This window comes from Ectothiorhodospira lacustris (genome assembly GCF_022227785.1).
Taxonomy (GTDB): Bacteria; Pseudomonadota; Gammaproteobacteria; order Ectothiorhodospirales; family Ectothiorhodospiraceae; genus Ectothiorhodospira; species Ectothiorhodospira lacustris.
In genome coordinates this window covers 1-56977 of record NZ_JAJNQM010000008.1, presented here as the reverse complement: position 1 = coordinate 56977, position 56977 = coordinate 1, and the positions used below count along the sequence as shown (strand labels likewise).

Annotated in this window: 53 protein-coding genes and 1 pseudogene (1 of these 54 cut by a window edge); 27 read left to right on the top strand and 27 right to left on the bottom strand. The window is 63.5% G+C overall.

Features of this window, described 5'->3' with window-relative positions; all coding sequences use genetic code 11:
* A protein-coding gene (locus tag LQ952_RS03005; RefSeq protein ID WP_238621179.1) for an AEC family transporter crosses the window boundary here: on the top strand, positions 1 to 464 show its 3' portion. The gene continues 463 nt to the left of window position 1, outside the view; 464 of the gene's 927 nt are visible here — the last part of the coding sequence; its start codon lies off the left edge, out of view; it ends in the stop codon at positions 462 to 464.
* 51 nt (positions 465 to 515) lie between these two features.
* On the opposite strand, the gene LQ952_RS03000 is transcribed toward LQ952_RS03005, so the two are convergent.
* From LQ952_RS03000 to LQ952_RS02990, 3 genes are all read right to left on the bottom strand, one after another.
* Positions 516 to 2195 carry an NADPH-dependent assimilatory sulfite reductase hemoprotein subunit gene (locus LQ952_RS03000; RefSeq protein ID WP_238621178.1) on the bottom strand — a complete coding sequence of 560 codons (1680 nt, stop codon included), beginning with the start codon at positions 2193 to 2195 and terminating at the stop codon, positions 516 to 518.
* Positions 2196 to 2197: 2 nt separating this feature from the next.
* Positions 2198 to 3997: an assimilatory sulfite reductase (NADPH) flavoprotein subunit gene (locus tag LQ952_RS02995; protein ID WP_238621177.1), complete on the bottom strand. Its 1800-nt coding sequence runs from the start codon at positions 3995 to 3997 to the stop codon at positions 2198 to 2200.
* Between the two features lie 66 nt (positions 3998 to 4063).
* Positions 4064 to 5116 (bottom strand): chemotaxis protein CheB, encoded by a 1053-nt coding sequence (locus tag LQ952_RS02990; RefSeq protein ID WP_238621176.1) that lies wholly within the window; start codon positions 5114 to 5116, stop codon positions 4064 to 4066.
* A gap of 302 nt (positions 5117 to 5418) precedes the next feature.
* Between LQ952_RS02990 and LQ952_RS02985 the strand changes: the two genes are divergently transcribed.
* The 5 genes from LQ952_RS02985 (at position 5419) to LQ952_RS02965 (ending at position 11313) form a co-directional block, all read left to right on the top strand.
* The gene (locus LQ952_RS02985) at positions 5419 to 6549 is read left to right on the top strand and encodes a GGDEF domain-containing protein (protein WP_238621175.1); all 1131 of its coding nucleotides are present in this window, start codon (positions 5419 to 5421) and stop codon (positions 6547 to 6549) included.
* Between the two features lie 129 nt (positions 6550 to 6678).
* Positions 6679 to 7863, top strand: a complete 1185-nt coding sequence (locus tag LQ952_RS02980) for a thiolase family protein (protein WP_238621174.1) — start codon at positions 6679 to 6681, stop codon at positions 7861 to 7863.
* Positions 7864 to 8396: 533 nt separating this feature from the next.
* The gene (locus tag LQ952_RS02975) at positions 8397 to 9632 is read left to right on the top strand and encodes an NnrS family protein (protein ID WP_238621173.1); all 1236 of its coding nucleotides are present in this window, start codon (positions 8397 to 8399) and stop codon (positions 9630 to 9632) included.
* Between the two features lie 353 nt (positions 9633 to 9985).
* Positions 9986 to 10702: a guanitoxin biosynthesis heme-dependent pre-guanitoxin N-hydroxylase GntA gene (gene gntA, locus LQ952_RS02970; RefSeq protein WP_238621172.1), complete on the top strand. Its 717-nt coding sequence runs from the start codon at positions 9986 to 9988 to the stop codon at positions 10700 to 10702.
* Entirely contained in the window at positions 10699 to 11313 is a 615-nt protein-coding gene (locus tag LQ952_RS02965; protein WP_274521942.1) for an urea carboxylase-associated family protein, read from the top strand. Before gntA ends, LQ952_RS02965 begins: the two co-directional genes overlap by 4 nt.
* Positions 11314 to 11578: 265 nt before the next feature.
* On the opposite strand, the gene LQ952_RS02960 is transcribed toward LQ952_RS02965, so the two are convergent.
* Positions 11579 to 11962 carry a VOC family protein gene (locus LQ952_RS02960; RefSeq protein WP_238621170.1) on the bottom strand — a complete coding sequence of 128 codons (384 nt, stop codon included), beginning with the start codon at positions 11960 to 11962 and terminating at the stop codon, positions 11579 to 11581.
* Positions 11963 to 12030: 68 nt separating this feature from the next.
* On the opposite strand from LQ952_RS02960, the gene LQ952_RS02955 reads away from it, so the two are divergent.
* The gene (locus tag LQ952_RS02955) at positions 12031 to 12444 is read left to right on the top strand and encodes a YchJ family protein (RefSeq protein ID WP_238621169.1); all 414 of its coding nucleotides are present in this window, start codon (positions 12031 to 12033) and stop codon (positions 12442 to 12444) included.
* A 20-nt stretch (positions 12445 to 12464) separates the two neighbouring features.
* On the opposite strand, the gene LQ952_RS02950 is transcribed toward LQ952_RS02955, so the two are convergent.
* A complete protein-coding gene (locus LQ952_RS02950) occupies positions 12465 to 12629 on the bottom strand; it encodes a diguanylate cyclase domain-containing protein (RefSeq protein ID WP_238621168.1) in 165 nt (54 codons plus the stop codon).
* Between the two features lie 297 nt (positions 12630 to 12926).
* Between LQ952_RS02950 and LQ952_RS02945 the strand changes: the two genes are divergently transcribed.
* Positions 12927 to 14006 carry an NAD(P)-dependent alcohol dehydrogenase gene (locus LQ952_RS02945; RefSeq protein WP_238621167.1) on the top strand — a complete coding sequence of 360 codons (1080 nt, stop codon included), beginning with the start codon at positions 12927 to 12929 and terminating at the stop codon, positions 14004 to 14006.
* Between the two features lie 28 nt (positions 14007 to 14034).
* Here LQ952_RS02945 and LQ952_RS02940 read toward each other — a convergent pair whose 3' ends face one another.
* Positions 14035 to 14499: a YbjN domain-containing protein gene (locus LQ952_RS02940; RefSeq protein WP_238621166.1), complete on the bottom strand. Its 465-nt coding sequence runs from the start codon at positions 14497 to 14499 to the stop codon at positions 14035 to 14037.
* Between the two features lie 213 nt (positions 14500 to 14712).
* Here LQ952_RS02940 and LQ952_RS02935 point away from each other — a divergent pair, with 213 nt between their 5' ends.
* Positions 14713 to 16038 carry a serine hydrolase domain-containing protein gene (locus LQ952_RS02935; RefSeq protein WP_238621165.1) on the top strand — a complete coding sequence of 442 codons (1326 nt, stop codon included), beginning with the start codon at positions 14713 to 14715 and terminating at the stop codon, positions 16036 to 16038.
* On the opposite strand, the gene LQ952_RS02930 is transcribed toward LQ952_RS02935, so the two are convergent.
* Positions 16039 to 16929 carry a LysR family transcriptional regulator gene (locus tag LQ952_RS02930; RefSeq protein ID WP_238621164.1) on the bottom strand — a complete coding sequence of 297 codons (891 nt, stop codon included), beginning with the start codon at positions 16927 to 16929 and terminating at the stop codon, positions 16039 to 16041. It lies immediately after the preceding gene.
* Between the two features lie 119 nt (positions 16930 to 17048).
* Here LQ952_RS02930 and LQ952_RS02925 point away from each other — a divergent pair, with 119 nt between their 5' ends.
* The 3 genes from LQ952_RS02925 (at position 17049) to LQ952_RS02915 (ending at position 18789) form a co-directional block, all read left to right on the top strand.
* The gene (locus LQ952_RS02925) at positions 17049 to 17390 is read left to right on the top strand and encodes an SMR family transporter (protein ID WP_238621163.1); all 342 of its coding nucleotides are present in this window, start codon (positions 17049 to 17051) and stop codon (positions 17388 to 17390) included.
* Between the two features lie 49 nt (positions 17391 to 17439).
* Entirely contained in the window at positions 17440 to 17769 is a 330-nt protein-coding gene (locus LQ952_RS02920) for an SMR family transporter (protein WP_238621162.1), read from the top strand.
* Between the two features lie 78 nt (positions 17770 to 17847).
* Entirely contained in the window at positions 17848 to 18789 is a 942-nt protein-coding gene (locus LQ952_RS02915) for a sodium-dependent bicarbonate transport family permease (protein ID WP_238621161.1), read from the top strand.
* A 30-nt stretch (positions 18790 to 18819) separates the two neighbouring features.
* Here LQ952_RS02915 and LQ952_RS02910 read toward each other — a convergent pair whose 3' ends face one another.
* The 6 genes from LQ952_RS02910 to gorA all read right to left on the bottom strand — a co-directional run bounded on the left by LQ952_RS02910 (position 18820) and on the right by gorA (position 25555).
* Positions 18820 to 19296, bottom strand: coding sequence for an NfeD family protein (locus tag LQ952_RS02910; protein WP_238621160.1), 477 nt, complete (start codon positions 19294 to 19296; stop codon positions 18820 to 18822).
* A 9-nt stretch (positions 19297 to 19305) separates the two neighbouring features.
* A complete protein-coding gene (locus LQ952_RS02905; RefSeq protein WP_238621159.1) occupies positions 19306 to 20253 on the bottom strand; it encodes an SPFH domain-containing protein in 948 nt (315 codons plus the stop codon).
* 230 nt (positions 20254 to 20483) lie between these two features.
* The gene (locus LQ952_RS02900) at positions 20484 to 21593 is read right to left on the bottom strand and encodes a DUF2726 domain-containing protein (RefSeq protein ID WP_238621158.1); all 1110 of its coding nucleotides are present in this window, start codon (positions 21591 to 21593) and stop codon (positions 20484 to 20486) included.
* Between the two features lie 275 nt (positions 21594 to 21868).
* Positions 21869 to 22936, bottom strand: coding sequence for an alkene reductase (locus LQ952_RS02895; RefSeq protein WP_238621157.1), 1068 nt, complete (start codon positions 22934 to 22936; stop codon positions 21869 to 21871).
* A 99-nt stretch (positions 22937 to 23035) separates the two neighbouring features.
* Entirely contained in the window at positions 23036 to 24193 is a 1158-nt protein-coding gene (bioF, locus tag LQ952_RS02890; RefSeq protein WP_238621156.1) for an 8-amino-7-oxononanoate synthase, read from the bottom strand.
* A gap of 15 nt (positions 24194 to 24208) precedes the next feature.
* Entirely contained in the window at positions 24209 to 25555 is a 1347-nt protein-coding gene (gene gorA / locus LQ952_RS02885; protein WP_238621155.1) for a glutathione-disulfide reductase, read from the bottom strand.
* 68 nt (positions 25556 to 25623) lie between these two features.
* Between gorA and ubiA the strand changes: the two genes are divergently transcribed.
* Complete coding sequence (gene ubiA, locus LQ952_RS02880) at positions 25624 to 26532, top strand: 4-hydroxybenzoate octaprenyltransferase (RefSeq protein WP_238621154.1); 909 nt, start codon at positions 25624 to 25626, stop codon at positions 26530 to 26532.
* Here the strand turns inward: ubiA and LQ952_RS02875 are convergent, their stop codons facing one another.
* Positions 26533 to 27240: a ComF family protein gene (locus LQ952_RS02875; protein ID WP_238621185.1), complete on the bottom strand. Its 708-nt coding sequence runs from the start codon at positions 27238 to 27240 to the stop codon at positions 26533 to 26535. It lies immediately after the preceding gene.
* A 124-nt stretch (positions 27241 to 27364) separates the two neighbouring features.
* Here LQ952_RS02875 and LQ952_RS02870 point away from each other — a divergent pair, with 124 nt between their 5' ends.
* Genes LQ952_RS02870 through LQ952_RS02860 form a run of 3 tightly spaced genes read left to right on the top strand, consistent with a single transcriptional unit; the run spans position 27365 to position 29338 of the window.
* Positions 27365 to 27823 (top strand): hypothetical protein, encoded by a 459-nt coding sequence (locus LQ952_RS02870; protein WP_238621153.1) that lies wholly within the window; start codon positions 27365 to 27367, stop codon positions 27821 to 27823.
* Positions 27816 to 28802: a biotin synthase BioB gene (gene bioB, locus LQ952_RS02865; protein WP_238621152.1), complete on the top strand. Its 987-nt coding sequence runs from the start codon at positions 27816 to 27818 to the stop codon at positions 28800 to 28802. The genes LQ952_RS02870 and bioB overlap by 8 nt, the downstream gene beginning before the upstream one ends.
* 5 nt (positions 28803 to 28807) lie before the next feature.
* The gene (locus LQ952_RS02860) at positions 28808 to 29338 is read left to right on the top strand and encodes a gamma carbonic anhydrase family protein (RefSeq protein ID WP_238621184.1); all 531 of its coding nucleotides are present in this window, start codon (positions 28808 to 28810) and stop codon (positions 29336 to 29338) included.
* Positions 29339 to 29438: 100 nt separating this feature from the next.
* On the opposite strand, the gene LQ952_RS02855 is transcribed toward LQ952_RS02860, so the two are convergent.
* The 3 genes from LQ952_RS02855 to hemB all read right to left on the bottom strand — a co-directional run bounded on the left by LQ952_RS02855 (position 29439) and on the right by hemB (position 32021).
* A complete protein-coding gene (locus LQ952_RS02855; protein WP_238621151.1) occupies positions 29439 to 30098 on the bottom strand; it encodes a YiaD family glycine zipper/OmpA-like lipoprotein in 660 nt (219 codons plus the stop codon).
* A gap of 84 nt (positions 30099 to 30182) precedes the next feature.
* Complete coding sequence (aroE, locus tag LQ952_RS02850) at positions 30183 to 30998, bottom strand: shikimate dehydrogenase (protein ID WP_238621150.1); 816 nt, start codon at positions 30996 to 30998, stop codon at positions 30183 to 30185.
* Between the two features lie 21 nt (positions 30999 to 31019).
* On the bottom strand, positions 31020 to 32021 hold the full coding sequence (gene hemB, locus LQ952_RS02845) for a porphobilinogen synthase (RefSeq protein WP_238621149.1): 1002 nt from the start codon (positions 32019 to 32021) through the stop codon (positions 31020 to 31022).
* Positions 32022 to 32159: 138 nt separating this feature from the next.
* On the opposite strand from hemB, the gene LQ952_RS02840 reads away from it, so the two are divergent.
* Complete coding sequence (locus LQ952_RS02840; protein WP_238621148.1) at positions 32160 to 32822, top strand: alpha/beta hydrolase; 663 nt, start codon at positions 32160 to 32162, stop codon at positions 32820 to 32822.
* Positions 32823 to 32865: 43 nt separating this feature from the next.
* Here LQ952_RS02840 and LQ952_RS02835 read toward each other — a convergent pair whose 3' ends face one another.
* The 5 genes from LQ952_RS02835 to argH all read right to left on the bottom strand — a co-directional run bounded on the left by LQ952_RS02835 (position 32866) and on the right by argH (position 40026).
* A complete protein-coding gene (locus LQ952_RS02835) occupies positions 32866 to 35613 on the bottom strand; it encodes an ATP-binding protein (protein WP_238621183.1) in 2748 nt (915 codons plus the stop codon).
* A gap of 2 nt (positions 35614 to 35615) precedes the next feature.
* The gene (locus LQ952_RS02830; protein WP_238621147.1) at positions 35616 to 35912 is read right to left on the bottom strand and encodes a hypothetical protein; all 297 of its coding nucleotides are present in this window, start codon (positions 35910 to 35912) and stop codon (positions 35616 to 35618) included.
* Between the two features lie 4 nt (positions 35913 to 35916).
* Complete coding sequence (locus LQ952_RS02825; protein WP_238621146.1) at positions 35917 to 38058, bottom strand: 3'-5' exonuclease; 2142 nt, start codon at positions 38056 to 38058, stop codon at positions 35917 to 35919.
* Positions 38059 to 38070: 12 nt separating this feature from the next.
* Positions 38071 to 38451: a response regulator transcription factor gene (locus tag LQ952_RS02820; protein ID WP_238621145.1), complete on the bottom strand. Its 381-nt coding sequence runs from the start codon at positions 38449 to 38451 to the stop codon at positions 38071 to 38073.
* 177 nt (positions 38452 to 38628) lie between these two features.
* Positions 38629 to 40026 (bottom strand): argininosuccinate lyase, encoded by a 1398-nt coding sequence (argH, locus tag LQ952_RS02815; RefSeq protein ID WP_238621144.1) that lies wholly within the window; start codon positions 40024 to 40026, stop codon positions 38629 to 38631.
* A 228-nt stretch (positions 40027 to 40254) separates the two neighbouring features.
* Here argH and LQ952_RS02810 point away from each other — a divergent pair, with 228 nt between their 5' ends.
* The 9 genes from LQ952_RS02810 to LQ952_RS02770 all read left to right on the top strand — a co-directional run bounded on the left by LQ952_RS02810 (position 40255) and on the right by LQ952_RS02770 (position 49458).
* Complete coding sequence (locus tag LQ952_RS02810) at positions 40255 to 41244, top strand: sensor histidine kinase (RefSeq protein ID WP_238621143.1); 990 nt, start codon at positions 40255 to 40257, stop codon at positions 41242 to 41244.
* On the top strand, positions 41241 to 41978 hold the full coding sequence (locus LQ952_RS02805) for a LytR/AlgR family response regulator transcription factor (RefSeq protein ID WP_238621142.1): 738 nt from the start codon (positions 41241 to 41243) through the stop codon (positions 41976 to 41978). The genes LQ952_RS02810 and LQ952_RS02805 overlap by 4 nt, the downstream gene beginning before the upstream one ends.
* Before the next feature lie 186 nt (positions 41979 to 42164).
* Positions 42165 to 43133 carry a hydroxymethylbilane synthase gene (gene hemC, locus LQ952_RS02800; protein WP_238621141.1) on the top strand — a complete coding sequence of 323 codons (969 nt, stop codon included), beginning with the start codon at positions 42165 to 42167 and terminating at the stop codon, positions 43131 to 43133.
* 5 nt (positions 43134 to 43138) lie between these two features.
* Complete coding sequence (locus tag LQ952_RS02795) at positions 43139 to 43960, top strand: uroporphyrinogen-III synthase (RefSeq protein ID WP_238621182.1); 822 nt, start codon at positions 43139 to 43141, stop codon at positions 43958 to 43960.
* Between the two features lie 379 nt (positions 43961 to 44339).
* Positions 44340 to 45581 (top strand): uroporphyrinogen-III C-methyltransferase, encoded by a 1242-nt coding sequence (locus tag LQ952_RS02790; RefSeq protein ID WP_238621140.1) that lies wholly within the window; start codon positions 44340 to 44342, stop codon positions 45579 to 45581.
* 3 nt (positions 45582 to 45584) lie between these two features.
* Positions 45585 to 46877 (top strand): heme biosynthesis HemY N-terminal domain-containing protein, encoded by a 1293-nt coding sequence (locus tag LQ952_RS02785; protein WP_238621139.1) that lies wholly within the window; start codon positions 45585 to 45587, stop codon positions 46875 to 46877.
* A 198-nt stretch (positions 46878 to 47075) separates the two neighbouring features.
* Positions 47076 to 48014, top strand: coding sequence for an SDR family oxidoreductase (locus LQ952_RS02780; RefSeq protein ID WP_238621138.1), 939 nt, complete (start codon positions 47076 to 47078; stop codon positions 48012 to 48014).
* Positions 48015 to 48100: 86 nt separating this feature from the next.
* Positions 48101 to 48661 carry a gamma carbonic anhydrase family protein gene (locus LQ952_RS02775; RefSeq protein WP_238621137.1) on the top strand — a complete coding sequence of 187 codons (561 nt, stop codon included), beginning with the start codon at positions 48101 to 48103 and terminating at the stop codon, positions 48659 to 48661.
* Between the two features lie 14 nt (positions 48662 to 48675).
* The gene (locus LQ952_RS02770) at positions 48676 to 49458 is read left to right on the top strand and encodes a sirohydrochlorin cobaltochelatase (protein WP_238621136.1); all 783 of its coding nucleotides are present in this window, start codon (positions 48676 to 48678) and stop codon (positions 49456 to 49458) included.
* On the opposite strand, the gene LQ952_RS02765 is transcribed toward LQ952_RS02770, so the two are convergent.
* Positions 49447 to 50580: a cobalamin B12-binding domain-containing protein gene (locus LQ952_RS02765; RefSeq protein WP_238621135.1), complete on the bottom strand. Its 1134-nt coding sequence runs from the start codon at positions 50578 to 50580 to the stop codon at positions 49447 to 49449. The two genes, LQ952_RS02770 and LQ952_RS02765, sit on opposite strands and share 12 nt — an antisense overlap.
* Before the next feature lie 152 nt (positions 50581 to 50732).
* Between LQ952_RS02765 and LQ952_RS02760 the strand changes: the two genes are divergently transcribed.
* A complete protein-coding gene (locus LQ952_RS02760) occupies positions 50733 to 52877 on the top strand; it encodes a putative bifunctional diguanylate cyclase/phosphodiesterase (protein ID WP_238621134.1) in 2145 nt (714 codons plus the stop codon).
* A gap of 76 nt (positions 52878 to 52953) precedes the next feature.
* Here LQ952_RS02760 and LQ952_RS02755 read toward each other — a convergent pair whose 3' ends face one another.
* The 4 genes and pseudogenes from LQ952_RS02755 to LQ952_RS02740 form a co-directional block, all read right to left on the bottom strand.
* Positions 52954 to 53358, bottom strand: coding sequence for a DUF4168 domain-containing protein (locus LQ952_RS02755; RefSeq protein WP_238621133.1), 405 nt, complete (start codon positions 53356 to 53358; stop codon positions 52954 to 52956).
* Positions 53359 to 53598: 240 nt separating this feature from the next.
* Positions 53599 to 55029 carry a sigma-54-dependent transcriptional regulator gene (locus tag LQ952_RS02750; RefSeq protein ID WP_238621132.1) on the bottom strand — a complete coding sequence of 477 codons (1431 nt, stop codon included), beginning with the start codon at positions 55027 to 55029 and terminating at the stop codon, positions 53599 to 53601.
* Entirely contained in the window at positions 55019 to 56485 is a 1467-nt protein-coding gene (locus tag LQ952_RS02745) for a sensor histidine kinase (protein ID WP_238621131.1), read from the bottom strand. Before LQ952_RS02745 ends, LQ952_RS02750 begins: the two co-directional genes overlap by 11 nt.
* 70 nt (positions 56486 to 56555) lie before the next feature.
* Positions 56556 to 56977, bottom strand: a pseudogene (locus tag LQ952_RS02740) (methyl-accepting chemotaxis protein); the annotation flags it as partial.

The window sequence follows — 56977 nt, the reverse complement described above, 5'->3', positions numbered from 1 at the left end:
TCAAGGTCTCCCGCCTGCCCTCCCTTTACGCCTTCCTGCTGGGCGCGGCCCTGAACCTGAACGGCGTCGGCATCGCGGGCGTGCTGCAACCCCTGTTCGACAACCTCCGCGGAGCCTACAGCATCCTGGGCATGATGATCATCGGCATGAGCATCCTCAGCTTCCGGGGCCTGGCGGGCAACCCCCGCTTTACCCTCCTGGCCTTTGCCGGTAAATTCATCAGCTGGCCCCTGCTGGCCCTGGCCTTTGCCTGGGTGGACGCCCACTGGCTGGGCATCTATGACCTGGCCGTTCATCAAGCCATCTTCCTGCTCTCCATCACCCCCATCGCCGCCAACACCGTGGTCATCGCCACCCTCCTGGACATCCACCCCAGGCAGGCCGCCGGCACCACCCTGCTCAGCACGATCTTCGCGCTGGGATTCATCCCGGTGATGGTGACGTGGCTGATGCCGACGGGGTAGCCGGGGGGCGCTGTTTACTGAGGGAGAGTTTTCGGCAAGGGATCTCCTGAATCAGAGATTGACGTCGCGACCATGATGCGCCGGGGCGATGAATCCGGCACGAACCAGGAAATTGCCGAAGTGCTCGCCGGGCTCGCGCCCGGCGGCGAAATGGGCAAACGCCCCATCCAGGTATTCCAGGATGTCGGCCTCGTTGGCGTTATCCAGCGCCAGTCGGTTGAGCCGCGAGCCATCAAAGCCGGCGCCCAGGTACAGGTTGTAACGGCCGGGCGCCCGGCCCACCAGGCCGATCTCGGCCAGGTAGGGCCGGGAGCAGCCATTGGGGCAGCCGCTGATACGCACGGTGATGGGCTGCTCCTCCACGCCATGCCGGGCGGCCATCTCCTCGATGCGGCGGACCAGATCCGGCAGATAACGCTCGGCCTCGGCCATGGCCAGGCCGCAGGTGGGTAGCGCCACGCAGGCCATGGCGTTCAGGCGCACCGGCGAGGCCTGGCGATGCTCATCAAGCCCGTAGGCGGCGAGGGTCTCCTCGACCCGCGCCCGATTGGCCCCATCCACCCCGGCCAGCACCAGATTCTGATTGGGTGTCAGCCGCACATCGGCCACCACGCCCTCATCGATCAGCGCACGCAGGCCCTGGCGTTGCGGGGGAAACAGCCGGCCGGACAGGATGAAGAGGTTGAGCTGCCAGGAGCCGTCCACGGCCTCGGTCCAGCCATAGCGGTCGCCACTGTGGATGAATTCGAAGGCGCGCGCGGGCTCAAGGGTGGCCTGCAAGCGCCCCTGGAGTTCCTGGCGCAGCCAGTCCAGCCCTCTATCCTCGATGGTGTATTTGAAGCGCGCATGTTTGCGCTCCTTGCGATCGCCAAAATCACGCTGGATGGTCACCACCGTCTCGGCCAGCTCGAGCAACTGCCCCGGCGGGATGAAACCGATCACGTCACCCAGGCGCGGGAAGGTCTTGGGCTCGCCGTGGGTGCAGCCCAACCCGCCCCCCACGGTGACATTGAAGCCCACCAACCGCCCTTCCTCTTCGATGGCGATGAACCCCAGGTCCTGGGAGAAGATGTCCACATCGTTGATCGGTGGGATGGCGACCCCGATCTTGAACTTGCGCGGCAGATAGGTCTCACCGTAGAGGGGCTCGGCCTCCGGCTCGGTCTCGCTGTCGGCGACCTTCTTGCCGTCGATCCAGATCTCCCGCCAGGCGCCGGTCTTTGGGGTGAGGTGCGCGCTCAGGCGCTGCGCCCATTGCAGGGCCTGGGCGTGCACCTCACTGGCCTCGGGCTGGACGTGGCACATGACATTGCGGTTCACATCGCCGCACGCGGCCAGCGAGTCCATCAACACCGCGTCGATGCCGCGCATCAGGGTCCTGAGGTCTTCCTTGGCCACGCCATGGAACTGCACCGCCTGCCGGGTGGTGAGTCGGAGGGTGCCGTTGGCCACGCTACCGGCCAACTCGTCCAGGGCCTGCCACTGCTTCGGATTGATCACCCCGCCGGGCACCCGCACCCGGATCATGAACTGATACGCCGGCTCCAGCCGGGCCTCCCGGCGCTCGTTGCGCGTGTCACGATCATCCTGCTGATAGATGCCGTGGAACTTCGTGATCACGGTGTCCGCCTCCGCAAGGGCGCCGGTGACCGGATCCTCAAGTCCCTCAGCCACGGAGCCACGCAGGCGACGGCTGTCGCGCTTGATCTTTTCCACATCCAGGCCAGACATCTTCAGTACACCTCCTTTTTGTAGCGCCCGGCGGACTTCATCTCCGCAAGGCGCTCCTCGGCCACCTCGGCGCTCACCCCGGCGTGCTCGGCGATCACCCCGGCCAGCGCCCGATGGACGTCCTTGGCCATGCCCTGCCCGCTGCCGCAGATGTACACATGGGCACCCGATTCCAGCCAGTCGAAGACCTCCCGGCCCTGCTCGGCGAGCCGGTGCTGCACGTAGACCTTATCGGCCTGGTCCCGGGAGAAGGCCACCGAAAGCCGGGAGAGCGTGCCTTCGCGCAGGTGGCGCAGCCACTCCAGCTGGTAAAGAAAGTCCGTCTGGCGATGCTGCTCGCCAAAAAAGAGCCAGTTCTTCCCTCCGTGGCCCAGGGCGGCGCGATGTTCGACAAAGGCCCGGAAGGGTGCCACCCCGGTACCGGGGCCGATCATGATGACGGGCGTCTCGCCGCCCTCGGGCAGGCGAAAGTTCGGGTTGGCCTCCACGTACACCGGCAGGCCATCGCCCGGTCGCAGCGAGCGAGTCAGCTGCCAGCTGGCAGCGCCGGCGCGCAGTCGATTGTCGGTCTCGCCGCCTTCGAGCTTGACGGTCAGGTGCACCTCGTCTTCATCCACCAGCGGGCTGGAGGCAATGGAGTACAGACGGGGGGCGATGGCGCGCAGGCAGGAGACGAACGGGTCAGCATTGAGTTCGCAAGGGTATTCGTCAATCACGTCCGCCACCTGGCGCGTCTTGCACCAGGCGGCAAACGCGTTACGGTCCTCCAGCAGCTCAGCGAGCTGCGTGACCCCGCCCAGCTCGGCATAGCGCTCCACGAAGGGCCGCGCCACCTGGGTCAGCTCCAGTCGGTGAGTGAGCCATTCCACCAGCGGGCGGGTCTCGCCGCCACGCTCGACGGCCTCATCACCGTTAAGCCCGGTGCGCTCTAGGATCTCATCGACCAAGTGGGGGGCATGGCTTGGCCACACGCCCAAGGAATCCCCAGGCTGGTAGCTGAGCCCGCTGCCTTCAAGGGACAGAGCGAGATGATGGACGCTCTTGGCCGAGGGCGACACGGTCAGCGGCGAGACCTCCAGTAATTCAGCGGTAAACGGGTTGCGACGCCCATGCACCATGGCAGCGGAGGCCGGGATGGCGCTGTCACGGACCACCTGCAACCGCGGCTGTGTGGCCTTTGTCGGTTCCAGCAGCGGTGTGACCGCCTCCAGGATCCTGGGCTGCCAGACGTCCTCGGACGCATCGAGATCCACATCGCAGTCAACCCGATCGAGGATGCGGTGGGCCCCCGCCCTCTCCAGCGCGGTATCCAGATCGCGCCCCACCTGACAGAAATCCGGATACGAGGAATCCCCCAGGGCAAAGACGGCAAAGTTCAGGCCGTCGAGCTTCGGGGCCCGATCCGAGGTCATGAGCTTGTAAAAGGCCTCGGCCTCCTCGGGTGGATCGCCTTCCCCGTGGGTGCTGATCACCAGCACCAGGAGTTTCAGCTTGGTGATCCGCCGCGGCTGGATGTCGGCCAGGCTGGCAAGGTCCACCGCCCATCCCTGAGCACGCGCCTGGGCCGCCAATCGCTCGGCCACGCCGCGCCCGTTGCCGGTCTCTGTGCCATACCAGAGGGTCAGCGTCGCGGCTGCGTCGGCTTCATTGGCCGGTACGGATTGCGGCAGCGCCTGCCCGCCTGCCGAGGCGAGCCCGGCAAAGTATCCGGATGCCCACAACAGCTCCGGGGCGTCGAGACGAGCGACGAGGCGATCGAGTTCGGCTTGCAGCACCTGCTGCCGTTCCGGGGATAGTGCCATGGTGATTCATCACAAACTGGAATAAGTACAGTTCACGCTATCGAGCCAATGGTCGCATGGGAACGATTATTTGGTTCTAGAGTTATTCCCCCCTTTTTTGTCGGTGGCCTTCAACATGGCACGAATGCGTTCAATGTGGACTTGGGAATCGGCAGCCCGCTGGGAGATCGATGAGGGAGAGCTCTTGCCTTCACCTTCATTCTTGGCCATGGTCACGAGCAGATTCTGGCGCTCCTCGAACATTCTCAGTGCCACCCAGAGCGTTTCTTCAATCCTTTCTGTTTGTTGAGCCAGTAGGGACGAGGCGGTAAACGCATGACCCGTATGACAGCGGTACCTGAGGAGTTTTCCTTCCGCTATTTGCCATAACACCCCACCACAGTCCGGACAATTGTAGGGAACCTGATCACCGAGCGCCTCGACAGACGGTAAATCGCTTAACACCCGCTGTGCAATCTTTGCCTCGATCATGATGTCCTCGGGAACCTGCCTGCTCTCCGGTAGATCTCTCGTTAAGAGATCAGATAGCAGCACCCCCATCTCGACAACAGGCAAACAATAATCGACTCCAACATTCGCTATCACCGATCGCGGCATATCCGGATAAGATGCATCCTCCGGATCTTGTGCAATGCAGACTCCGCCGCATCTTTTGATCGCCATCGTACCGCTGGTACCATCATCCAGATATCCTGTAAGGATGATCCCTATGACTCGGTTCCCATAAGCCACTGCCGCAGAACGAAACAAGGGATCAATCGCAGGCCGTGAACGGTTTTCCCTGGCACCCTTGGTCACCAGGATCTTCCCCTCCACAATCAGCATATGTTGGTCTGATGGCGCCAGATAAATATGACCACTCTTGAATGCCTGTTCGTCGTGTGCATGCACACAGGTGAGACTGCCGCTCTCATTTAACGCCTTGACGAGCGCATCTCCGGTGGTGTCTGCGCCCATGTGCATGACGATGAAAATGGGCGCTGGAAAATCCTCTGGAAACTGCGCCACGAGTTTCCTTAAGGCTGACATGCCCCCAGCGGACACTCCAATCACGATAAGCCTTGAATTCCTGTCTTGAGTCATTCCACCACCGTCCGATTGATTGGATTCAAGCTTCATGCATGGATGCCATCAGGTATCCTGAGCGCCTGTGGGACGCTCAGCCATCTCTCACCCTGCCCCCATCGTGGCCCACCGAGCTTTCCAGACCCATATCCTGGCACTCAATGGGGACGAAAGGTAGCCGCATCACAGCGCGCCTGGAAGGAGATGACTCGATCACCACCGTGCCCCTTTCAGGAATCGCAAAACAGGATATACCTCACTCGGAGATGTATCATGGATGGGTCGTACCCGATCGACCTTCCTCCAGCGCGTGTCTTTCCGGCAGCGCTCCGGATCCTTCAGGGGAGCCCCTTCCCATGCGCGCATTCCAGTGGAACGCCAATTTCGTCACCGGCCTCTCGACGGTCGATGAGCAGCATCAACACCTGGTTGAACTGATCAACCGCCTGGGCACCCTGCTGGGGTCCAACAAGGTGCATCGGCAGGATCTGGAAACGCTGTATGGGCAGCTGGTGGATTACGCTGGCTACCATTTCAGGGAAGAGGAAGGGCTGATGGTGACCATGGGCCTGGATACCCGGCATGTGGATGCCCATGTCCAGATGCACCGGGATTTTCTTGAGGAAGTCACCCGGCTGCATGAATCCCTGATTCAAGACTCCCCGCAGGCGGGAAAATACCTGCTCGACTACCTGATCCACTGGTTGGCCTTTCACATCCTGGGGCAGGATCAGCACATGGCCCGGCAGATCGAGGCAATACGCAAGGGCGTCGCCCCCGAAGCCGCCTATGCCGACGTGGAAAAGGTCAGCCATGAATACATCGAGCCGCTGCTGACCGCCGTGAGTCACCTGTTTGCCCAGGTATCGGAACGCAACCGACAACTGGATCACCTCAATCAGTCCCTCGAGGCCCGGGTGGCCGCCCGCACCCTTGAACTCTCGGAGGCCAATCGCCAGCTGGAAGTGCTATCGCGCACGGATGTGCTCACCGGCCTGCCCAACCGGCGCCACGCCATGCAGCACCTGGAGGCCCTGTGGGAAGAGTCCGACCGATTGGGGAAACCCCTGGCCTGCATGATGATCGACGCGGATCACTTCAAGGAAGTGAACGATACCCACGGTCATGAGGCCGGTGATCGCGTACTGATCGAACTGGCCAGGACCTTGCGGCACGCGCTTCGCAACGATGACATCGTCTGCCGGCTGGGCGGCGATGAGTTTCTGGTCCTCTGCCCGGCCACCCCTTACCAGGGCGCCATGCACATCGCCGAGCAGATCAAGGATGCAGTGGCCGCCCTGAGGGTCCCCACGGGCCATGATGCCTGGCAGGGCAGCGCCAGCATTGGCGTCGCCGTGCGCAGCCCAGCCATGAAAGACCCGGATGACCTCATCAAACTGGCGGACGACAGCGTCTATCTGGCCAAACGCGCGGGCAAGAATTGCGTGCGTTCCGCCAACGACGTGCCCCCTGCCCCCGAGAAATAAAGGGGACAGCCCCCTTTTCCCTTCTTTTCCCTTTTCCCGAAGCCCCTGCAAACCCGCACCTCGGTGCTATTCTCAATCGTGGAACCATGGATCCCGAGTCTTTCATCCATCACGATAAAGGAGGCGATCATGGCCCATCGCCAGGTAGTGATCTGCGCCCCGACGCGTACCGCCATTGGGACCTTCAACGGCTCCCTGGCCAAGATTCCCGCCACCGATCTGGGTGCCACGGTTGTACGCGCAACCCTGGAGCGGTCCGGGCTGTCGCCAGAGGCCGTTGATACCGTCATCCTGGGCAATGTCATCCAGGCCGGATGCAAGATGAATCCTGCCCGCCAAGCCTCGATCCATGGCGGGATACCGGCCCAGACACCCGCGCTCACGGTCAACCGGGTCTGTGGCTCGGGTGTTCAGGCGATTGCCAGCGCCTTTCAGGAGATAGCACTCGGCCTCGTCGACACGGCCATTGCCGGCGGCATGGAGAACATGGATCGTGCCCCCTACCTGCTCATGCAGGGCCGTACCGGGTATCGCCTCGGCCATGGTCAGTTACTGGACGCGGTGCTCAGTGACGGTCTCAATGACGCCTTTTCGGGTGAGCATGCCGGCTGGCACACCGAGGATCTCGCCGAGCAATATGGCATCAGCCGAGAGGTGCAGGACGCGTGGGCGGTGCGCTCTCAGCAGCGTTTCAGCCAGGCCCAGGCAGCCGGTCATTTCGCCGCCGAGATCACGCCGATCGACCTCTCGGATAAAAAGACCACCCGGCAGTTTGATGCCGATGAGCACAACCGTGGTGATACCACGATGGAAGGCCTGCAGAAGCTGCGCCCTGCCTTCCGCAAGGATGGCACCATCACCGCCGGAAACGCCCCCGGCATCAATACCGGCGCTGCGGCCATGGTTATCGCTGGGGAAGACGCCGCTGCCAGGCACGGCCTGACCCCGGTGGCACGCATCGCCGCTTATGGTGTTGGCGGTGTGGAGCCCGGCATGTTCGGCATGGGGCCAGTGCCGGCGGTCAAGCAGTGCCTGCAGCGGGCGGGATGGTCGACGGATGAGGTGGAGCGCTGGGAGATCAATGAGGCGTTCGCCGCGATCGCCGTTGCCATCCTGCGTGATCTGGGACTCGACGAGGAGCGGGTCAATGTGGAGGGTGGAGCCATCGCCCATGGCCACCCGATCGGCGCTACGGGGGCAGTCCTCACCACCCGACTGCTCCATTCCATGCAGCGCGACGGCCTGACCCGTGGCGTGGTCACCATGTGCATTGGTGGTGGCCAGGGGGTGGCCCTGGCACTGGAGCGGAACTGAGCAGGACGTGGCTTGCGGCGATAGCGCTGACGAGTCGACCGCTTCTTCCCGGTGATCCCTGATGAGATTGACGTCGCGACCATGATGCGCCGGGGCCACAAACCCCGAGCGCACCAGGAAATTGCCGAAGTGCTCGCCGCGCTCACGTCCGGCGGCGAAATGGGCAAAGGCCCCATCCAGGTATTTCAGGATGTCGGCCTCGTTGGCGTTATCCAGCGCCAGTCGGTTGAGCCGCGAGCCGTCAAAGCCGGCGCCCAGGTACAGGTTGTAACGGCCGGGAGCAGCCGTTGGGGCAGCCGCTGATACGCACGGTGATCGTGGGCGCGACCCGCACATCGCCTACCCTGGCGGACATCTTATTCCCGTCGCGGCGCAACGAGTGACAAGACCCGCCCGGTTTATTGGCCCGAAGGAGAGCCCCGCCTTGCTACCCAGCAGGATTGACCAAGGTCAAGGGCTGCCGGGTCAGAGACTCGCGACAATCCTCCACGATATCTGACCCTCCCCTTTAACCCCCTGCCTACGGTGCCCGCATGCCCACCTTCATGAAACAGACCTGGCACCATTACAGCGCCGCCCCGCATCGGCTGATGTTCCTGCCCGGCATGATCCAGCTGGTACTGACCGTCATCTACTGGGGGATCGAGCTGGCCGGGCGATACACCACCTGGTGGTCGCCCCTCACCCTGAACGTGCCTGGCTTTGCCCTGCACCCCTTTCTCATGCTCTATGGGATCTTTCCGTTCTTCATGTTCGGATTTCTCATGACCACCTATCCGCGCTGGATGAACGGTAACGAAATCCCCCGGTCCCGCTACGTGCCGGCCTGGGCCGCACTCACCGGCGGCATGGCGCTCTTCTATCTGGGGCTGTTCACCCAGGGCGCGTGGGTCACAATAGGCATCGTGCTCTATCTGGCCGGATGGGCCTGGGCCATGGCGGCTCTATGGGCGGTGTATCTTCGCGCCCCGGCCACCGACCGCACCTACGAGACCTGGCTCAACGCGGCCCTGATGCTGGGGTGGCTGGGAGCCGCAAGCTGGCTGGTCTGGAGGCTCGAGGGTTCCCAATTCTGGTACGCCTTCTCCCTGCAGTCGGGATTCTGGCTGTTCCTGATCCCGGTGCTGGTGATCGTTGGCCATCGCATGATCCCGTTTTTCTCCAACTTCGTGCTCAAACCCTACACCATGGTGCAGCCCCGCTGGTCCCTGCCACTCATGGCCATCGCCGTGGTCGGTCATGTGATCCTGACCTTGACGGGACACTGGCAATGGCGGTTCATCCCCGACTTCGCCCTCGCCTTCCTGGCGCTGCATCACGCCTGGCACTGGGGTTTCCGCCGCGCCCTGGATCACCGCCTCCTGGCCGTGCTGCACATCGCCTGGGCCTGGTTGGCGGTGGGCATGCTGTTCTTTGGGGTGCAGAGCCTGATACTGATGTTGACCGGCCAATGGTGGTTTGGTCACTCCCCGCAGCACGCACTGGCCCTGGGCTTCATCACCTCCATGACCCTGGGCATGGCCACCCGGGTCACACTGGGGCACTCGGGGCGCGCCCTCCAGGTCAATGGCTTCACCTGGGCCTGCTTCCTGGCACTCTCCGGTGCCACCCTCACCCGCGTGACCGCCGACCTGCCCTGGCTGCCGTCGGGAGCCATCGGGCCCATGAATCTGGCCTCGGCCCTGATCTGGCTGGCCTTCATCACCCCGTGGGCGCTCTACTACGGCCCCATGCTCTGGCGCCCCCGGGTGGATGGCCGGCCGGGGTGAGTTGTGGAAGTACACCTGTACTACTGCATTTGGGCACCCATGGCGTCATGGGGGTGATCATTCAGGACGTACCTGCCCCCCGCAGAGCATGCACCCGGGCGTCGATGCTGAACCGTTGCCACAGCGACCCGCTGGAGTGCGTGGGACACCGCACAGACCTTGCTCGCACATAACGCTAGTCTTTCCTGGCAGGTAGGCTTTCGGGAAGTGACCCAAGGCTGAGCGCGGCGCCGGCTTGCCGACCAACCGGCATGGCGACCATCTCCCTTTCCCATAGGGGCTCGCCTGCACGCACTGACTGTCACAGCCACTGCGTATCGCTGTTCCCCCCTTTGCGAATGAAAGACAAGCTGATGAACCGTACTGAAGCCCTGAGCGCTAAGACATCCCCCCACATACCAATCCCCGATCTATGCGAAAGCTTTTTGGAGTTCATCGGTAGCGACACCTTCCCCTGCGTGGGCGCCAGGTTGGCCTTGGCCCAAGGCTCGATCGAAACCCATGAGTTCGGTGTATTGGGTGACCCCGACAATGACCGGGTGATACTCGATGGGATTGCCCAGTTTATTGACAAGATCGAAGCGAGTACTGACGACAAGAATATAGTGCATTCTTACGTCGTGATATTCCGCGGACCAATCGATATGAGTGAGCTAGGTTTTGAGTCCTTGATGTGGTCACAGTTATGGCGAATCCACAAGCTTGATGTCTTGGCGGGCCACCTTCCTGCCGAGGATGTCAGCAGTGATGCTGAAAGCCCGCTTTTCAGCATGAGCATTGCCGGGCATCCGTTCTTCCTGATTGGGCTCCACCCGCATGCCTCGCGACTCGCCAGGCGTTTCAGCCATCCGGTGCTGGTGTTCAATTCTCACCGCCAGTTCCAGAAGCTGAAAGAGGATGGACGCTATGAGAAGATGCAGGCGGCCACTCGGTCACGCGATATGGAGTTGCAAGGCTCTGTGAATCCCAATCTGGCGGCCTTCGGCGATGCGAGTGAGGCCCGGCAGTACAGTGGCCGTGAGGTGGAAGCCAGTTGGCGGTGCCCGTTTGATTTCAAGCCAAAACCATGAAATCGGGTGTGGCCACAGTGAGAATTCCGCCCTGCTCGGCGCAGACGGTCGAGCTGTCCATGGGTGATGAGTTGGTCATTATCGATCCCGAAGGCCAGCAGGTGAGCGACCTGGTCGCCTTTGGGCGCTCGGATCATGGGGAGTATCTGTCTTCCGGTCGATCTCTTGACTATGCCTCCCGCCTATGGCTCACCACGGGCGACGTCCTCTACTCCAACCGCAGCCGCCCCATGTTCACGATTCTGGAGGACACCTGCGGCCGACACGACTTCACTTTGACCCCCTGCTCGAAAGACACCTTCAGGATCATATATGGGGAGACCGAGGGACGTCCGGGCTGCGAGGGCAATCTGGCGGCGGCCTTGGCCCCCTACCACATCGGAGTGGATCGCATACCCATCGCATTCAACGTGTTCATGCATGTCGCGATAGACGCCACAACCGGAGCGTTTCGCGTACTCCCGCCACTTAGCAAGGCAGGGGACTTCATTCGCCTACAGGCCGAGATGCCCTTATTGGTGGCGATGACCGCATGTTCCGCCGGGCAGTCGAACAACTTCTGCTTCAAGCCGATCGATTTCAGGGTTGTGCGCTTTGACCTGAATCCGTGACGAATTCTCGCCAAATTTCATGATTAATCTTCAAAAACCGCCCGCAGAACCGGGACAGCCATCATTCCCTGCGGCCCTACTCCGTCCAGGCCGCACGGTTTCCCTGTATTCCATGTCGCCCCGCTGGGTGATTCTGGATTCGAGCCTAGCCGATTTTGTGACGCATGTCCTGTTTCAGGTCATGTCTGCCATCCGGGACGACCGGGCAACTGGGTTTGGCCATTGCCCTGCGGATCGACCATGCGAAAATGGAGACGGCTCCCCCTCATGTACTCACCGGCGTACAGATCTCCACCAGGAAACCTTCCGGATCACAGACATAGGCCACCGTTTGCCCCCAGGGCATCTCTTCCGGTGTCTGTCTGAGGGTGGCTCCGGCGGCGAGTGCCCTGTCCAGGGCGGCTTGTACGTCGTCGGTCACCACGGCGATCTCAAAGCAGGGCTGCTCCGGATCCGGGGCCTGTGGGGTCTTGCCCAGGGTCCGGATCAACTGGCGGGATGAAAAGGCCAAGGTGGTCGTGCCGGTGGCCAGCTCTGCAAAGTCTCCTGACTCGTGCACGAAGCGGGTGTCAAAGCCAAAGGCCTGGTTGTAGAAGGCGACCGCCCTGCGGACGTCCTCGACGTACAAAATGGTGTATCCCAGTTTCATGGTGATGCCCCCATCAACTCTGCGATGATCGAGCGTATCCCAACTTGGATAGTTTCAGGAACCACGGCATGGCAAAACGCAAGCACCCCCGCCGGGGTGGACCTACACACTGCCCCTGTGGCTCCGGCCTTAACCGCGAAGGCTGCTGCGGTCCCTTTCTGGACGGTGAATCCATCCCCCAAACCGCTGAAGCCCTGATGCGCTCGCGCTACACGGCCTTTGTGGAGCGGCATACGGACTATCTGCTGGACACCTGGCTGCCGGGGACCCGTCCTTCGGTGCTGGAACTGGAGGCAGGCCAGCAGTGGCTGGGTCTGAGCGTCCGCGCCACTTCAGGGGGCGGGCTGGAGGATGAGACCGGTCAGGTGGAATTCGTGGCCCGGTCCCGGATTGGCGGAAAGGGTGTCCGCCTGCACGAGCGCAGTCGCTTTGTGCGCATCGATGGGCGCTGGTATTACGCGGACGGTGATTTGCTGACCTGATCCAGCCCTTCCAGCGCCGGCTACCCCACCACCACCCGATCCTTCCCCCCGGACTTGGCCGCGTAAAGTGCCTCGCCTGCCCCCAGCAACAGGGCCACGAACGCTTCCCCGCCATAGCGGCACATGACATCCCCCCGGCGCACGGTGTCGGCCAGGGCCTGGCCCATGCGGATCAGGACCTTCACCCACAAGGTGGCCGCCAATCACTCGGCTAGCAGCACCTGCTGCCGCTCTGGGGATAGCGCCATTGGGACTCATCAAAAACAGGAACGCATACGATTCACGCTAGCGAGCCACTGCCACCATAGCAACGACTTTTTGGTCCTACCTTTATTGAGTTCCATGCAGTACCTCACATGACCATGGAGCGCCGGAAAAGCAGCAATACCTATCCATGGCCAGCATTCGTCGGCGGGCCGGCGCCCACCGGTACCCTCGTTTTCTGCTTAACTCGTAGTGAGCGCAAACGAGGAGGTGGAGCCATGGCCAACATGATGAAGGCCGCCGTGTTCGTGGAACCCGGCCGCATTGAAATCAAGGACAAACCGATCCCCGCCGTGGGACCCAATGACGCCTTGATACGCATCACCACAACCACCATTTGCGGCACCGATGTGCACATCCTCAAGGGTGAGTATCCGGTGGTCAAGGGCCTGACGATAGGTCACGAACCGGTGGGGATCATCGAGAAGCTGGGGGCGAATGTGCAAGGATACGCGGAGGGGCAGCGTGTCATTGCGGGGGCCATCTGCCCCAGTTTCACCTCCTACGCCTGCCAGGACCATTGCTGTGCCCAGGATGGTGGACACCATGCCCATGGCTACAAACCCATGGGTGGCTGGCGCTTCGGCAACACCATTGATGGCGCCCAGGCGGAGTACCTGCTGGTGCCCGATGCACAGGGCAACCTGACCCCGGTGCCGGATGGACTGACCGACGAGCAGGTACTCATGTGCCCGGACATCATGTCCACCGGCTTTGCCGGGGCCGAGTCGGCGGATATCCGCATCGGTGATATCGTCGCCGTCTTTGCCCAGGGTCCCATCGGCCTGTGTGCCACTGCCGGTGCCCGCCTGCGCGGTGCCGGCATGATCATTGCCGTGGATGGTGTTGATGAGCGCCTGCAGATGTCACGGCAGATGGGGGCCGACGTGACGCTGGATTTTCGCAAGGTGGATGTGGTGTCGGAAATTCTGAAACTGACCGGTGGTCGCGGCGTGGACGCCTCCATCGAGGCACTGGGCCTGCCGTCTACCTTTGAAGCGGCGCTGCGGGTACTCAAGCCGGGCGGCACCCTGTCCAGCCTGGGCGTCTACTCCAGCGACCTGACCATTCCCCTGGATGCCTTCTGTGCCGGCCTGGGTGACCACAAGATCGTGACCTCCCTCTGCCCGGGCGGCAAGGAACGCATGCGTCGACTGATGCAGATCATCGCCAACGGCCGCCTGGATCTGGGACCGATGGTCACCCATCGCTACCACCTGGATCAGATCGTGGACGCCTACGACCTGTTCTCCCATCAGCGCGACGGGGTGCTCAAGGTGGCCATCAGCACCCATTGACCCGCGGAAGGCTCGTGTCATGCAGCGGCTACTTCGTCAGCACCTCACTGCGGAACTTGAGCAGCGCCACGCGCCACCAGTCCAGGGTGTCGTCCAGGTTGCGCCCGGTCACGCCGAAATCCAGGTTCACGTTCATCTCCAGCACGGGATCACCCTCATTATCCAGATAGGCCTTGCCGAAACGGGCGATCCTGTTCCACTGGTTCATGTCTTCCAGCGTGTACTGGCCATTGGTCTGCCAAGCACTGGTGAACTGAATGTTCTTGCAATTGAGGTTTTGCGAGCACCCGTAGAACATGATGGTATAACCCGTACCGTCGATGCGCCCGCGGATCATGGGATCACCCGCGCTGTCGGTGGTCAGGGTCGCCGAACCGTACCCCTGGGCAAGCTGGCGGATCTTTTCCGGATCCTTCGCATCCACGATCTCGGACGCCGACAGGGTACCGATCGTGGCCAGCAAAATCGCACTCATCAACAATGGTTTCAGCATGGGCATTTCCTTCAAAGGGCCATCATGGACTTACCGGGAGCGGCATCCCACGGACAAGGCCGTTCAAATAAGATGATATACCGTCTCGCACCAAAACCACTCAACCATTCACCGACTGATCCGGCCCTGTCATCGCACGGCGTCTTTGGGTTTCAGAACCCGAACCAACCCGAACAATCACTCCGGTGATCAGTGCTGTACGGAGGACTCGTCATGTCAGGTCCAATTTGTAAAGCGCTTGTGGCATTCATCATCGTTCTGGCCTTTTCCGACGGCCTCAAACCCGCGGTGGCGCAATCCGACCCACCATTGAGCGCTGAACATTCGGACCCGGGAAGGCTGGGCTGGATGACCGGTTTTCCGCCGCCCCCCGAAAAGCTGATCACACACCCCGAGTCCGATTACTTCGGCTTTCCCAAGCTCCGCTGGACGGTGTGCCACATACGCGAGCTACTGCCGACCAAGCAAGTCAGCCGCGGCATCGGTGCGCCGGTACCACTGACGTACGCCCTTGACGATAGCATTGATGCCGTGCGTTTCACACCGCTTGATGGTGATGAGCCAATGACATGGAAGGCGTCGCTATCGGCCAATTACACCGACGGCATGCTCATCATCCATAAGGACCGGGTGGTTTACGAACGGTACTTCGGCTGTCTCGACGAAATGAGCCAGCACGCGGCGATGTCCATGACAAAGTCTCTGACGGGACTGCTGGCCGAGATTCTCGTGGCGGAGGGGGAGCTTGATGACACCGCCAAAGTGGCCGACCTTGTCCCGGAACTCTCCCGCAGTGCGTTTGGCGAGGCCACCGTGCGTCAGGTCATGGATATGACAACGGCTCTCGATTACAGCGAAGACTATGCCGACCCCGAGGCCGACATATGGGCCTATTCCGCCGCCGCGAGTCCGCTGCCGAAACCCGAGGGGTATGAAGGCCCCAACGGTTATTTCGAGTATCTTCAAACCGTGGGGCAGGACGGGGTTCATGGACAGACTTTCGGGTACCGGACCATCAACACGGATGCCCTCGGCTGGATCATCTCGCGACTGACGGGCAGGAATATCGCGGAACTGCTGTCAGAGCGCATCTGGAGCAGGATGGGCGCCGAGCAGGATGCCTACATGACCATTGACGGCAAGGGCACTCCCTTCGCGGGCGGGGGATTAAGCGCGGGCCTGCGTGACCTGGGGCGAATCGGCGTGCTGATGCTCAACGGCGGCGAGATCAACGGGCAACGGCTGTTTCCCAAAGAGGTTGTGGCGCGCATTCGCGCCGGTGGCGACAAGGAAGCCTTTGCAAAAGCGGGGTATGCCACCCTTGACGGCGGCAGCTACCGTAGCATGTGGTGGATTTTTCACAACCCGCATGGTGCCTTTGCGGCACGCGGCGTCCACGGGCAAACCATCTATGTGGATCCGACCGCCGAGATGGTGATCGTGCGTTTTTCGTCTTTCCCCACGGCAGGCAATGCCAAGATCGATCCGAACTCGCTGCCCGCCTATCAGGCCGTGGCCGAGCATCTGATGAGACATTGATCATCCGCCGGACTCGCTTCGGCGCAGATACTCCCGTACCTGCCCCAGCAGCCAGTCGGTAACCTGACCCTCCCGATAGTGTCGGGATTTGAGGGCCACGTATTCATCCATCCGTACGGCGGTGGCATGCTTCGGGATCACCAGTCGCCCCGTCTCCAGGTAGTCGGCGGCCAGGGGCTGGGGTAGCCAGGTCCAGCCGATGCCTTCCGCCGCCATGTCGCGCATCAGCTCAAAATGGCTCACACCGACCTGCCTGGCGGTCTGCCCGTCCGTCACCCGCAGCCCCTGGGCGGTGAAGTGCGCCTGCCCGATGAAGGGATAGTCCCTCAGATCCTGTTCCGAGACCTGCTGCAGCAGGGTCAGGGGATGGCCGGCGGCGGCCACCATCATCACCTGCACCGGACTCAGCACCACGGCCTCCGACGCTGATGGTCTGGAGGATACGCGCCGCAGGCCGATCCCCAGGTCCACTTCGCCGCTGGCGATCATGGCGTCCAGCTCTGCCATGGTGGACAACCCAAAGCACAAATCCAGATTCGGGAAGCGTCGCGACAGGCGGATGACGATCTCCCGCCAGAAGGCCTCGGGCAGAGCATCATCCCGGGCGATGCGCAGTATCCGCTCTTCCCCCTGGAAATGACGACGACAACGCTGCTCCAGGGACTGGGCCAGGGAGACGATGCGCTGACAGTCGTCCAGCAGGTCCGCGCCGATGGGAGTCGGCTTCACCTGATTGCCGCTGCGTTCGAACAGCGTCACCCCCAAATGGTCTTCCAGCGCAGCAATCCCCATGCTCACCGCACCCCGGCTTTTGCCCAGGGTGCGAGCCGCGGCGGCAATGGAGCCATGGCGGCAAACGAGCACGAATTCTTGGATCTGGGCCAGGGTCACGGGCGGTCCTCCAGCAGGGTTACGGGCGCTTATGAGTCAGTTTTTCCGACGCTCAGCGATTATGCCCGATCGCACCCGCCGGGTAGCATCCCCGGTCCCGCAACCTTTGGAGACGCGCCATGAGATTGGCATGGATGTTCCTAATGCTGGCCATCGTGACCGAGGTATCCGGTGTCAGCACCATGAACTTTCTGAGTGAGGGTGCCGGCATCACCGGTTATTTGATCATGTATGTATGCATCATTTTTTCCTATATTTTTCTAGGCTTTGCGGTGAAAAAGATCCCCGTGGGGGTGGCCTTCGCCATGTGGGAGGGGCTTGGCATCACCCTGATCACGGCCCTGTCCCTGCTGGTGTTCGGCAGTACCCTGTCTACCCAGGAGCTGATCGGCCTGGGTCTGGCCGTGGTGGGGATCATCATGATCAATGCCGGCGAAAAGCGTCCTGAAGCGTCAGCCTGATTGACCAAAAACCCGTCTGACCAAAACCAAGAAAGAGGCATCATCCCATATGTCAGCCACACATCTGCTGCCCTTCACCCTGGTGGCCCTCGCCGCGGCCCTGGATGTGGCGGCCAACCTGCTGCTGACCCTGTCCAACGGCTTTCGCAAAAAGCTCTGGGGGGTGCTGGCCATCCTGCTGGTACTGGGCGCGTTCACGCTCCTGGCCCAGGCGATCCGCTACATGGACCTGGCGATTGCCTATGCCACCTGGGGGGCCCTGGGCATCTTGGGCACCGCCCTGGGAGGACTCTGGTGCTTCGGCCAGCGGCTCAACACCATCGGCTGGGCAGGCATCCTGCTGGTGGTGACGGCCATCGTGGTCATCAAGACCGGCTGATGGCAGGCCCCCGGTACTGGCATCCGCCGGCCGTTGGCCTCAAAATCCGCACCAGCCCAAGCAACCGTTCCGACGCCCATGCCCGATATTGTGGTGATGTTCTTCCTGCTCGGCCTGGTGGCCGGCCTGGTGAAATCCGACCTGACCGTTCCCAAGGCCGCTTACGACACCCTCAGCCTGCTGCTGATGCTCACCATCGGCCTGAAGGGGGGCATGGCGCTGCATGGCAATGTCAGTCTATCGGTGATTCAGGATCTGCTGGCGGTGGCGGTGCTGGGGGCGCTGATTCCGCTGATACTCATGCCGCTGCTGATGCGGGTGATCCGGCTGTCGGTGGCCGACAGTGCCAGCATGGCCGCCCACTACGGCTCGGTGAGCGCGGGGACCTTTGCGGTGGCGTTGGCCTTTGCCGAAGGACTGCAGCTACCCATCAGCGCCGAAGTGACCCTGTATCTGGTGATGATGGAGTTGCCGGCCATCGTCGTGGCCATCATCCTTTACCGGCGCTACTGCGGCGCCCAGGCGGCCGCCAGCATGCGCGGGCTGTGGCATGAAACCCTGACCAATCGGGGGGTGATCCTGCTGGTGGGCGGGGTGATCATCGGGCTGCTCTACGGCCCCCAGGAAGGTGCAGCGGTGACGGATCTGCTCACCAACGCCTTCATGGTCGTGCTGGCCCTGTTCCTCTTGGAGATGGGCCTGACGGCCGCCGAGACCCTGCGCCCCATCCCCTGGCAGCACTGGCGCCTGCTCTGCTTTGCCGTGATCGCCCCGTTCCTGCTGGGCGCCATCGGCCTGGTCACGGGCCTGCTGCTGGGACTGCCCGCCGGCTCCGTGCTGATCCTCACCGCGCTGACCGCCAGCGCCTCTTATATCGCCGCGCCGGCGGCCATTCGTGCCGCCATTCCCGATGCCAACATCGGCCTGGCCATGCTCGCCGCGCTGGGGCTCACCTTCCCGGTGAACGTGATCGTGGGGATCCCCCTGTATTACCAGCTGTTGCAGTGGTTGGGGGTGTGATGGTGTCTGGCAAGGAATGCAGCGCGGCCGTCAGTCGGTTGCGACACCCTCCTCGGCGTGCAGTGGCCTGACCCGGAGCCGGATACCGTCGCGGGCAAAGGCCAGCACCCGGTCCCCCGCCTTTACATCATCAGGCCCTTGGGCGGCATAGGTGGTATCCCCCACCCTCACCCGGCCCCGGCCCGCCACGAAGTCCGTGGCGGCGATGTATTCCCGGTTGAGCAAGGCATCTATTTCCCGATTCATCACCGGGGCATCGCCCTGGGCCGCCCTGCCCCGTCGCTGCAGCCAGAAACCCAGGCCGCAGGAGCCGAGCATGGTCACGGAAAAACCCATGAGATGCCAGGCAAAGGGCAGATCCGGCAGCAGGGCCACGAAGAAGGCCGAGATCATGGCGCCCAGCCCGATCCAGAGCAGGAATACCCCGGGGATCAGGATCTCCAGCCCCATCAGGATCACGCCGGCAATCAGCCAGAACCAGGGATTGGTCAGTACGGTCTGCAGCATCCCCCTGCCCTATTTGCCCGATGAGCCGGAGGGCAGGGCCTTGTTGTCCGCCCCCATCTGCTGCACCAGTTCGGTGATACCTGCCACGGCCCCGGTGATACCGGAGGCCTCCAGGGGCATCAGGACCAACTTGGAGTTGTCGGCCTTGCCGATCTGCTGCAGGGCCTCCACATACTTGATGCCAAGGAAATACTGCACCGCCTGGATATTCCCGGCGGCGATGGCCTCGGACACCACGCGGGTTGCCTCGGCCTCGGCCTTGGCCTCGCGCTCGCGGGCCTCGGCTTCCAGGAAGGCCGCCTGCCGTTCCCCCTCGGCCCGCAGGATGGCGGCCTGCTTTTCTCCTTCCGCCTGCAGGATCTCCGCCTCCCGTCTGCCGGTGGCCTCCAGCACCTGGGCCCGGCGCTTGCGTTCGGCGGTCATCTGCATGTTCATCGCCTTCTGCAGTTCCGGCTCCATTTTCAGGTCACGGATCTCGATACGGACGATCTTCACGCCCCAGGGATTGGTGGCATCGTCGACGATGCCCATCAGGACATCGTTGATCTTGCTGCGGTTGGACAGGGTATCGTCCAGGTCCATGGAGCCGATGACCGAGCGCAGGTTGGTGGTGGTGAGATTGACGATGGCCTCTTCCAGGTTGCGCACCTGATAGGCGGCAGAGGCGGCATCATCGATGCGGAAAAAGACCACCCCATCGGCCACCACGGCCACGTTGTCCTTCGTGATCACCGTCTGTGCCGGCACATCCAGCACCTGCTCCATCACCGTCAACTTGCGGCCGATGCTGTCGATGAATGGCACGATGATGCTGAGACCCGACTCCAGGGTCCGGGTATAGCGGCCGAACCGCTCCACGGTCCATTTCTCTCCCTGTGGCACCGCCTTGACCGCCTTGGCAATGAAAATGATGGTAACCACCACAATGGTGGTGGCGAAGACTCCAAAGGCTTCCATGGTCATCCCCCAGGTTGTTATATGTGCCGGATACCGGCCAGTATCGCGGATCGACGTTCAAAAGACACCCATGCTCATGGGGAGGCCATCGGCTCGGCATGACCCTTCATCGCTCATTCCGGCCCGGAAAGGGTCAGTGAGAGACTCAAAACCCTGGACTCCCGCCTTCGCGGGAGTGACGACCGGGAGTCCAGGCGGGAGTGACTGCAAGATGCCGGCTCAGGGCTTGCCTAGTCCTTCTTCGTTGTAGGGCCTCGCCGGGCAGTGCTCCGGGCACGGGCCGCCGCCGACTGGGTAGCGGGGGTGCGCTTGGCCTTGGCGGCCGCGAGGCCGGTCTTGGCGCCGGGCGTACGGGGCTTGGCTGCAGCCGTTCCGGAGCGCCGGGCCGGTGCGGGCTGGCGGGGGGAGGCAACCTGTCCGGCGGGTGCACTGACCACGTCAGCCGTCGCATCGCTGGTCTTGCGCGAGGCCGAGGCGCTCGGCGGCGGCTCGTCCTTCTTGGCCGGGTCATCCTGGGCCGGTTTGGCGGGGACGGCGGCAACCGGAGCGGGGGCCTGGGCCTTGGGTGCGGACTTCACTTCAGGCATGGGCTGGGGCTTTGTGTCCGGCTCGGGGCTGGGGTCGGGCTTGGCAACAGCCGGGACGGGGTTGGTTGGGGCGGGCTCAGGGGCGGGCGGCCTGGGCTTCTGTGCCGCCGCCTTCTGCGCGGCCCTGGCCTCGGCTTCCGCCCTGGCTTTAGCTTCTGCCTTGGCTTTTGCCTCCACCTTGGCCTTGGCTTTGGCTTCCGCCTTGGCCTTGGCCTCCGCCTTGGCCTTGGCCTTGGCCTTGGCTTGAGCCTTGGCAGTGGCAATGGCCTCGTCGACCCGGGCCTTGACGCCGCCGGCCTGATACTCGGACTCACTGGGGATCACCGCATAGGGCAGTTCCAGGTGCCGGCAGACCGAACCCAGAAACACATTGGAGTCATGTAGTGCCGTCAACCCCCTGCCGGCGGCCTCCATGCGCAGGACGCAGGTGACGGCCTGATCGGACTTTCGGCAGAGAACGAAATCGAAGTACTCATGTGCGATGCGCTGGCGGGAGGCCTGCTTGAGGGGCTGGTCGGGATTGGGCTTCAGCTCCAAGACATTGGCGGCCATGACCTTGGGAAAGACGTAGTGATCGGCGCCCAGGCCCTCTTCCAGGGCCTTGAACAGGCCTTTTTCTTCGGTATTCAGTATGGATTCGGATTTGCCGTAGCAGTCCGGTCGGGGGGCGGGCAGGGAGACACGGGCGTTGTACTGCTGATAGAACAGCAGCGCGGCAATCAAAAACAGGACAATCAGGGAAAACTCCACCATCGCTGATACCCCTCCATCAGATTGGATGATCTGTTCCGGGATACGGACGGCAGGTTACTCAATGACGCAGTGATACCGCCTTCCCGGTACAACTGTTCGACTGCATGACAATGCCTGAGACTTCCGATTGTGGAGCGGTATGCCATCGTATTACAAGGGCATAAAAGGGGTTTTGGGTCATAAAAACCACAACCTTTGCCCTGAATCCTGAGCGGCGTGGCGCAACCCGACCTGAACAACGAGCCGGGCTGCGCCTGCACACGGACGCAAAAACCTTAGAGGGTGGGGTAGTCGATATAGCCTTCCGGGCCCGGGGTGTAGAAGGTATCCGGGTTCGCCTCCGCCAGGGGGGCGTTACGTCGGAAGCGCTCCACCAGATCCGGGTTGGCAATGAAGGGCGTGCCGTACACGGCGGCATCCGCCTTGCCCGACTTGACCAGGGCCTCGCCTGTTTCCCGGGTCAGACCGCCACCGGCCAGGTAGGCATCGCCCTTGAACCTGGGCCGCAGCAGGCCGTGATAGTCCACCTCGGTACCAAACAGGGCCACGTGCAGATAGGCCAGGCGGTAGTAGTCCAGCTGCTCCACCAGATAGCCGTAGGTCTCCTGGGGGTTGTCGTCGCGGATGTCATTGAAGCCCATCTCCGGGGCCAGCTTGATGCCGATGTAGTCGCCACTGCGCACGGAGGTCATGGCTTCCAGGATCTCCAGGATAAAACGGGCCCGGTTTTCCACGCTGCCGCCGTACTGGTCGGTGCGCCGATTGGTACCGGAGCACAGGAATTGCTCCGGCAGATAGCCGGAGGCGGCATGCAGCTCCACCCCGTCAAAGCCGGCCTCGAAGGCCAGAGAGGTGGCCACGCGGAAGTCCTCAATCACGTCCTGGATCTCGCTGACCTCCAGGGCACGAGGTGTGACATGGGGCTTCATACCGTCCTGGGTGAAGGACTGACCTTCCGGGCGCACGGCGGAGGCGGACACGGGGGTGGCGCCGGCGGGGAGGAAAGAGGGATCGGAGATGCGCCCCGCATGCATGACCTGCAGCACCATGCTGCCACCGGCGGCGTGAACCGCCTCCGTCACCCGGGCCCAGGCATCCACGTGCTCCTCGGTGAACATGCCGGGGGTACGCAGGTAGCCCTTGCCCATGGGGCAGGGGTAGGTACCCTCGCTGATGATCAGGCCGGCAGAGGCCCGCTGGGCGTAGTAGGTTGTCGCATGCTCGCCGGGCACGCCCTCATCGTCTGCCCGGGAGCGGGTCATGGGCGCCATGACGATGCGGTTCTTGAGGTCCAGGGCGCCGGCATAGAGGTTGGAAAACAGATCGATCTCTTTCTTGGGCATGGGACGTCTTCTCTCCTGGGTTCTGGATGCAATGACGGACTGTTTTGATGGGGTGGAGTGTAGCAAGGGCGGCAAAAGAGGGGCGTATGGAAAATTCCGCTACGCCGGCGGCTGAAGTCGCTTGAGCGTCTCCAGCAGAAGGTCCACATGGGCCGGGGTATGGGCTGCGCTCAGGGTCACCCGCAGACGGGACGTACCTGAAGGCACCGTGGGCGGGCGGATGGCCGGCACCAGCAAGCCCCGGGCCAGCAGGCCCTCGCTCAGGGCCACGGCGGTGGCCGCGTCGCCCACCAGGAGCGGCTGGATGGGGGTGTCGCTGTCCATGAGTGCCAGTCCCAGTTCCGCTGCCCCGGCCCGGAATCGCTGCACCAACCGGCGCAGATGCTCGCGCCGCTCCGGCTCCGCATGCACCAGGTGCAGGGCGGTCCGGGCCGCCTCGGCCACGGCGGGGGGCATGGCGGTGGTAAAGATGTAGGTGCGGGCCGCCTGGATGAGGGTCTCGATCAGATCTTCGCTACCGGCCACGAAGGCCCCAGCGGTGCCCAGCCCCTTGCCCAGGGTGCCCATGAGGATGGGGACCCGGGCCTGATCCAGGCCCTGGTGTTCCAGCGTGCCGGCCCCGGTGGCGCCCAGCACACCCAGGCCATGGGCATCATCCACCATGAACCAGGCCCCGGCCTGCGCACACAGATCGGCCAGGGCGGGCAGGGGGGCGATATCACCGTCCATGGAAAACACCCCGTCGGTGCTCACCAGGGTCTCCCGCTCAGGGTCATGGGCCAGCAGACGGGCCAGGTCGTGGGCATCAGCGTGTCGGTAGCGTTGCAGCCGGGCCTCGCTGATGCGGGCGGCGTCGATGAGGGAGGCGTGATTGAGGCGGTCCTGCAGCAGCCGGTCACCCCGGCAGAGCAGGGCCTGGGCCACGCCCAGGTTGGCCATGTAGCCGGTGGAGAAGAGCAGGGCGCGGTCACGGCCGGTGAAGGCGGCCAGCTCCTCTTCCAACTGATCATGGGCGCGGGTGTGGCCGTTGACCAAGTGGGCAGCCCCGGCCCCCACGCCATAGCGGTCGGCACCGGCCTTGAAGGCGGCGATCACCGCCGGGTGGTTGGCCAACCCCAGGTAGTCGTTGCTGCAGAAGGCCAGCACCGGTCGGCCGTCGATGAGCTGCTCCGGCTGCTGGGGGCCGTCCAGCCGCCGCCGCTGCCGGTAACGATGTTCCGCCCGGCGTTGCTGGAGCAGGGGAGTAAGGTCTTTCATCAAGAATGCTCCCGGTCACCGCAGGGTGACCAGCTCCTCCGCGCTGGTGGGGTGCAGGGCCACGGTGTCATCCAGATCCTGCTTGGTGGCGCCCATGCGCACCGCCACCGCAAATCCCTGCAGCATCTCATCCGCCCCCGGCCCGATGATATGCACGCCCACCACCTTCTCCTGCGCCCCCACCGTCACCAGCTTCATGGCCGTGGGGACCTTGTGGTCGGTCATGGCGTGGTACATGGAGGTGAAGCGGGTGGCATACACCTTCACCGCACTGCCGTGGGTGGCGCGGGCCTCGTCCTCCGTCAGGCCCACGGTGCCGATGGGAGGATGGCTGAACACCACCGAGGCGATGTTTTCATAGGACAGATGGCGATCCGGCCGGCCGCCGAACAGCCGATCCGCCAACCGCCGGCCGGCCGCGATGGCCACCGGGGTGAGGGCGACGCGGCCGGTAACGTCCCCGATGGCATAGACCCCCGCCACGTTAGTGTTCTGGAAGGCGTCGGTGGGAATGAAGCCCTGTTCATCCAGGTTTATCCCGACTGCCTCCAGGTCCAGCCCTGCGGTGGCCGGGGTCCTACCGATGGCCCAGATCACCTGATCGAACACCCCGCGGCATTCCCCCTGATCGCAGCGCAGCTCCACGCTGTCCGGGTGGGCGATGAGCTGGGATACCTGGGTGCGGGGAAACAGGTTCACGCCTGCCGCCAGCATCTGCTCCATCAGCGTATCCCGCACCATGGCGTCGAAGTGGCGCAGCAGGGTCTCGCCCCGCAGGTACATGGAGACCTCCGAACCCAGGGCCTGCAGCATCCCCGCCAGTTCCACCGCAATGTAGCCCGCCCCCACCACGGCGACACGCCGGGGCTGGGCCTGCAAGGCAAAGAAACCGTCCGAGGTGATGCCCAGCTCCGCACCGGGCTGATCCGGCACCGTGGGCCGCCCCCCCACCGCGATCACCACGTGATCCGCCGTCACCCGACGCCCGTCCACTTCCAGGGTGCGCTCCGCCACGAACCGGGCGGTGCCCTGGATCAGGTCGACACTGGAGTCCTCCAGATAGGTGCGATACCAGGTGTTGATATCGGCAATGTAGGCATCCCTTTTGGTCACCAGTGCGGTCCAGTCAAAGCCCTCCCGAGCCAGCCTGAAACCGTAGCCGGGGGCATCCTCCAGCCGATGGGCCGTCTCGGCGGCGTACCACATCACCTTTTTCGGCACGCAGCCCACATTGACGCAGGTACCACCCAGGGGGCCTTTCTCCACCACGGCGCAGCGCGCGCCGTGGTGGGCCGCCCGCTCCACCACGGACAGGCCGCCGCTGCCGGCGCCGATGGCGATGAGGTCATAATGATCTTGCATGGATGCTCTCCTGCTCCGTTCGGCTTTGCTACACTTTAGCCCCTGGCAGATAACGGACCAAGCCCGCTTTGAAACCCGTGAACCCGGATACCGCCGCCGCCCCACTGAATCTGCGTGACAGGCTCGTCCAGTATGCACTGCTGACGCGTCTGCACCGTCCCATCGGCATCCTCCTGCTCCTCTGGCCGACCCTCTGGGCCCTGTGGATCGCGGCAGAGGGCATGCCCGACCTGCTGATCCTGTTCGTGTTCGTGGCCGGTGTGGCCCTGATGCGGTCCGCCGGCTGCGCCATCAATGACTTTGCCGACCGAGACATCGACGGCCATGTCTCCCGGACCCGGGACCGGCCCCTGGCCAGCCGGCGCATCAGTGGCCGGGAGGCGGTGGGCGTGACGGTGGCCCTCTCCCTGACGGCCTTCGCCCTGGTGCTGCTGATGAACCCCCTGACCATTGCCCTGTCAGTGGTGGCTCTGGCACTGGCGGTCAGCTACCCCTTCATGAAGCGATTCCATCATCTACCCCAGGTGCATCTGGGGGCCGCCTTCGGCTGGGCCGTCCCCATGGCCTTTGCCGCCCAGACGGGGGCGTTTCCGCCGCCGCTGGCCTGGCTCCTGTTCCTGGCCACCATCCTCTGGACCACCGCCTACGACACCATGTATGCCATGGTGGACCGGCCGGATGACCTGAAGATCGGCGTCAAGTCCAGCGCCATCCTCTTCGGCGAGGCCGACCGCCTGATCATCGGCATCCTGCAGGCCCTGACCCTGGTGGCCCTCGCCCTGGTGGGCCTGCAGGCCGGCCTGGGCGGGTTCTTCTACCTGGGACTCGGGATCGCGGCCCTGCTGGCCCTCTACCAGCAGTACCTGATCCATGGCCGGGACCCCAGGGGCTGCTTCCAGGCCTTTTTGAACAACAACTGGTTCGGCCTGGCCATCTTCGCGGGCATCATCGGGGCCTACCTGTTCGGCGCCGGCTGATCAGGCTGCCCGCGCCAGTACCCACACATCCACACGCTTCACGCCGTGGACCTTGAGGGCCACGGCGATCTCGCGCAGGGTCGAACCGGTGGTCATCACGTCGTCCACCAGGGCCACGTGCCCGGCCTCGAAACCCGGATGCACGCGGAAGGCGCCGCGCAGATTGTCCCGCCGCATGGTGGCCGCCAGGGTCTGCTGGGGTGGCGTGGCCCGTACCCGCATCACGGCGCCATGGTGCAGCGGGCATCCCAGCGCCCGCGCCAGGGGGCGGGCCAGTTCCAGGGCCTGATTGAAGCCACGCTCCCGCAACCGGTGACGGTGCAGGGGGACCGGGATCACGCAGTCGGGGACGTTGATCCGAGGGGCCAGGGCTTCGGCCATCAGTTGCCCCAGCAGACGTCCCTGGGGCAGGCGGGCACTGAACTTGAAATCGGCGATCAGGCCGTCCACCGGCGGGGCATAGAGCAGGGCGGCCCAGGTGGCGTCAAAGGGGGGAAGCCGGCGCAGGCAGTGACCGCAGAAGGGAGCCGGGTACTCCAGGGGCAGGCCGCAGCGTGCACAGGCCTGTTCGGGGCGCGGCAATTCCGCCCGGCAGGCGGCACACAGGTCCAGCCCGGCATGGCCGGGGGCCGCGCACAGCAGGCAGGTGGACGGATAGGCGGTTTCCAGCAGGGCGCCCCGCAGCCCCCCGAACCAGGATGCAATCATGGTCACGATCCCTGTCACCTTGTGGATTGATACGGTATATTGGCCCGATAGCCTACCAGATCAGGGTATTCACGATACCCGCTCGATACAGCGCAAGAGCCCTTTCAGGCACGGATCCGGTCCCATGTCCCATACCGCCGCCCCCCGCACCGTCTCCGCCCGCGCCTGCGCCGGATCGGCCAAGCTGTTCAACTACGGCAACATCATTGCCGTGACCGTCGCCGGCGTGCCCCTGTTCCTGGTCACCGGCGACGTGGGCATGGCCACCATCATCGCCGCGATCATGGGCATCGTCCCGCTGGTGCTGTGGTTTGGCGGCTCCATGCTGGTCTACGCCCTCAACCGTCATCATCCGGAACCCCGGGTGGGGCACTACACCCAGCAGGCAGCCTATCGCTATTACGCCCTGATGGGCTCGCTCATCGTGATCGGCACCTTCTTCCCGCCGCAGATCCTCTATTACCGGCTCTACTGGCTGTTGGCCGCCGCGATACTCATCCCTTGGTCGATCCGGGACATCATCCGGATCAACCGCGAACAATGGCACGACGTTGCAATTCCCGAGGAACCTGACCATGGCTGATACGCGCCACGACTGGGAGATGGACGAGATCCTCGCCCTCCTGGAACGCCCCTTCAACGACCTTCTGTTCGAGGCCCACACCATCCATCGGGGCCGGTTCAATCCCAATCACATTCAGGTAAGCCGTCTGCTGTCCATCAAGACCGGCTCCTGTTCCGAGAACTGCGGCTACTGCTCCCAGAGCGCCCACCACGACACCGCGGTGGAAAAGGAGCAGCTCATGCCCGTGGCCGAGGTACTGGCCGAGGCGCGCAAGGCCAAGGATGACGGCGCCACGCGGTTCTGCATGGGCGCCGCCTGGCGCAATCTCAACGACCGCAACCTGGAACAGATCATCGAGATGGTCAAGGGCGTGCGGGCGCTGGAACTGGAAACCTGCATGACCCTGGGCATGCTCACCGAGATGCAGGCCCGGCGCCTGAAGGAATCGGGCCTGGACTACTACAATCACAACCTGGACACCTCCCCGGAATATTACGGCGAGGTGATCACCACCCGTACCTATCAGGACCGACTGGACACCCTGGCCCATGTGCGCGAGGCCGGCATCAACGTCTGCTCCGGCGGCATCCTGGGCATGGGCGAATCCCGCCGCGACCGAGCCGGCCTGCTGCAGCAATTGGCGAATCTGCCTCGACATCCGGAATCCGTGCCCATCAACAACCTGGTACAGGTGGAAGGCACACCGCTGCATGGCGTGGAGCCGCTGGACCCCTTCGAGTTCGTGCGCACCGTGGCCGTGGCACGGATCATCATGCCCCATTCCCATGTGCGCCTGTCCGCGGGACGCAGCGAGATGAGTGACGAGATGCAGGCCCTGTGCTTCTTTGCCGGTGCCAACTCCATCTTCCACGGCGACAAGCTGCTCACCACCCCCAACGCCACTGAAAGCCACGACGAGACCCTGTTCCGGCGTCTGGGGCTGAGCTCGCAGGTGGTGGAGGAAAGGCACGCCCACAGCAGCGTGCACGCGGCCTGATGACGATGATCCGCGCCTTTGAAGGCCATCGGCCTCGGATCGCCGCCGGCGCCTGGGTGGATGAGACGGCGGTGGTGATCGGGGATGTGACCCTGGGCGAGGACAGCTCCATCTGGCCCCTGTGCGTGCTGCGGGGGGACGTGAATCGCATCCGCATCGGGGCCTGCACCAATATCCAGGACGGCAGTGTGCTGCATGTCACCCATGAGGGTCCCTATACCCCCGGCGGACGGGATCTGATGGTAGGTGATGAGGTCACGGTGGGACACAAGGTGATCCTGCATGCCTGCACCATCCATGACCGGGTCATGGTAGGCATGGGGAGCATCGTCATGGACGGCGTGGTGATCGAGTCGGAGGTACTGCTGGCCGCCGGCAGCGTGGTGCCGCCCGGAAAGCTGCTGGAGAGCGGTTACCTATGGCGGGGTAGCCCGGCCCGGCGGGTGCGGCCGCTCACGGAGGAGGAAAAGGCTCACCTGCGATATTCGGCGGAACATTACGTACGGGTGAAGAACCGGCACGCCGGGGGCAGGTAGTCACAGGTGCCCCCTCATCCCCGGCCCTTCTCCCTCGGAGGGAGAAGGGAGGAATGCGATCACGTCAGCCTGCCGGAAAGCTCCGGAAGGCCGGCACCGGTTACATGGCCAGGGGGATCAGGGTCAGTTCCACCCGACGGTTCAGAGAACGACCATGGGTGGTGCCGTTGTCCGCCACCGGGCGATGGGGGCCAAAGCCGATGGTGTCCAGACGGACGCGGGAGATCCCCTGGCCTTCCAGGTAACGGGCCACGCTGTCGGCCCGGCGCTGGGACAGGTCCATGTTGTACTGTACGCTGCCGGTGCTGTCCGTATGACCGGCCACTTCGATGGCGGTCTGATCGTACTTCTTGACCACCAGGGCCACGGAGTTGAGCACTTCGTAGAAGTCCGGCTTCACTTCCTCACGATTGACGTCGAAGGTGATGTTGCCCGGCATGTTGAGGATCAGGTTGTCACCCACGCGGGTGACGCTCACGCCGCTGCCTTCCAGACGCTGACGCAGCTCCAACTCCTGGCGGTCCATGTAGTTACCCACGGCGGCACCGGCCAAGGCACCGATACCGGCGCCGATCATGGCACGCTTGGTCCGGTCACGACGGGTCGTGACGTTGCCGATCAGGGCGCCTGCGGCGGCGCCTATGGCGGCCCCCTTGGTGGAGGTACTGACCTTCTGTTCGCCGGTATAGGGATCCAGGGTGGTACAACCTGCCAGCACCATGGCGGCGGCCAGGGGCAGGATCAGCAGTGATTTGCGCATGTCGAACCTCGTTGGGGTTACTGTGGCTTTCCAGCCTGATGTTTTACTTGATGTCGCGGTTTTAGCATCCGGCGGATGAACGGCTCATGAACCGGGTCGCAGGGCCGCCATCACCAGGGCGGCATCGGGGCGACGGCCACGCCATAGGGCAAAGGCCTCCGCCGCCTGCTCCACCAACATGCCCAGGCCGTCCCGGGTCCAGCCGGCCCCGTGTGCCTGCCCCCAGCGCACGAAGGCGGTGGGACTGTCGCCGTACATCATGTCGTAGCACCCCCCCCCCGGCGCCAGCAGGTCCTTAGGCAGGTCCGGCACCTGATCGTTCAACCCCGCCGCAGTACCGTTGATCACCAGATCGAAATGACGCCCGGCCAGTCCATCCAGACCGCCGCCGGAGACCGGCCCCAGGTCGGCAAAGTCCCGCGCCAGGGCCGATGCCTTTTCCGCGGTGCGGTTGGCGATGTGCAGACTCTCGGGATGCTCTGCCAGCAACGGGGCCAGCACGCCGCGCACGGCGCCACCGGCCCCCAGCAGCAGGATACGGGCCCCTGCCAGGGCCGCGCCCGGATTGCGCTTCAGATCGCCGACCAGTCCCACACCGTCGGTGTTGTCGCCGAACAGTCCCTCCGGCGTCACCTTCAGCGTGTTGACGGCCCCGGCCCGGCGGGCCCGCTCACTGAGCCGGCCCGCCAGCTCGAAGGCCTCGTGCTTGAACGGCACGGTAATGCTGAACCCCCGATAGCCCTGGGTCATCAGACGACGCAGGGTACCGGCAAAGTCGTCCGTCGGTGCCAGGATGGCCTCGTAGCTGAGGTCCTGGCCTGTCTGCCGGGCGAACAGGCTGTGGATCTGGGGCGACTTGCTGTGTCCGATGGGATTGCCGATGACGGCGTAACGGTCCATGGCCGGAGCTCCTTGGGATGATCAGTCCATCCACTCCACCGCCTGGCGGGCATAGTAGGTAAGGATGCCGTCGGCGCCGGCCCGCTTCATGCAGACCAGGGCCTCCAGTACGCAGGCCTTCTCGTTGATCCAACCGTTCTGGCCCGCCGCCTTGAGCATGGCGTACTCGCCGCTCACGTGATAGGCAAAGGTGGGGACACCGAAGGTCTCCTTCACCCGCCGCACGATGTCCAGGTAGGGCATGCCGGGCTTGACCATCACCATGTCGGCCCCTTCCTCCAGGTCCATGGCCACTTCGTGCAGGGCCTCGTCGGAGTTATGGGGGTCCATCTGGTAGGTATACTTATTGCCGGCGCCCAGGTTGGCGGCGGAGCCCACGGCATCACGGAAGGGGCCGTAGAAACTGGAGGCGTACTTGGCGGAATAGGCCAGGATGCGGGTATGGATGTGACTGCCTTCCTCCAGCACCTCGCGGATGGCGCCGATACGGCCGTCCATCATGTCGGAAGGGGCCACCACGTCGGCGCCGGCCTCGGCATGGGACAGGGCTTGCTGGGTCAGTACGTCGACGGTCTCATCGTTCAGCACGTAACCGGTCTCGTCGATGAGTCCGTCCTGGCCGTGGGTGGTGAAGGGATCCAGGGCCACATCGGTGATCACGCCCATCTCCGGCACGGCGTCCTTGAGCGCACGCACGGCGTTCTGGGCCAAACCGTTGGGGTTGTAGGCCTCGGCAGCGTCCTCGCTCTTTTTCTCCATGGGCACCACGGGGAACAGGGCCATGGCGGGGATACCCATGCGGGCGCAGGCGCGGGCCTCCTCCACCAGCAGATCAATGGACAGACGCTCCACACCGGGCATGGAGGGCACCGGCTCCCGCTGACCCTTGCCTTCCAGCACGAAGACCGGATAAATGAAGTCATCCGGGGTCAGCCGGTTCTCGCGCATGAGGCGGCGAGAGAACTCGTCGCGACGCATGCGACGGGGACGAACCAGGGGATAATAACCTTTGAACTGGGACATTGATCGCTCCACGCTGTGATCGGAGGCTGGATGAATTAACCGCACACAGGATAGCGGATTCATCCCCGCCGGGCACGGCCCCGCTGTCGCTTGCCGGGTCCGTAGTGCGGACAAAGCAAAGCAGCTATGCTATCGGTCATGAAAAACACATCCCTTGATACCGTCGTCATCGATACCGGCGCTTCGCCCCGGTCCTGCGTCATCTGGTTGCACGGCCTGGGGGCCGATGGCCATGACTTCGAACCCATCGTGCCGGAACTCAGCCTGCCGCCGGGCCTTCCGGTGCGCTTCCTGTTCCCCCATGCCCCAATGCGGCGGGTGACCATCAACAACCACATGCCCATGCGGGCCTGGTATGACTTTCTCAGCCTGGACCCGGGCCGGGGCGAGGACCATGCCCAGGTGGCCGAAGCGGTCTCCCTGATCCAGGCCATGGTGGAAACGGCCCGCCGGGATCACGACCGGGTGCTGCTGGGAGGCTTTTCCCAGGGCGGGGCGGTGGCCCTGCTGGCGGGGCTGTCGGAAGGCCCGGCGGTAGACGGCATCTTTGCCCTCTCCACCTACATGCCCGACGCACGGCAGGCCGGTGTGGGGCTGTCCCAGCGGGCCCGGGGGATGCCGGTGTTCATGGGCCACGGCAGCGCTGACCCGGTGATCCCGGTGGACTTCGGTCGCCACACTTCAAAACTGCTCGGCGACCTGGGGGCGGTGGTGCAGTGGCACGAATATCCTATGCCCCATAGCGTCTGCGCTGACGAGATCCGGGATCTGAGCAGCTGGTTTGCAGGTCTGCTGGCCTGAATACGGCAAAGGTCGCACACGGCTTCTCAGGTCCCAAAGAGGCTTATTCGCCGGTACCTTCAGGGGACTCGGGCACCGGCAGGGTAAAGATGAAACGGCTGCCCTTGCCGGGCTCGGTCTCCACCCAGATCCGCCCCCCCAGCCGCTGCACGATGTTCTTGCAAATGGCCAGCCCCAGGCCGGTGCCTTCCGGCTTGTCGGTGAGGGCATCGCCCACCTGACGGAATTTCTCGAACAGGGTGGGCAGTGCCTCCGCCGGGATCCCCGGACCATTGTCCTCCACCTCGACCCGTACACCCCCGTCCCGGGCCGGTCGTAGCCGCAGCACCACCCGACCGGTCTGCGGCGGCGTGAATTTCACCGCGTTGGACAGCAGATTGATGACCACCTGCATCAGTCGATCCCGATCCGTGGGCAGGTAGACCGGGGCCTGCGGAAGCTCCAGGGCCAGGGCCACCCCCTTGTCCCGGAACAACTGGCCCGTGGTGGTGGCCCCCTCGGACAGGATCTCCACCAGGTCCAGCCGGTGAATGTGCCAGCGCATGGCCCCGGACTCCAGTTTGGCCAGATCCAGTACCTGATTGATGAGCCGGGTCAGACGCTCGCTCTCGCTGATGATGATGCCCAGAAATTCCTGGCGCTTTTCCGCCGCCAGATCCGGATGATCATGCAGGATCTCGGTAAAGGAGCGGATGGAGGTCAGCGGGGTACGCAGCTCGTGGGTGACGGTGGAGATGAAGTCGTCCTTCATGCGATCCAGTTGCTGCAGCTGGGCATTGGCGGCCCGCAGCTCGGCGGTGGCCGCCTCCAGTTCCCGTGACTTGGCCTCCAGCTGCTGGCTGTAGGTGATCACCTGGCTCGCCTCGTCGAGGATTTCCATCACCTCTTCCAGGCTGACCACGTCGCCCTTGGCCACGTTGGAGACCATCACCCGGGCGGAGGCGGTACCGATGGAACCGGCCAGCATGCGTTCACACATGAGGATCAGTTCGCCGTCCGCCTCCCGCATCCGGCGAAAATCCAGTCCCCGGGTGCGGGCATACTGATGAAAGGCCCTGACCGCCCGCTCCTCGCCCACGAACCGTTTCAGCAGGTCCAGCAGATCCCGCACGGTGGCGGTGCCCCGCCAGAAACGGGAGCTGCCGTAACGATCGGCGGAGAGCCGGAACACATCCACAAACAGATTGGCCTGGATGCGCTCCATGGTGCTCTGGCGGGTGAGCAGGGAGACGGTCACATAGGCCCCCACGTTCACCAGCATGGACCAGATCAGGGCGTGGGTGATGGGGTCCAGCCCTTCCAGTCCGAACAGGGCATAGGGCTTGAGCAAGGCGATGCCCAGCCAGCCTTGGTGAATGAAGTCCATGGGCAGCCAGCCCGACTGGGCAAAGGCCGGCAACAGCAGGGTGTAGAGCCAGACGGCAAAACCGGCCACCAGACCCGCCAGCGCCCCCTTCTGGGTGGCCCCTTTCCAGAAGATGCCGCCGATGAGGGCCGGGGCAAACTGGGCCACGGCGCAGAAGGACACCAGCCCCATCCCCACCAGGGCGACCATGTCACCGGTGATCCTGACATAGCCGTAACCCAGCAGGATGCCCACCAGGATGCCCCAGCGCCGCAGATGCAGCAGCAGGCGGGTGAGGTCCTTGCGCTGCTGCAGCTTTAGCCAGCGGATGCGCAACAACACGGGCATCACCAGGTCGTTGCAGAGCATGGTGGCCAGGGCCACCGTCTCGACGATGATCATGGCTGTGGCCGCCGACAACCCACCCAGGAAGACCATGAGTGCCAGCCACTGCAGGTCCTGGGACAGGGGCAGGGCCAGCACGAAGCTGTCCGGGTGGATCGAACCCTGGCCGAACATGAGCACCCCGGCAAAGGCAATGGGCAGCACGAAGAGGTTGATCAGGAACAGATACAGGGGAAACAGCCAGGCGGCCTTGCTCACATGGCGCTCATCCACGTTCTCCACCACCGCCACCTGGAACTGGCGCGGCAGGACCAGGATCACCACCATGGACAGCAGGATCAGCGCCACCCAGTTACCGTAGTCCGCCAGCTCCCCGACGCGAAATAGCTCGGCCAGGTCCGGGTGCTGCGCCGCCTGCCCGAACAGATCCCCCGGCCCGCCGAAGATCAGGAAGGTCACCACCAGGCCGGCGGCCATGAAGGCCACCAGCTTGACGATGGACTCGAACGCGATGGCCGCCACCATGCCCTGGTGATGCTCGGCGGTATCGATGTGCCGGGTGCCGAACAGAATGGCGAACAGGGCCAGGATCAGCGCTACGTAGAAGGCGGTATCCATGTAGAACGGGACACTGTGCATCAGATCCTGGGCCGTCACCTCCGGGTACATGACCATCACCGTGAAAGTATCGGAGACTGCCTTGAGCTGCAGAGCGATATAGGGGATCAGCCCCACCAGAGCGATGACAGTGACCAACCCCCCCAGCAAGGGGCTCTTGCCGTAGCGGGAGGCCACGAAATCCGCGATGGAGGTGATGCGGTTGACCTTGGAGATGCGCACCATCTTGCGCAGCACGATCCACCAGACCGCCGCCATGAGGGTGGGCCCCAGATAGATGGGCAGGTAATGGATGCCGCCCTGGGCCGCCAGACCCACGCTGCCGTAGAAGGTCCATGAGGTGCAGTACACCGCAATGGACAGGGCGTAGACATAGGGGTTGTTGATGACACTGCGGCCCTGGTCCGCCCGGCGGTCCCCCCAGTAGGCAATGCCGAACAGGATCAGCAGGTAGCCCAGGGAGACGCCGATGACCAGCCCCATGTTCACCGGGTGTCCTCCTCCCGCCCCGTTGCCGGGTCATCCGGCTCGTCCCCGCGGGTCCGGAGCACGATCAACAGCACTACCAGGATCACGACCAGCCAGGCCAGATACAGATACAGGAACAGGACCGGAATGCCCAACAGGGTGGCGGGCACGTCGAAGACCGCCAGCAAGGGGGGGAAGAACAGGGCCAGACCCAGCATGAAGGCGGCCACATACCGCTCCCGGGCGCCGCTGGGCGGGGTCATCCGCAGGCCCCGATCACCCTGGGTATCCTCCGGCGACAGCGGCGGCTTCATGGCCTCACGCCCCCACGGCTGACCCGTTGCCGTTCTGGTGGGTCAGGGTATGTTCCCGCTGACGCAGCTGGGCGGCCATGTTGGAAGAGCGCATGACCTCGCCGAAGGTCTTGAAGCCCTGGGACTGCAGACGCTCGATGAGACGCACCAGCAGTGCGGCGGTGGCGACGGCATCCCCCAGGGCGGTGTGACGCCCCGAGATCTGGATGCCGTAACGCTCCAGCAGGGCGTCCAGGGAATGATCTTCCTCCTCGTCCTCCACCATCACCGACAACAACAGGGTATCCAGTACCGGATTGGGGAAGCTGATGCCGCACCGGGCTTCCTTCATGCTGATGAATTTCATGTCGAAGGCGGCATTGTGCGCCACCATGACCGCATCGCCCACAAAGGCCTTGAACAGAGGCAGCACCTCGGTGACGGGGGGCTTGTCCTGCACCTGATCGTCCGTGATGCCGTGGAAACGGATGGATGCGGCCGGGATGGAAAAACCCGGGTTGATCAGGCGCTCGAAGGTCTCGCCGGTGAGCACACGACCCTTGACCACGCGAATGCCGGCAATGGAGATGATCTCGTCGCCCCCCACCGGGTCCAGGCCGGTCATCTCACAGTCAAAGACCACGAACGTCAGGTCCTCCAGCAGGACATCGGCCAGTTCCGGGGTGCCTTCGTGTTCGCGCATGATGCCGAAGTCGTAGAACTCGGGCCTGGGCGGCAGGCGCTCGCCCTCGGGCAGGAACTGGGGTCGCTTGGGCACGATCAGGGGCAGGCGCAGCAGCGCCTCGCCGGGCAGTCCCGCCTGCTGGCTCCACAGCTCGATGCCATGGCGGTCCAGCACGTCGCGCACGGTGCGGTGGCCCAACTCTTCGCCGCAGGAGATGTCCAGCCACTGGTCGAGCTGCTTGGCCGGCACCACCTCGCCCTTCCAGGAAAGATCCAGGTAGATACGGCGGTCCCCCAGCAGGGTTTCCACGTGGAAGGTGTCGGCACCGGAGAACGTGTGCAGCTCCCGCAGCAGGCACTCCAGCACCCGCACCAGGGAAAGGCTGTCCCCTTGCACCCACAGGGGCTGACCCACCGGGACCAGACGCAGGTTCGGCAGATCCTCCAGACGGCGGGCCACGCAACTGATCAGGTCGGAGCTGAAGATGTCGGACATGGGCCAGCGACCCAGGGCATGGCCCCGGAAGATGGCGGCCAGATCTTCCAGGCGACGGCTGAGCTGCTCGCTTTCACTGCGCATCACATGCTCGAACTGACGCCGGACCCCGGTGGACATCTCCGGATGGGCGTCCACGGTCTCGGCCGCGGCCCGCAGGTTGCCTACCGCGCCGCGCAGCTCCATGGTCAGGGCACGGCGGATGGCATCCACGTGGGTCAGGGTCTCCACGTCGGCGGAGATGTCTACCAGGGTGATGAGATAGGCGCTGGTTTCGCCCCGCGGATCCAGGATCAGGGCCATACGCCCCTGCAGGATGCGGGTGGCCTCCGCATTGGTGCAGACGAAGGATTCAGACAGATCGGCCTGGGACTCGCCCCGGGTGCAGCGGCGCCATTCCAGGCGGTCCAGGGTATGCATCACCGGTGCCTTCGAGATGACATCGAACAGGGGCCGCCCCAGGCCGACCCGCTCGGGCTCGTTGAGGATGGTGATGGCCGACTGGTTGTAGAGCAGCATCTGGTGGTTGCGGTTGCACACCAGCACGCCTTCGGTCAGACCCTGAAGGATGACTTCCAGCCAGGTCTTCTGCTCATTGATCTGCGCCGTGGCGGATGCCATGGCGCTGCGGATCTCCCGCCGTGAGGCGCGCAAGGCCACCGCCAGGGCACCGACACTGTCCGGCAGGCTGCCCATGGCGTGACGGGCGGGCAGGCTGATCTCCGCTTCGGCAGAACGGGATTCCAGCAAGGCGCGGACGTCCCGACTCAGTACCCGTGCCGGGCGAAACACCAGGCGCCGCAGGGCGAACCATGTCAGGTAGATGGGGGCGACAAAGATCAGTGCCGCCAGCAAGGGCAGCCCGAACAACTGGGTCGGCAACGCCCCCTGAGTCAAGGCATCGAAATTGGCCACCACCACCATGCCCAGATAGGCAAAGAGGACCTGGGACCAGAGGAGCAGTGCAACAAGGGTGCGCTTGTCCACGGGGCCGCCAACCTAGCTGTCGGTGTCCGGCATGTAGGCGCGCACCCGTTCCACCACCTCGCGGGTGGAGAAGGGCTTGGTGATGTAATCATCAGCCCCCATGGCCAGGCCCTTTTCCTTTTCGATCTGACGCCCCTTGGCGGTAAGCATCAGAATACGAATGTCCTTCCACTCGGGATTGGCACGAATGGTCTGGCAGACATCGTAGCCATCCCGCTTGGGCAGCATCACATCCAGCAGGATCACATGGGGAGGATGCTGCCGCACGGCTTCCAGTGCGCTTTCGCCATCCCGGGCCACGCGCACGTCGAAACCGGCTTCTTTCATCAGGAATTCCAATGAGAGGACGATATTGGGTTCATCGTCCACCACCAGCACGGATTGGGGCGCCATCTCATCCTCCTTATTATCCTTCTTGAAACCGGCACGAACGGCCTGCCTCAATATCTTTTTAACCTATGGCTATAAGCTCAAAATAGCACAGGCGACTGATAGCGTCATGACGCAAGCGCGTCATGCCCCCTTGGCGGGGGCGTAACGGGATCCATTCATGGAAATCGCCGGGGGCGATCAGGCCTCGGCAAGGCGCTCCCGGGCCGCGGCGATGCGAATCCGGACCTGGCGGGGCGCGGTACCGCCATGCAGGTCGCGGGCAGCCAGAGAACCCTCCAGGGTCAACACATCGTGCACATCGGCCTGGATGATATCGGCAAAGCCTCTGAGCTCATCCAGGGACATGTCGGCCAGATCGCGGCCGGTCTCCACCCCCAGGCGCACGGCCCGGCCTACTACTTCATGGGCATCCCGGAAGGGCATGCCCTTGCGGACCAGATAATCGGCCAGGTCGGTGGCGGTGGCAAAGCCGCGACGGGTGGCGGCGCGCATGGCGTCGGCCCGAACCTGGATATGGGGCACCATGTCGGCAAAGGCCCGCAGGCTGCCGGCCAGGGTATCGATGGTATCGAACAGGGGCTCCTTGTCCTCCTGATTGTCCTTGTTGTAGGCCAGCGGCTGGGCCTTCATCAGGGTCAGCAAAGCAATGAGGTTGCCGTTGACCCGCCCCGTCTTGCCCCGCACCAGCTCCGGCACATCCGGGTTCTTTTTCTGCGGCATGATGGAAGAGCCGGTACAGAATCGATCCGGTAGATCCACGAAACCGAACTGGGCGCTGGCCCAGAGGATCAGCTCCTCGGAGAAACGGGACAGGTGGGTCATGATCAGGGCCCCGGCGGCACAGAACTCGATGGCAAAATCCCGGTCGCTGACCGCATCCAGGGAGTTGTCCGTCACCCGGTCGAAACCCAGCAACTCGGCGGTGTAATGGCGATCCAGGGGGTAGGGGGTGCCGGCCAGGGCGGCGGAGCCCAGAGGCAGGACATTGACCCGGCGGCGGCAGTCCACCAGGCGGTCATGGTCCCGCTCCAGCATCTCGAACCAGGCCATCATGTGATGACCGAAGGTCACCGGCTGGGCGGTCTGCAGATGGGTGAAGCCGGGCATCACCGTCTCGGCCTCGCGCTCCGCCAGATCCAGCAGCCCCCGCTGCAGGCGCCGGATCTCCCCCAGCAGGGCATCGATGGCTTCACGCAGGTAGAGGCGAATATCCGTGGCCACCTGGTCATTGCGGGAGCGGCCCGTGTGCAGCTTCTTGCCCACGTCGCCGATGCGCTCGATGAGGCGAGCTTCCACGTTCATGTGGACATCCTCCAGGCTCACGGACCATTCGAATTCTCCCCGCTCCACCTGGGCCAGGATGTCCTCCAGCCCGGCGACGATGCGCCGGCATTCGTCCTCGGTCAGCACCCCGACCCTGGCCAGCATGCGGGCATGGGCGCAGGATCCCTGGATGTCATGCCGATAGAGGCGGCGATCAAACTCCACCGAGGCGGTGAACGCCTCCACGAAGCTGTCGGTAGGCTCCGAGAAGCGGCCGCCCCAGAGTTTGTCTTGTGATGCCTTGGCGTTCATAGAAGGTGCATATCTCCGGATAACTGGCAAGGAGTATACCATTGAGATACTGTAGGGGATGCAATGGCCCTCGCCCAGTGGACCTGGGGTCGGGGAACCCCTTATGTCCATCCCATGCAAGGCAGCACACCGCGAACATCCATGAGGCCCAGGCATTCATCAACTCCAGCCGGAGAGGACCCGGGGACGACATCCGGATTCCTCCCCAACTTCTGCGAGAGCCGGACCGTGTTCGTGGTCGTGCTCATGGGGCAGTTGCTGGCCTTTCTGCTGACCCTCTCCTCCGGCAGCAGCCGGCACGGCTTCTGGGTCAATCTCGCCCTGATCTCCCTGTTCGTGCAGTGGGTTGCCCTGGGTACGGTGCTGATCCTCTGCGCGACCCGTCGCCTGCTGGACCGCCTCAGCGCATTTTCAGCTGCCGCCGCGGCCTGGCTGGCCACGCTGAGCATCACCCTCGTCCTGTCTCTCCTGTGCCTGTGGATCGGTCGCCACCTGGACTGGAGCCTGCTCAATTCCGGCCTTTCGGCCGGTGAGTTCCTGACCCGCACCCTGGCCATCAGCGCCATCGTCAGCGCCGTCGCGCTGCGTTATCTGTACGTACAGAAACAGTGGAAGAACAACGTGGAAGCCGAGGCGCGCTCCAGAGTGCAGGCGCTGCAGGCGCGGATCCGGCCTCATTTTCTCTTCAACAGCATGAACACTATCGCCAGCCTCACCCGAACTCGCCCGGAGGTCGCCGAGGCCACCGTGATGGACCTGGCAGACCTGTTCCGGGCCACCCTGTCCAGCAAGGATATGGTCAGCCTTCAGGATGAAGTGGAGCTCTCCCAGAACTACCTGCGCATCGAAGCCCTGCGCCTGGGAGACCGTCTTCAAGTGGATTGGCACATGGAGCCTTCGATTGCCATGGACTATCCCGTTCCCAGCCTGAGCCTGCAGCCCCTGCTGGAAAATGCCATCTACCACGGTATCGAACCACTGACCGAAGGTGGCTGCGTGCGGGTGGACATCCGGCAACAAGGAGAGCGGCTCGATATCACCATTGAAAATCCCATGCCTTCGGAACAGGAGCGCCGCCGGCGACCCGGGAATCGGTTTGCCCAGGAAAGTATCCGCCAGCGCCTGGACCTGGCCTATCAGGGCAAGGCGCGCATGGAGACGCATCAGGCCCGGGACCATTACCGGGTGGATATCTCGCTGCCAAGGAGATTGCCGTGAAGATCATGATCGTGGATGACGAGCTTCCGGCGCGGGAACGGCTGAGTTCACTGTTGGAAGGCATGGATGAATACCAGGTGGTTGCCGCCGCTTCCAACGGTGTACAGGCCGTACGGCTGGCCCAGGAGCTGGAACCGGACATCATCCTCATGGATATCCGCATGCCGGGCATGGATGGCCTGGAGGCCGCGCGGCACATTTCCGGCATGGATACCCCGCCGGCGGTCATCTTCGTCACCGCCTTCGAAGAACACGCCTTCGAAGCCTTTGAAGCCCATGCCGAGGGCTATCTGCTCAAACCGGTGCGCCGGGAACGCCTGCAGGAGGCCCTGGAACAGGCCGGCCGTCCCAATCGGGCCCAGCTCGGCACCCTCCACGAACCGGACACCCAGGCCGGCAATGCCCGCAGCCATATCTGCGCCCGTGTGCGGGGCAATCTGGAATTGATTCCCGTGGACTCGGTGCACTATTTTCAGGCGGACCAGAAATACGTCACTGTCCGCCACGACAGCGGCGAAGTACTGATCGAGGAACCGCTCAAGGCCCTGGAAGAGGAGTTTGCCGGCAGCTTTCTGCGCATCCACCGTAACGCCCTGGTTTCCAAGGCCCGCTTTTGCGGCATGGAAAAAAACAGTCAGGGGGGGTTCGAGGTGGTTCTCAAGGGGTCGCGGGAACGGCTGGAAGTCAGTCGTCGCCACGTGGCCGAAGTGCGCCGCTTTCTGAAGTCCCTGTAGCGGCACAGGCTCCACCGGGGCTCGATCCCGGGGTGGATGAGTGCAAAGAATAGCGGCCCGGGTCAATGAAAGTTGACACAGGCGCCTCTGCCGTGTGTGTTGAAAGGCAGACATAATGTATGGTTGCGTTGTACGATACCGCGAACCATTTGAACGGCCACATTTTCACGAGCTTCAAACCCGCAGATGCCAAAAACCGAACTCAAGATCGCCACCCGGAAAAGCCCTCTCGCCCTCTGGCAGGCCGAGGAAGTGGCTGCCCGGGTCACGAAACTGTTTCCCGAGGTCAAGGTGACCCTTGTGAAGCTGTCCACCCAGGGTGACCGCATCCTGGATACGCCACTGGCGAAGGTGGGTGGCAAAGGGCTCTTCGTCAAGGAGCTGGAGACCGCCATGCTGCAGGGCGAGGCGGATATCGCCGTGCATTCCATGAAGGACGTCCCCATGGAACTGCCCGAAGGCCTGGAGCTGCCGGTGATCATGGACCGGGAAGACCCCTGTGACGCCTTCGTCTCCAACAAGTACAAATCACTGGAAGATCTGCCCGAAGGCGCCCGCGTCGGCACCTCCAGCCTGCGCCGCCAATGCCAGATCCGTGCCCGCTTCCCCAGTTTCAAGGTGCTGGATCTGCGCGGCAACGTGAACTCACGCCTGGCCAAGCTGGATGCCGGTGATTACGATGCCATCATCCTGGCCGCCGCCGGCCTCAAGCGCCTGGGCTTTGCGGACCGCATCACCGCCATCCTCACCCCGGAAGAGAGCCTGCCGGCCATCGGCCAGGGTGCCATCGGCATCGAATGCCGCAGCAATGATCCCGAGGTCATGGCGCTGATCGCGCCCTTGAATGACCCGGACACCTTCCTGCGGGTAACCACCGAGCGGGCCTTCAACCGTCGCCTCAATGGTGGCTGTCAGGTCCCCATCGGCGGCTATGCCGTACTGGGCGACGACGATCTGATCCATATGCGCGGCCTGGTGGGTGAGCCGGACGGTTCCATGGTCTACAGTGGCGCCCTCAATGGTCCCTTTGACCAAGCGGAGGCCTTGGGCATTGCCCTGGCGGAGCAGCTGCTGCGCGAAGGTGCCGACAGGATCCTGAACGATCTGGGGCTGGCACCCGAGGCACCACCACCGACCCAAGACAGCGGGTCATGACATTCATGGCGTCTGCGGACATGGCCCCTGCAGAGGCAGGCCTGCCTCTGCAGGGCGTCACCGTCATGGTGACCCGGCCCGCCCATCAGGCGGAGCCGTTCTGTCACATGGTGGAGGCCGCCGGAGGGCAGGCACTGCGCTTTCCGGTGCTCGCCATTCTGGAGCCCGGCGACGTGGGCGCACTGAATGCCCTGATTGACCGACTGGAAGAATTCCATGTGGCGGTGTTTGTCAGCCCGAACGCCGTCGCCCGGACCATGAATCTGATCCATGCCCGGCGAACCCTCCCCGAAGGCCTGAGACTGGCCACGGTGGGACTCAAGTCAGCCAAGGCACTGGAGCGCTTCGGGCATCGAGTACATATCTGCCCGCCCAACCGGTTCGACAGCGAGGCATTGCTGGAAGAGCCGGAACTGCAGGATGTCCAGGGCAAGAATATCGTGATCTTTCGCGGCGACGGGGGCCGTGAATTGCTAGGTGCTACACTCACTGCTCGGGGCGCGAGGGTGACCTTTGCCGAGACTTACCGACGGGGCATGCCGGATACGGATACCGGCCGGCTTTTGCGTCAGTGGTCCCGGGGTGACATCCACGTGATGACGATTACCAGCGCCGAGGGGCTGCGCAACCTGTACGAGATGGTCGGTCAGGCAGGGCGCCTCTGGCTTCGCAACACCCCGCTGGTGGTGGGTTGCGAACGCATGCTGGACACGGCCCGGGAGATGGGCTTCAGAGAATCCCCAGTGGTGGCCGACGATCCCAGCGATGAATCCATGCTGGTGGCCGTGCAGAAATGGGCTGAAAAGAGGAAGCAAACGCATGAGTAGATCCAGATCCAAAGACAGAGCCAAAGGCAAGAGCAAGCCACAGGCAACCGGTGGCAATGCACCGGACGAGTTGAAGGAAACATCTTCCAGCAGGGGGCGGCCACTGACCGGTACCGTTGTGAGCGCTGCCTCCAGCAACGACAATGCTGCATTCAACGCAGACGCCAAGGATCGTGATCCGATCGAAGGCAGCGTTCGCAGCGTATCCACTTCTGAGCAACCGGCGGGAGCGGCCGGCGCCTCCGGGTCTAACCAACCCGGATCAGGCAAGCCCGAATCTCCCGCACCCGAGACAGCCGCGGCCGGGGACAGTTCGTCCGATGCACCCAAGGCCGGGGCCGACCCATCCCAAACCCCAAAGCCCGAGGCATCAAAACCCGTGGACAACAAACCAGAAACTCCGAAGACCGACTCGCCAAAAGCCGGGTCTGAAAAATCCGAGCCGGTAAAGAGCGCCGCCGGCACCACCAAGACCGAACCGCCAAAGACCGGTACTTCCACGCCTGCTGCCGCCAAGCCGGCAACCGGCCCCGGTTCCACCGGCGGTGGCCGCATCCCGCCCACCCCGCCGGCCTCCGGCGGCAACGGCAACGGCCGCAGCAGCAAGATGCCGCTGATCGTCGGTGGTGTGGCTCTGGTGCTGGCCCTGGGTATCGGCATGAACGCCGCGTCCAACGCCAACAAGGCCCAAGACATGGCCAGTGCCACCAATGACCGCCTGAGCACCGCCCTGCGCGAACTGAATCAGATGCAGGAGCGCACCCAGGCCCTGCCGGACACCATCAGCCGCCTGGAAAGGGAAGTGCGTGAGGAACTGGCCCAGGCCCTGGAAAAGGCCCGCAATGACGTATCCGGCATCGAACAGCGTCAGGCCCGCCGCCTGGAAACCCTGGAAGAAGGCCTGACCGCCCTGCAGGATGATTCCGCACGTCCCCACCGCGAATGGCAGGTGGCCGAAGTGCGCTACCTGATGCGCATTGCCGATCACCGTATGAGCCTGATGGATGACGCCCAGGGTGCCATCGCCGCACTCAATGCCGCCGACGAAATGCTCAAGGCCATCGGCGATCCGCGCTTTGGTGAAGTCCGCGACGCCATCGCCGCCGAGAAGCAGGCCCTGGAAAGCTACGACGGCACCCAGGTGAGCAGCGTCGTTGCCGAGCTGGAACAGATTGCCGCCGAGCTCAAGCCCATGCCGCTGAGGATGCCCGAGGCCGAAAACGGCGCCGCTCGTCTGCTGATGGTCAACGGTGAACCCACCGAAGACGCCCCTTGGTGGGAGCGTGCCTACTTCCAGGTGATGAACGAACTGAACCAGCAGGTCACCGTGCGTCGTCATGCTCAGGCCGTTCGCTCCATGCCGGATGCCGACGCTGAACTGTTCATGCGTCAGGTATTGGCCCTGCGCATCGAGTCCGCCCGTCTGGCCGCCCTGCGTCTGGATGCCGAGGACTACCGCGCCAATCTGAAGGGCGCCCAGGAACTGCTGGTGGAATATTTCGCCTCTGAACCGGTGGCGCCCATGCTGAAGCGTCTGCAAGACCTGGAGAAGCGGGAACTGCGCGCTGAACGGCCCGATATCAGCGGCTCCCTTGAGAAGCTCAGCGGGCTGGAGGAATAATTAATGAAATCTCTGATCGTTATTTTTCTGGTCCTGATCGTATCCGCCGTGGCCACCCTCATGTTCATGGAGGAACCCGGCTACGTACTGTTTGCCTACGCCGACATGAGCGTCCAGACCACCATGGCCTTCTTCATCATCGCCCTGGTAGTGATTCTGGCCGTGGTCTATGGCCTGATCCGCTTCCTGGTGGGGGTGTTCGGCCTGCCGGGTCGCATGAGCGAGAAGCGCCAGCAGAAGAAGGCCGTTGCCTGTCAGCGTGGCCTGGCCCTGGGCTTGGCCGAGATGACCGAAGGCCGCTATGCCAAGGCCGAGAAGCTGCTGGTACAGTCTGCCAAGCGCGGTGACTCTCCCATGCTGAACTATCTGTCCGCCGCCCGTGCGGCCCAGATGCAGGGGGCCTACGACCGTCGTGACGAGTACCTGCGTCAAGCCTCCCAGTCCGGTAGCAACACCGAAGTGGCCGTGGGCCTGACCCAGGCCGAGCTTCAGATCGCCCACGGCGAACACGCTCAGGCCGTCAGCACCCTGCGTCACCTGAACGATGTGGCCCCCGGCAATCAGCAGCTGCTGCGCCTGAAGGCCCGTCTGTATCAGGAAGTGAACGACAGCGAGTCCCTGATCACGCTGATGCCCGATCTGCGCAAGACCCGCGCCTTCGACAACGAGACCCTGGACAAGCTGGAAGCCGACGCCTTCAGTGCTCAGACCCGGGACATCGCTGCTGCCAACGAACTGGGCAAGCTGGAGGGCATTTGGGTGAACCTGCCCAAGGTCTCCCGCAACAACCCCGGCATGATCGCCGCCTACGCTCAGGCCCTGGCAGCCATGAACGAGGCCGACCGCGCGGAGGCCGTCCTGCGGGCCGCCATCAAGCAGCACTGGGACGAAAATCTGGTGCGCCTGTACGGGAAACTGGCGGTGAACGACGTGAGCCGTGCCATCGGTTATGCCGAAGGCTGGTTGCGCGACCACCGTCGCGATGCCGTACTGCTGCTCACCCTGGGCCGTCTGTGCAAGCAGGCCAAGGTGTGGGGCAAGGCCCGTGGCTACCTGGAGGCCAGCATCAGCGCCAAGGCCAGCCCGGAAGCCTATCGGGAGCTGGGCGAGCTGCTGGACCAGGTGGGTGAAGAGAAGCTGGCTCAGGACGCCTACCGCAAGGGCCTGCAACTGGCCGTGGACGGTGCCGAAGCCGAAGCCGCTCCGGCGGTTACCGCTCAGCCCGCCAAGAAGGGCAAGAAGGCCGCCAAGGGCGGCACCGCCGCCCTGCCGAGCCTGAGCTCCGGTACCGCCTGAGGCATCAGGCATCACCGGTAACCCGTCCTTGAAGAAGACGACGGGGTCCGGTTCAGGCAGTACCCATGGGCCGCCGGGATCTCCCGGCGGCCCTTTTCTTTGCCTGTATTCCCGTCAGCACGGCCACAGACGTGGATTTCCGGGATCGATTGCTATTTACTAGGTCAATCCCCATCTGCCGACAGGAACACCAAAGCGATGAAACCAGTACTGATCATGGGCTGCGGGTACGTGGGCGAGCGCGCTGCCCATCGGCTCAACCACGCCGGTCGCAGGGTCACCGCAGTGGTCAGGAGTCCCGAGCGGGCCGAATATCTCCGGTCACAGGGGATCGAGACCCTGCTTGCCGATCTGGACACCGGTGAAGGTCTTGAGGCACTGCCGCTGGCGGGGGCCTTGGTCCTGCACAGCGTCCCCCCACCCAACGAAGGTACCGAAGACCCGCGCACAGGCGCTTTCGTGGAGTTGTGCCGACGCCTGCCTCCGGACAACATCGTCTATATCAGCACCACCGGCGTGTACGGCGATCAGGCGGGAGGGCAGGTGGACGAGTTGGCCGAACCCACGCCGCAGACAGACCGAGGCCGGCGGCGTCTGGACGCCGAACAACGGCTAACCGCGCTGATGCAGGAGACCGGTATCCCGGTGGTGGTCCTGCGGGCACCCGGCATCTACGGTCCCGGCCGACTACCGGTGGAGCGCATCCTGAAAGGGGAGCCGGTCATCTGTCCGGAGGAGGCCAGCCCGGGCAATCGTATCCATGCGGACGATCTTGCCACCCTGTGCGTGGCAGCCCTGGATCATGGTGCTGCCGGCAAGATCTATAACGTGGGTGACGGCGACCATCGCTCCATGACGGAATTCGTTCATGCCACCGCCGATGCCGCGGGCCTGGAACGGCCGCCCTGTGTGAGTTTTGCCGAAGCGGAGCAGCTCATCCCTCCGGGCATGATGTCCTACCTGCGGGAATCACGGGTGGTAATGTGCGGACGTGCTCCGGTGGAACTGGGCGTGGATCTGCTGTATCCACGCATGGAGGCAGGCATCAAGGCTTCCCTGGAAGCGGAGCAGGCCCAGGATCCCACCGCTACGGCGGTGCATCCCTATCACATGAGCCGCAAGTCGCTGGGGCATTAGCGGACAGCCCACACCCGCGCATTGCTTCGACCCCTGGATGATGGCAGCATCCAGGGCCACGCCTTCAGATAACACGAGAATTTGCCGTGATCAGAAAAAACCCCAGCGGACACATCCCCGTGGTGGCTGAGTCCGCCTTCGTCGACCCCACCGCCATCATCTGCGGCAAGGTGGTCATCGGCGAGAATGTCTTCATCGGCCCCTATGCGGTAATCCGCGCCGACGAACTCAATGCCGACGGCGACATGGAGCCCATCATCATCGGTGACAATTCCAACATCCAGGACGGGGTGGTCATCCATTCCAAATCCGGTGCCGCCGTCACCATCGGCGAACATACCTCCATTGCCCATCGTTCCATCATCCACGGTCCCTGTCACATCGCCAACCGGGTCTTCATCGGCTTCAACACCGTGCTGTTCAACTGCCGGGTGGGAGAGGGCTCCGTCATTCGTCACAACTCCGTGGTGGAAGACTGCGAAGTCCCGCCGTCCTTCTACATCCCCTCCACCAGCAACATCCATTCCGAGACCGATCTGGCCCAGATCCAACCGGTGACGCCGGATGCCTCCAGTTTTTCCGAGGACGTGGCCCAGACCAATGTCCGCCTGGTCCAAGGCTACAAACAGATTCAGAACGAGCTTTGAGTCTCATGGTGCCCGTGGCCCCGCGTGCGTGTGCCGTGCTGCTGGTCTCAAGGGGCGGGGCAGGGGTCGAGGCATCTCTTGAAGGTATCGAGTCCGCCATCCTGAAGCAGTCAGGCGGGCGGCCCCTCCGCCTGCTCCGCTTCTCCCTCCCGGCAGGGCAGGGGCGAGATGACCGGGCGGTGCTGACCCGGGCCCTGGTGGACTTGGCCTCGGAAGGTCACACGCACATCAGGGTCACGGGGCTTTTCGTTGTCCCCGGCCACGAATATCACGCCATGCGGCGCACCCTGCGGGCGGCCTGCGAAGCAGTCCCCGGGATCGAGGTTCAGGTCAGTCCTGCACTGCTGTCCACTTGTGCCTCGCTGGAAGTGGTGGTCAAGGCCTTGCTGGAAGGATTGCCTACCGAAAGGATGCCCGGGGAAGCCGTCATTTTCGTGGGGCATGGACACCGCGCGGGACGTTGCGACCTGCATTACCAGGCGCTGGCCCACGGACTGAACCGGGTGGACCCCGATGTGCATCTGGCCTGCCTGGGCGGTGGTCTGTCCTTTACCGGCCTGAAGTCCCGGCTACTCTCACAAGGGTATCGACGGGCCTTTCTGCTGCCACTCATGATGTCCACCGCCGGCCACGCACGCCGCGACATGGCGGGTCCGGACCCGAACAGCTGGCAATCCCGGCTGGAGGCCGTGGGCATGACCTGCACCCCCGTCTTCAAGGGATTGGGGGAATACTCCGGAATCGCTGCCTGGATCGCCGGACAGGCCCTGACAATGCACAAGGATTCAGTCAGTTAGTCTGGGCAGAAGCAAGATACCGGTCATACATTCATCCACCAACCTGAGTGCGTCGCAGGCATCCGCCGCCCAGAGATCAGCACCGATAGCCATAGCCAGCGACGGTACGCGATTGATCAGCATGCCACCCACCAGAATCAGCGGATACGTCCCTGTGTGTTGCCGACGAATCTCTTCGGCCAGGTTGCGCACGGGCCAAAGATGCTGCGGCAAGGAGGCCGTCAACCCCAGCAGGTGCGGGTCAAAATCCTGGGTCTGGCCCAGCAGGGATTCCAGCGGCACGTCCGCACCCAGGAACTGGACTGACCAACCCGCCATTTCAAAGGCATCCGCAATCATCCGCAGGCCCAGAACATGCCGGTTGCCCGGAGGTGCGGCAAACAGGGCCCTCAGGCCATTCCGGGGGGAGGGGGCCTGCTTGAACAACAGTTGCGCCATCGCATCCTGTGCGGTCGTGGTGGCCAGGTGCTCCCTGGCCACGGAGAGCCGGTTGGCATGCCATTCACGGCCCACCTGATACAGGGCAGGCTGCAGCAACCGCTGCTCCGCCTCGGCCAGGCTATGGCCTTCGGCCAGGGCCATCTCGATCAGGGTGCAGACGGTGAGCCGATCACCGCGAATCAATGCCTGCATCACCTGTCCGGCGAACGGATCCAGCGCGCTGTCCTCATCCCTGAATACCATCTCGCTGTCCTCGCACAGAATGGCCTTGGCATGATCGAACAGGGCAGACATACGCTGTCTGTTCTCACCATGAAGATACCGTGACAGACAAAGCCTCATCTCCTCCAGGGCGTGATGCACTACCTCGGTGGACAGACCGCGCCGTTCCAACAATGCGGATAACCAGCACAGGCAGTCCTCCAGGGGTTCGAGAATGCCGAAGATCAGCGCCGGACGGATGAATTCCAGCAGGAAGGTGAGTTCCTCGCGGCAACGATCGGAACCAAAAGCCCCGCCATCGGCGTAGACTTCAGGGAAGTGCGCCGTGATGCGATGACTTAAAAACCGGATGAGTTCTTCCCTGTGATGGTCAAATTGCTGCACGCCCTCCTCATCGAGCCTGAACCGACCACGCTGGATGCTGCATCCGGTACCTGTTCGAGACATGTCGGCCTTCAAGGGACACTCTCCTCTAGATCCATATGCGCCATACAGCCTATATGCACCGTATGACATAGTATTTCTCACGGCCCTCGATCCACAAGCCCAACCGGGAATGGATCGGCCCGACTAACGCTTGATGACCGTCACATCCGACCCGGAACGGGGACATGGCCGAACACTATCTCAAACGGGAGCTTTACGAGCTTATCCGAGGCGACGCGCAAAGTTTCGATTTTTTGCAGCAGGCCACGCTGGACGGCATCTGGTTCTGGGATTTGGAACATCCGGGACATGAGTGGATGAGTGACCGCTTCTGGACCATGATGGGCTACGACCCGGCCGGTAAGCAGCCGTTGGCCAGTGAATGGCAGGCACTGGTTCACCCGGATGACATGAAGTCCGTCCAGCAGGCACTGGAAAGACACTTCGCCGATCCCGCCTGTCCCTTTGACCAGGTCGTCCGCTATACCCATCGGGACGGTTCGACACTGTGGATCCGTTGCCGCGGCATGATCGTCCGTGATGACCAGGGACGCCCCGTGCGCATGCTGGGGGCCCATACGGATATCACCCCGATCAAACAGATCCAGACAACACTGGAGACCCGTACCCGGGATCTGGCCCGCATCGCCAGGGCCATGGACAATGCCCAGGAAGGCATCATCATTACCGATGCCCAGGCCAGGATTCTGTCGGTGAACCGGGCATTCACGCAGATTACCGGCTACACGGCCAAGGAAGCCGTCGGCAACAATCTCCGCATGCTCAAATCCGGCTGGCATGACGCAGATTTCTACCGCGCCATGTGGTGGGACATCATCCAAACGGGCACCTGGCAGGGAGAAATCAGGAATCGTCGCAAGAACGGTGAAGAGTACCCTCAATGGACCGCCATCAGTCGGGTGCCGGGGGAGGATGGCGAAAATGACTATGTGGCGGTATTCAGCGATCTGACCGACAAAAAGCAAGCCGATGAACGCATCGCCTTTCTGGCCCATTATGACCCGCTGACAGGACTACCCAACCGCCATCTGCTGATGGATCGCCTCCACCAGGCCCTGGCTTATCATCAACGCCAAGGCCTCCATCTGGCCCTGATCACCCTGGACATCGATGATTTTGTCGCCATCAATGAACGACTGGGTCATCAGGCCGGCGATCAAATCCTGGGCCGTATTGCAAGGCGTCTGCAGGACGCACTGCGCGAGGCTGATACGGTTTCTCGCCTGGGCGGAGACGAGTTCGTGATCATCATCCACTCGCTTACGGATCCCGAGCAAATTCATGCCATCATCCGCAAACTCCATTCCGGCTTTGTCCAGCCCATGGACAGTGAGCATGGTGACATCAATCTCACCGCCAGCATGGGTATCGCACTCTCACTTCCGGACGTTGATGCAGATACCCTGCTGCGTCACTCCCATCACGCCATGTTTCTGGCCAAGCAGAAAGGCCGAGGCGCCTTCCACATCTTCGATACGTCCCACGCCCGGATGATGGACAAACTGCGTGAGCAAAGGCAGCGTATCCATCAGGGCGTGAAACAAGGTGAATTTGTGCTCTTCTACCAGCCCAAAGTGAACCTCAGAAGTGGTTGTGTCAGGGGCGTGGAGGCACTGATCCGATGGCGTCATCCCGAACGGGGAATCTTGTCTCCGGCCGCCTTTCTGCCCCAGATCATCGATACGGATCTGGAGTTTCAACTGGGTGACTGGGTATTGACCGAGGCATTACGCCAGATGAATGAGTGGAAGATGAGCGGCACGAACATTTCCGTCAGCGTCAACGTATCCGCCACGCACCTGCTCCAGGCGGGATTTGCCCATAAACTGGCCAACATGCTACTGGCCTATCCGCAGCTGGCACCGGGCGATCTGGAGATCGAGATTCTGGAAAGTGCGGCCGTGGAGGACTGGGAGATGGCGGCCCTGGCGATGCAGGACTGCCGTGCGCTGGGCGTCCGGTTTGCCCTGGACGATTTCGGTACCGGCTATTCCTCGCTGGTCCATCTGCGGCGTCTGGCCCTGGACACCCTCAAGATCGACAAGGGTTTCGTGGGTGACATGCTCGATGACCCAGAAGATTTCAGCATCGTGGAAAGTGTGGTCAGTCTGGCCATTTCCTTTCAACTGGAAGCCATTGCCGAGGGCGTCGAAACGGAACGCCATGCCCGTGTACTCATGAAGATGGGATGCCCGGTGGTCCAGGGCTTCGGGATTGCACGGCCCATGGAAGCCGCCCGGGTCATGCCTTGGATGGAGGAATGGAAGCAGTCAGGCCTGTGGAAGAAAATGCAACAGAAGCCAGGCTAAGACACCGCCGATCCGCTATTTGCCGGAAGCGACGTGCGGCGCCCTAGGGGCGCCGCCGGACTGCAGAAGAGAACGGTTACATCCGCTCCGCCGCCATCTCCTGAACCTGCTGCAGCATGCCCGGATCGCTCTGCAAGTTCATGGCCACCTGGTTGTATTCCTCAACGCTCATGCCTTCATCCTGCACGGCACTGATCATCTCTTCCTGGGCCTCCTGCTGCAGGGCCTGCGCCTGCGCCTCGTCGTTCACCTCCTCAAGCTTCCGGGCGAAGTCATCCCGGATGTGCTGAACCGCCACAAAGGCATCCACGAAACGATCCAGGGTATGGGGATCCACCGTAGCGCCCTGCTGTTCCATGCCCGCCGGCGGCTGGGCGCCGAAGTTGCCCTCCTGTTGCTGGGCGATGGCATGGGAGCCGGCACCGAGCAGCAGGGCGGCGGTCAGGGTGACGGGCAGACTCTGAAGGAATGTGCGCTTCATGGGGCATCTCCTTTACGGTTCGATGAATGTCGAGACTACTTTTGCAGACATCGTGCCAGACCTGGAGCGGCCTACCATAAAAAATATAACTCAATGATTTTATTAAATCATTCGCGAGCGGACATGCTGAGCTTAATGGCTTTTAGGGGTGGTTCATTATGACACATGAGCCAGCCTGCTACGTGCCCCAAAGACACAGCGCGGTTCGCCGGCCAGGCAGGCTCCTATTGAGGCGACGGATCAAATATCCGAGTCGGTGGACATATCATTGTCTATCGTTGCCTCTTCGGATTCGCCCAGACGCCGATACAGGGTCCGTCGACCGATGCCGAGCACCCTGGAGGCCTGACGCTTGTTGCCATCCAGACGCCGCAGGACCCAACGGATATAGCGGGATTCCACCTCGGCCAGGGTCGGCATGGGTTCATCATCGGACCACACCGCCGGCAAGGCCGCTGCATGGGAGGTATCGGCCCGCGCCGGATCCAGACGCTCCGGCAGATCACTCACCTCAATGGTGTCATTCCGGCAAAAGGTCACCGCCCGCTCCATCAGATTGGCCAACTCGCGCACATTGCCGGGAAAACCATGGCGCCGCAGGCATCGCATGGCCTCGGGTGAGATGCCCCGGATATCGCGGGCCATGGCAGTGCTGAAGCGAGCCAGCAGACGGGCCGCCAGGCGGTCGATATCCTCACCCCGATCCCGCAGGGGAGGGACCTGTAGACGAAAAGTCTCCAGACGGTAGAACAGATCCTCACGAAACTGCCGGGCCTGGATCATGGATTCCAGATCCTGGTGGGTGGCGGCCACCACCCGGACATCGGTGACGATCTCCCGGTTACCGCCTACGGGGCGGACCCGACCATCCTGCAGCAGGCGCAACAGCTTGGCCTGCATGGCCATGGGCATCTCGCCGATCTCGTCCAGCAACAGGGTCCCTCCATGGGCTTCGGCAAACAGTCCTCGTCGGGCCTCCCTGGCACCGCTAAAGGCCCCGGCCGCGTGACCGAACAGCTCGCTCTCCATCAGTTCGCCGGGAATGCCTGCACAGTTGATGGCCACAAAAGGTCCGCCGGACCGATCACTTTCCTCATGGATGGCCCGGGCCACCAGCTCCTTGCCGGTCCCCGATTCGCCCGTGACCAGCACCGGCCCGGAGGCCCGGGCCATCCGTCGCACCTGTTCGTAGAGGGCCTGCATGGGCGGGCTGCTGCCGATCAGGCCATGAAAATCATCCGCCTGCAACAGCGCCCTGTAACGCTGTACTTCCGTCTGCAACTGTCGGTTGCGCAGGGCCCGACGAACCCGGATGACCAAGTGGTCCAGGTCCACGGGCTTGGTGAGAAAGTCATCGGCACCCTGTTTGAGGGCTTCCACTGCCTGGGGGATCGTACCGAAGGCGGTCAGCATGATGAAGCCCGGGGGCAGGGGCAGGCGCTGACAATGGGCCAGCAGGGCGAGTCCGTCCGCTTCGGGCAACCGCAGATCACTGAGCACCAGATCAACGGGACCGGTGGACAAGGCCTTTCGTGCCGAGGCCACATCCTGGGCGCCCCGCACCTCCAGTCCGGCATCCTGCAACTCATCCATCACCAGTTCCCGGTGGGCCGGATCGTCTTCCACCACGAGTACGACCCCTTGCAGGGAATCAGGGACATCATGAGCCATCACTACGCTCCAGAGGCAGACGGATCACCAGCCGAGCTCCGCCCAAGGGGCTTTCCACCGCCTGGATCTCGCCCTGGTGCTCCGTTACCGCGCCATGGGCCACGGACAGCCCAAGGCCGGTACCGCTGCCCACCGACTTGGTGGTGAAAAAGGGTTCAAACAGCCGACTGCGGTGAGCCGGATCGATGCCCGGTCCGTCATCGTCCACCCGTAATTCCAGCCAGCCGTCGGCAGTGGACCAGGACAACTGAACGCGCCCCCCCGCGGCGGCATGCAGGGCGTTTCGCAGCAGATTGGTCAGCGCCTGTTCCAGCCGGTTACGGTCCATGGGCAGGGTAGGGCCGGGTTCGCGACTGAGGACCTGGATGCTCACACCGGACTCCCGGGCTTCTTCGGCCACCTGGGCCAGGGCGGCCGTCACCAGACGTCCCACCGGTTCCGGGTGGGTACGACTGGGATTGCGGCGTCCGAAATCCAGCAATTGACGCACGATACGGTCCATGCGGTGTACTTCGCTGCGAATCTTCATCAGCGCCTGACCGACACGGCTGTCCGCAGGTGCCTGCCGCAAGGCTCTCTGGGCCTGGCCGTTGATCACGCCCAGCGGGGTCCCCAGCTCATGGGCCACCCCAGCGGCCAGTCTACCGATGGCGGCCAGCTTTTCGGACTGTCGCAGACGCTCCTCCAGGGCCGCCTGCCGCCGGCGCTGAATCTCCAGCTCCGCCGCCGACCGCTGGATGCCTTCCAGCATCCGGTTCATGGCTCCCGCCAGCATCTGTAGCTCATGAGGGCCTGCCGGCCGCACCCGGGCGGACCGATCCCCCTGACCGACCCGAGCCATGACCGTCACCAGACGCTCCACATGCCTACCCACGGCCCGCTGATGCCCCCAGAACACGATGGCCGGCAGTAGCAGGCTCAGGGCCCCCAGGACGAGCCATGCGCGAGAGCGAAGCTGGGCCAGGTCATCGCGGAAATCACTGCCGTGGCGGGTCACCTGCAACAGGCCATTGATGCGTCCACCGGCATCGGTCAGCGGCATGAAAAAGGAATACACCTCATCCCCGCTACGGTCGTCATAGGCCCCATGGGTACCCGTCACCGTCGCCAGGCGCGCATCCCGGCGCCGCTCCATGGAAGGGCTGCGAGGCCCGCTGGCGGCAATCAGTTCACCGGAGTCATCATAGACGTAGGCGCCGTAGACCTGGTCGATGCGAAAGGCCGAGTCCAGGGCCTGCTGGATCCGACCGCGGCGGTCGCGGGCCAGGGCATCACTCAGGGGGAGCTGGATCGCCCGCGCCACCAGTTCGATATCCTGCTGCATGCGCGTCTCCACCTGGGATTCCAGGCTGCGCAGGCCGGACCAGCCTGCCAGCATGACCACCAGCAACAGGGGGAACAGGACAAAGCCGAGCAGGGCGGTACGCAGACTGTAGGGGGAGGCGGGAAACACCATGGGGCCACCCGAAAAGACAAGGGCTCAGGGTGTGTCACTCTAGCACACCCGATCAGGCCCCATGGCCGGCTCAGCGCTTGTCGGTCCGAATAGCGCCTTCACTGCGATAACCGATACGAAAGCCCCCCCAGTGCCGCCCCTTCACATAGATGGGCACGGACAGGTCATGCATCACCTCTCCCGTATCACGTTTGTAGGTCTGCAACAGATAGGGTTTCTGATGGCTGCCGCAGCGGGATCCGGTCCGATCCTTGAAGATGCGCTTGGTACGGTTATTGATGAGGTCGCGCTGGTAATCCCCGGTCAAGGGCTGGCTGTAGCGACGGTTATGGGTGGGAAAATAGCCCCGGTCATCCACCGCACCGGCATAGGATACATGGGCATGACGATCCAGGATCGGTTCCTGAATGGCGGGCAGCACCTTGTCCGTGAATTCATCGAAGCGCGTCCGGTGCTTCACCGGGTCCGTGCCGGGAATCGGTTTGTAATTGC

Excerpts from the sequence above, each read along its gene's own strand:
- LQ952_RS03000 (WP_238621178.1), bottom strand. The coding sequence starts at position 2,195 with ATGTCTGGCCTGGATGTGGAAAAGATCAAGCGCGACAGCCGTCGCCTG.
- LQ952_RS02995 (WP_238621177.1), bottom strand. The coding sequence starts at position 3,997 with ATGGCACTATCCCCGGAACGGCAGCAGGTGCTGCAAGCCGAACTCGAT.
- LQ952_RS02990 (WP_238621176.1), bottom strand. The coding sequence starts at position 5,116 with ATGAAGCTTGAATCCAATCAATCGGACGGTGGTGGAATGACTCAAGAC.
- LQ952_RS02985 (WP_238621175.1), top strand. The coding sequence starts at position 5,419 with ATGCGCGCATTCCAGTGGAACGCCAATTTCGTCACCGGCCTCTCGACG.
- LQ952_RS02980 (WP_238621174.1), top strand. The coding sequence starts at position 6,679 with ATGGCCCATCGCCAGGTAGTGATCTGCGCCCCGACGCGTACCGCCATT.
- LQ952_RS02975 (WP_238621173.1), top strand. The coding sequence starts at position 8,397 with ATGCCCACCTTCATGAAACAGACCTGGCACCATTACAGCGCCGCCCCG.
- gntA (WP_238621172.1), top strand. The coding sequence starts at position 9,986 with ATGAACCGTACTGAAGCCCTGAGCGCTAAGACATCCCCCCACATACCA.
- LQ952_RS02965 (WP_274521942.1), top strand. The coding sequence starts at position 10,699 with ATGAAATCGGGTGTGGCCACAGTGAGAATTCCGCCCTGCTCGGCGCAG.
- LQ952_RS02960 (WP_238621170.1), bottom strand. The coding sequence starts at position 11,962 with ATGAAACTGGGATACACCATTTTGTACGTCGAGGACGTCCGCAGGGCG.
- LQ952_RS02955 (WP_238621169.1), top strand. The coding sequence starts at position 12,031 with ATGGCAAAACGCAAGCACCCCCGCCGGGGTGGACCTACACACTGCCCC.
- LQ952_RS02945 (WP_238621167.1), top strand. The coding sequence starts at position 12,927 with ATGGCCAACATGATGAAGGCCGCCGTGTTCGTGGAACCCGGCCGCATT.
- LQ952_RS02940 (WP_238621166.1), bottom strand. The coding sequence starts at position 14,499 with ATGCTGAAACCATTGTTGATGAGTGCGATTTTGCTGGCCACGATCGGT.
- LQ952_RS02935 (WP_238621165.1), top strand. The coding sequence starts at position 14,713 with ATGTCAGGTCCAATTTGTAAAGCGCTTGTGGCATTCATCATCGTTCTG.
- LQ952_RS02925 (WP_238621163.1), top strand. The coding sequence starts at position 17,049 with ATGAGATTGGCATGGATGTTCCTAATGCTGGCCATCGTGACCGAGGTA.
- LQ952_RS02920 (WP_238621162.1), top strand. The coding sequence starts at position 17,440 with ATGTCAGCCACACATCTGCTGCCCTTCACCCTGGTGGCCCTCGCCGCG.
- LQ952_RS02915 (WP_238621161.1), top strand. The coding sequence starts at position 17,848 with ATGCCCGATATTGTGGTGATGTTCTTCCTGCTCGGCCTGGTGGCCGGC.
- LQ952_RS02910 (WP_238621160.1), bottom strand. The coding sequence starts at position 19,296 with ATGCTGCAGACCGTACTGACCAATCCCTGGTTCTGGCTGATTGCCGGC.
- LQ952_RS02905 (WP_238621159.1), bottom strand. The coding sequence starts at position 20,253 with ATGGAAGCCTTTGGAGTCTTCGCCACCACCATTGTGGTGGTTACCATC.
- LQ952_RS02900 (WP_238621158.1), bottom strand. The coding sequence starts at position 21,593 with ATGGTGGAGTTTTCCCTGATTGTCCTGTTTTTGATTGCCGCGCTGCTG.
- LQ952_RS02895 (WP_238621157.1), bottom strand. The coding sequence starts at position 22,936 with ATGCCCAAGAAAGAGATCGATCTGTTTTCCAACCTCTATGCCGGCGCC.
- bioF (WP_238621156.1), bottom strand. The coding sequence starts at position 24,193 with ATGAAAGACCTTACTCCCCTGCTCCAGCAACGCCGGGCGGAACATCGT.
- gorA (WP_238621155.1), bottom strand. The coding sequence starts at position 25,555 with ATGCAAGATCATTATGACCTCATCGCCATCGGCGCCGGCAGCGGCGGC.
- LQ952_RS02875 (WP_238621185.1), bottom strand. The coding sequence starts at position 27,240 with ATGATTGCATCCTGGTTCGGGGGGCTGCGGGGCGCCCTGCTGGAAACC.
- LQ952_RS02870 (WP_238621153.1), top strand. The coding sequence starts at position 27,365 with ATGTCCCATACCGCCGCCCCCCGCACCGTCTCCGCCCGCGCCTGCGCC.
- bioB (WP_238621152.1), top strand. The coding sequence starts at position 27,816 with ATGGCTGATACGCGCCACGACTGGGAGATGGACGAGATCCTCGCCCTC.
- LQ952_RS02860 (WP_238621184.1), top strand. The coding sequence starts at position 28,808 with ATGATCCGCGCCTTTGAAGGCCATCGGCCTCGGATCGCCGCCGGCGCC.
- LQ952_RS02855 (WP_238621151.1), bottom strand. The coding sequence starts at position 30,098 with ATGCGCAAATCACTGCTGATCCTGCCCCTGGCCGCCGCCATGGTGCTG.
- aroE (WP_238621150.1), bottom strand. The coding sequence starts at position 30,998 with ATGGACCGTTACGCCGTCATCGGCAATCCCATCGGACACAGCAAGTCG.
- hemB (WP_238621149.1), bottom strand. The coding sequence starts at position 32,021 with ATGTCCCAGTTCAAAGGTTATTATCCCCTGGTTCGTCCCCGTCGCATG.
- LQ952_RS02840 (WP_238621148.1), top strand. The coding sequence starts at position 32,160 with ATGAAAAACACATCCCTTGATACCGTCGTCATCGATACCGGCGCTTCG.
- LQ952_RS02835 (WP_238621183.1), bottom strand. The coding sequence starts at position 35,613 with ATGGGGCTGGTCATCGGCGTCTCCCTGGGCTACCTGCTGATCCTGTTC.
- LQ952_RS02830 (WP_238621147.1), bottom strand. The coding sequence starts at position 35,912 with ATGAAGCCGCCGCTGTCGCCGGAGGATACCCAGGGTGATCGGGGCCTG.
- LQ952_RS02820 (WP_238621145.1), bottom strand. The coding sequence starts at position 38,451 with ATGGCGCCCCAATCCGTGCTGGTGGTGGACGATGAACCCAATATCGTC.
- argH (WP_238621144.1), bottom strand. The coding sequence starts at position 40,026 with ATGAACGCCAAGGCATCACAAGACAAACTCTGGGGCGGCCGCTTCTCG.
- hemC (WP_238621141.1), top strand. The coding sequence starts at position 42,165 with ATGCCAAAAACCGAACTCAAGATCGCCACCCGGAAAAGCCCTCTCGCC.
- LQ952_RS02795 (WP_238621182.1), top strand. The coding sequence starts at position 43,139 with ATGGCGTCTGCGGACATGGCCCCTGCAGAGGCAGGCCTGCCTCTGCAG.
- LQ952_RS02785 (WP_238621139.1), top strand. The coding sequence starts at position 45,585 with ATGAAATCTCTGATCGTTATTTTTCTGGTCCTGATCGTATCCGCCGTG.
- LQ952_RS02780 (WP_238621138.1), top strand. The coding sequence starts at position 47,076 with ATGAAACCAGTACTGATCATGGGCTGCGGGTACGTGGGCGAGCGCGCT.
- LQ952_RS02760 (WP_238621134.1), top strand. The coding sequence starts at position 50,733 with ATGGCCGAACACTATCTCAAACGGGAGCTTTACGAGCTTATCCGAGGC.
- LQ952_RS02755 (WP_238621133.1), bottom strand. The coding sequence starts at position 53,358 with ATGAAGCGCACATTCCTTCAGAGTCTGCCCGTCACCCTGACCGCCGCC.
- LQ952_RS02750 (WP_238621132.1), bottom strand. The coding sequence starts at position 55,029 with ATGGCTCATGATGTCCCTGATTCCCTGCAAGGGGTCGTACTCGTGGTG.
- LQ952_RS02745 (WP_238621131.1), bottom strand. The coding sequence starts at position 56,485 with ATGGTGTTTCCCGCCTCCCCCTACAGTCTGCGTACCGCCCTGCTCGGC.